General features: G+C 45.8%; 35 protein-coding genes and 1 pseudogene (2 of these 36 only partly in view). All 36 read left to right on the top strand.

Going from position 1 to position 57,671, the window contains the following annotated elements:
• A protein-coding gene (locus QMA13_RS19115) for a glycosyl hydrolase family 95 catalytic domain-containing protein (protein ID WP_282935352.1) crosses the window boundary here: on the top strand, positions 1-385 show its end. 2,033 nt of this gene lie to the left of the window's left edge; the window shows 385 of its 2,418 coding nt (coding positions 2,034-2,418); the start codon falls outside the window, past its left edge; its stop codon occupies positions 383-385.
• 1 nt (position 386) lies between these two features.
• A complete protein-coding gene (locus QMA13_RS19110; protein WP_282935351.1) occupies positions 387-1,364 on the top strand; it encodes a sialidase family protein in 978 nt (325 codons plus the stop codon).
• 121 nt (positions 1,365-1,485) lie between these two features.
• Positions 1,486-3,639, top strand: coding sequence for an MGH1-like glycoside hydrolase domain-containing protein (locus QMA13_RS19105; protein ID WP_282935350.1), 2,154 nt, complete (start codon positions 1,486-1,488; stop codon positions 3,637-3,639).
• A gap of 49 nt (positions 3,640-3,688) precedes the next feature.
• Positions 3,689-4,753 carry a sialidase family protein gene (locus QMA13_RS19100; protein ID WP_282935349.1) on the top strand — a complete coding sequence of 355 codons (1,065 nt, stop codon included), beginning with the start codon at positions 3,689-3,691 and terminating at the stop codon, positions 4,751-4,753.
• A gap of 67 nt (positions 4,754-4,820) precedes the next feature.
• Positions 4,821-5,768 (top strand): AraC family transcriptional regulator, encoded by a 948-nt coding sequence (locus QMA13_RS19095; protein WP_282935348.1) that lies wholly within the window; start codon positions 4,821-4,823, stop codon positions 5,766-5,768.
• Between the two features lie 75 nt (positions 5,769-5,843).
• Complete coding sequence (locus QMA13_RS19090; RefSeq protein ID WP_282935347.1) at positions 5,844-6,869, top strand: dienelactone hydrolase family protein; 1,026 nt, start codon at positions 5,844-5,846, stop codon at positions 6,867-6,869.
• 221 nt (positions 6,870-7,090) lie between these two features.
• On the top strand, positions 7,091-8,212 hold the full coding sequence (locus tag QMA13_RS19085; RefSeq protein ID WP_282935346.1) for an ABC transporter ATP-binding protein: 1,122 nt from the start codon (positions 7,091-7,093) through the stop codon (positions 8,210-8,212).
• Positions 8,213-8,248: 36 nt separating this feature from the next.
• Complete coding sequence (locus tag QMA13_RS19080; RefSeq protein ID WP_282935345.1) at positions 8,249-11,206, top strand: extracellular solute-binding protein; 2,958 nt, start codon at positions 8,249-8,251, stop codon at positions 11,204-11,206.
• A complete protein-coding gene (locus tag QMA13_RS19075; RefSeq protein WP_481857996.1) occupies positions 11,193-12,167 on the top strand; it encodes a carbohydrate ABC transporter permease in 975 nt (324 codons plus the stop codon). Before QMA13_RS19080 ends, QMA13_RS19075 begins: the two co-directional genes overlap by 14 nt.
• Positions 12,168-13,073 carry a carbohydrate ABC transporter permease gene (locus QMA13_RS19070; RefSeq protein WP_282935344.1) on the top strand — a complete coding sequence of 302 codons (906 nt, stop codon included), beginning with the start codon at positions 12,168-12,170 and terminating at the stop codon, positions 13,071-13,073.
• 36 nt (positions 13,074-13,109) lie between these two features.
• Positions 13,110-14,535, top strand: a pseudogene (locus tag QMA13_RS19065) (DUF5060 domain-containing protein).
• Between the two features lie 39 nt (positions 14,536-14,574).
• Positions 14,575-16,014, top strand: a complete 1,440-nt coding sequence (locus QMA13_RS19060; protein WP_282935343.1) for a DUF5605 domain-containing protein — start codon at positions 14,575-14,577, stop codon at positions 16,012-16,014.
• Between the two features lie 57 nt (positions 16,015-16,071).
• On the top strand, positions 16,072-18,426 hold the full coding sequence (locus QMA13_RS19055) for a glycoside hydrolase family 95 protein (protein ID WP_481858233.1): 2,355 nt from the start codon (positions 16,072-16,074) through the stop codon (positions 18,424-18,426).
• A 381-nt stretch (positions 18,427-18,807) separates the two neighbouring features.
• A complete protein-coding gene (locus tag QMA13_RS19050; RefSeq protein WP_282935341.1) occupies positions 18,808-19,902 on the top strand; it encodes a Gfo/Idh/MocA family protein in 1,095 nt (364 codons plus the stop codon).
• Positions 19,903-19,916: 14 nt separating this feature from the next.
• Positions 19,917-20,774 carry a sugar phosphate isomerase/epimerase family protein gene (locus QMA13_RS19045; protein ID WP_282935340.1) on the top strand — a complete coding sequence of 286 codons (858 nt, stop codon included), beginning with the start codon at positions 19,917-19,919 and terminating at the stop codon, positions 20,772-20,774.
• The gene (locus tag QMA13_RS19040) at positions 20,764-22,416 is read left to right on the top strand and encodes a hypothetical protein (protein WP_282935339.1); all 1,653 of its coding nucleotides are present in this window, start codon (positions 20,764-20,766) and stop codon (positions 22,414-22,416) included. Before QMA13_RS19045 ends, QMA13_RS19040 begins: the two co-directional genes overlap by 11 nt.
• Positions 22,417-22,475: 59 nt before the next feature.
• Entirely contained in the window at positions 22,476-25,541 is a 3,066-nt protein-coding gene (locus QMA13_RS19035) for a glycoside hydrolase family 2 protein (RefSeq protein ID WP_282935338.1), read from the top strand.
• Positions 25,538-27,628, top strand: coding sequence for a hypothetical protein (locus tag QMA13_RS19030; RefSeq protein ID WP_282935337.1), 2,091 nt, complete (start codon positions 25,538-25,540; stop codon positions 27,626-27,628). The genes QMA13_RS19035 and QMA13_RS19030 overlap by 4 nt, the downstream gene beginning before the upstream one ends.
• A gap of 23 nt (positions 27,629-27,651) precedes the next feature.
• The gene (lacZ, locus tag QMA13_RS19025; protein WP_282935336.1) at positions 27,652-30,819 is read left to right on the top strand and encodes a beta-galactosidase, LacZ type; all 3,168 of its coding nucleotides are present in this window, start codon (positions 27,652-27,654) and stop codon (positions 30,817-30,819) included.
• Positions 30,816-32,864: a beta-galactosidase gene (locus QMA13_RS19020; protein WP_282935335.1), complete on the top strand. Its 2,049-nt coding sequence runs from the start codon at positions 30,816-30,818 to the stop codon at positions 32,862-32,864. Before lacZ ends, QMA13_RS19020 begins: the two co-directional genes overlap by 4 nt.
• A gap of 52 nt (positions 32,865-32,916) precedes the next feature.
• Positions 32,917-36,039 (top strand): glycosyl hydrolase, encoded by a 3,123-nt coding sequence (locus QMA13_RS19015; RefSeq protein ID WP_282935334.1) that lies wholly within the window; start codon positions 32,917-32,919, stop codon positions 36,037-36,039.
• A gap of 45 nt (positions 36,040-36,084) precedes the next feature.
• A complete protein-coding gene (locus tag QMA13_RS19010; protein ID WP_282935333.1) occupies positions 36,085-38,217 on the top strand; it encodes a YIP1 family protein in 2,133 nt (710 codons plus the stop codon).
• Positions 38,214-40,484: a DUF5696 domain-containing protein gene (locus QMA13_RS19005; RefSeq protein ID WP_282935332.1), complete on the top strand. Its 2,271-nt coding sequence runs from the start codon at positions 38,214-38,216 to the stop codon at positions 40,482-40,484. The genes QMA13_RS19010 and QMA13_RS19005 overlap by 4 nt, the downstream gene beginning before the upstream one ends.
• Positions 40,481-41,347: a carbohydrate ABC transporter permease gene (locus QMA13_RS19000; RefSeq protein ID WP_282935331.1), complete on the top strand. Its 867-nt coding sequence runs from the start codon at positions 40,481-40,483 to the stop codon at positions 41,345-41,347. The genes QMA13_RS19005 and QMA13_RS19000 overlap by 4 nt, the downstream gene beginning before the upstream one ends.
• Positions 41,348-41,374: 27 nt before the next feature.
• Positions 41,375-42,340 (top strand): carbohydrate ABC transporter permease, encoded by a 966-nt coding sequence (locus QMA13_RS18995; RefSeq protein WP_481857995.1) that lies wholly within the window; start codon positions 41,375-41,377, stop codon positions 42,338-42,340.
• Between the two features lie 34 nt (positions 42,341-42,374).
• Positions 42,375-43,103 carry a hypothetical protein gene (locus QMA13_RS18990; RefSeq protein WP_282935329.1) on the top strand — a complete coding sequence of 243 codons (729 nt, stop codon included), beginning with the start codon at positions 42,375-42,377 and terminating at the stop codon, positions 43,101-43,103.
• Positions 43,104-43,144: 41 nt separating this feature from the next.
• Positions 43,145-43,843, top strand: coding sequence for a hypothetical protein (locus QMA13_RS18985; RefSeq protein WP_282935328.1), 699 nt, complete (start codon positions 43,145-43,147; stop codon positions 43,841-43,843).
• Between the two features lie 23 nt (positions 43,844-43,866).
• On the top strand, positions 43,867-44,559 hold the full coding sequence (locus QMA13_RS18980) for a hypothetical protein (protein WP_282935327.1): 693 nt from the start codon (positions 43,867-43,869) through the stop codon (positions 44,557-44,559).
• A gap of 386 nt (positions 44,560-44,945) precedes the next feature.
• The gene (locus tag QMA13_RS18975) at positions 44,946-46,259 is read left to right on the top strand and encodes an ABC transporter substrate-binding protein (protein WP_282935326.1); all 1,314 of its coding nucleotides are present in this window, start codon (positions 44,946-44,948) and stop codon (positions 46,257-46,259) included.
• 118 nt (positions 46,260-46,377) lie between these two features.
• Positions 46,378-47,379 (top strand): hypothetical protein, encoded by a 1,002-nt coding sequence (locus QMA13_RS18970; protein WP_282935325.1) that lies wholly within the window; start codon positions 46,378-46,380, stop codon positions 47,377-47,379.
• Positions 47,380-47,414: 35 nt separating this feature from the next.
• Positions 47,415-48,743 (top strand): ABC transporter substrate-binding protein, encoded by a 1,329-nt coding sequence (locus QMA13_RS18965; RefSeq protein WP_282935324.1) that lies wholly within the window; start codon positions 47,415-47,417, stop codon positions 48,741-48,743.
• Positions 48,744-48,827: 84 nt separating this feature from the next.
• On the top strand, positions 48,828-50,156 hold the full coding sequence (locus QMA13_RS18960; RefSeq protein ID WP_282935323.1) for an ABC transporter substrate-binding protein: 1,329 nt from the start codon (positions 48,828-48,830) through the stop codon (positions 50,154-50,156).
• Positions 50,157-50,363: 207 nt separating this feature from the next.
• On the top strand, positions 50,364-51,776 hold the full coding sequence (locus QMA13_RS18955) for an S-layer homology domain-containing protein (protein ID WP_282935322.1): 1,413 nt from the start codon (positions 50,364-50,366) through the stop codon (positions 51,774-51,776).
• 195 nt (positions 51,777-51,971) lie between these two features.
• Positions 51,972-53,009: an efflux RND transporter periplasmic adaptor subunit gene (locus tag QMA13_RS18950; RefSeq protein WP_282935321.1), complete on the top strand. Its 1,038-nt coding sequence runs from the start codon at positions 51,972-51,974 to the stop codon at positions 53,007-53,009.
• A 12-nt stretch (positions 53,010-53,021) separates the two neighbouring features.
• Complete coding sequence (locus QMA13_RS18945) at positions 53,022-55,928, top strand: ABC transporter permease (RefSeq protein WP_282935320.1); 2,907 nt, start codon at positions 53,022-53,024, stop codon at positions 55,926-55,928.
• Positions 55,929-55,963: 35 nt separating this feature from the next.
• Positions 55,964-57,671 carry the 5' portion of a glycoside hydrolase family protein gene (locus QMA13_RS18940; RefSeq protein WP_282935319.1) on the top strand. It continues 50 nt past the right edge of the window, so 1,708 of the gene's 1,758 nt are visible here — the first part of the coding sequence; the start codon lies at positions 55,964-55,966; the stop codon falls past the right edge of the window.

Raw genomic sequence — 57,671 nt, 5'->3', positions numbered from 1 at the left:
TAATTTTGCCGGCATGTCCGGTATCACGGAAATGCTGCTGCAAAGCCATGGCGGCAAGGTTCGTCTGCTACCGGCATTGCCTCCGAAGTGGAGCCAGGGCAGCGTAAAAGGAATCCGAGCGCGAGGAGGCTTCGAAATTGATTTGGAATGGGTAGAGGGCCAGCTTATTAGAGCCTTGATCCGATCTACGGCGGGCAGAAAATGCTATTTAGTGACGTCGCAGCCGGTTCAAGTTTTGTATGAAGGCAAAACCATCCATCTAGACTTGAAAGATCCGTTACACAATACATTTGAAACCACAGCGGGGTGCTGTTATGAAGTTGTGCCGTTTCAAGTAGGCATGGAACGGAATGTAGGACTAACTCAATGCCAGGGGGGAAATTAGCATGAACTTTGTAAACATAACCAAACAATTCATATTTGAAGATGATAGGCCATTCCTCAGCTGTCACGCATCCACATTGGAGCTGCTTCCTGGTGGAGAAGTCATTGCTGCTTGGTTCGGGGGAACGCGGGAGAAGGCAGGAGATGTAGCGATCTGGATCTCACATCGACGAGATGGAGTATGGATGCCTCCGTTGAAGGTAGCGGATCAAGAGGATGTTCCTCATTGGAATCCGGTATTATTCCGGAGGGAGGATGGTGTATTATTCCTTTACTATAAAGTTGGAAGCAGTATTGCAGAATGGGAAACGAGGGTAACTCGTTCACTGGATAACGGTATAACTTGGAGCATTTCCGCACCTCTGGTCGAAGGGGATAAAGGGGGAAGAGGCCCTGTTAAAAACAAACCTATAGTATTGCATGATGGGGTGATTGCAGCACCTGCATCCTTAGAGCCGGATTGGGACTGCTTCGTAGACCTCTCGGTTGATGGCGGTGAAACGTGGAGACGAAGCGAAACGATTCCGTTGGACCACAGCTGCTTGAGGGGGAAGGGAATCATTCAGCCCGCCTTATGGGAATCTTCACCAGGAAATGTTCATATGTACACACGCAGCACGGAAGGTGCTATTTATCGAAGTGACTCGCAGGATGGCGGGAAAACGTGGTGCATGGCATATCCGACAGAGTTGCCTAACAACAATAGTGGTCTTGATTTGGTAAAGATGGATAACGGCATTCTTGCCCTTGTATATAATCCGGTTCGTACAGAAGAAGGAAAGAAGAAAGGTCCGAGAACGCCATTGGTGATGCGCTTTTCCATTGATAACGGTTTGACATGGGACAATGAGCTTCTGCTTGACGAAGGGGAAGGGCAATACTCATATCCCGCTATTATTGCAAGCGGAAATGACCTATTGGTTACTTATACTTGGAGGCGGGAACGGATCGCTTTCTATCAATTAACGGTGACGTATTAAGTTTAATCGCCCTATAGATTGAGCAGATCAGCACCACTCATCTATCAAAGAAATTTAATATACTAAATTATGGAATTGAGCACCACTTGATTATCATACTCGTTAGGACGGAGGAGAGTCCATGCCAACAGGCAGCCTATGGGATGAGGAATTGCGGGCAGGGAAAAAGGCGCTTCGCACGCTCCCAGGTGCACTATTGCTAGGTTCCACCGGAGCACGGTTGTGGGCAGATTATTTGGATCCCAAGCCCGGTTTTTCAGGCAGGTTCGACTTTATCCATAAGATCAACATTCCTTTGTTATTTACATTAACCAACAACCTGGTAGACAGCTTCGAACCCTGTCGTACCGAATGGTTTCCGAGTCATTTGCTAATGGAATATTCGGGCAGTAAAATCGCTTTAACCGAAAGGAAATTTATTTCCTGGAACGATTGCGCAGTTTCCTGTCAAACTTGGACCAACCTGAGCGGGGAAGATCTCGTGTTAGCCCTTCAGACTTATGAAGATTCGTTTTCGGAGCGGAAGGGCAATACGTTGCACGGTGAGTTTTCAATTGAACATTACAGCTTCGATATCACAGGCGCGATTACAGTGAGCGATGCCGCATTGCTGGAAGAAGTGCGTGTAAAACCAGGGGAGTCAAAGCAGTTCATCGTCTCCGCAGCATTGGGAATCAAAGGACAAGATGAGCCGGAAATGCTGAAGGAGCGTTCTGCGCGTTATACAGAGTTAGGATATACGGTCGATCAAGTAGTAGAAAATCAAAAAAACGAATACCAGGCCTGGTTCGATAAAGCACCGACCTTTCAAAGCAGCGATCCGCTGCTGGACAAAACCTGGAAGTACCGCTGGTTTCTGCTGCGGCATAATTTATCCGATCCCCAGTATGGCCATTTGTCTCAACCTTTGTTTTACGAGGGAAGGTCGCATAAGAAAAGCAAGAAACCGTTCGGCAAAGGGGGCTGGGAGTTCAGCAAGCTGATTAACTTGTCTGTGCCGCTGCATATCATGGATGCGAGATGGTACCATGATCCGGTTTATTGCGAGGGCGTGTTGCAGAATATGAAGGCAGGTGCCAACGAGGACGGTATGTTCTGCTGCATGACAGTGGACACCATTATGCACTCGTTCGCCAACTTCTCTTGCTGGGCAGCCTATAAGCTTTATCTAGTACATCCGAACCGAGAGCAAATGAGACAATTGCTGCCAGCATTAAAAATGCAAATTCACTCATGGAAACGAATACATGGCAGCGATAACGATCAGTTGATGATTGAGCATAAGCATACTCGGACAGGCAAGGAATACCAGCCAAGTTATTGGTACTTCCACCAATACCCGAACAACCCGAAAGATAAAGCCACCTATACTCATTTGAAAAGAGTGGATCGTGCGGTCTACCATTATTTAAATACGCTGGGAGTAGCCAAACTATGCGAGCTGACCGGCGATGAGGAAGCGCATACATACTATAAGCTGGCTGATGAAATCAAGCAGGATATTATCGAAAAAATGTGGGATGAGGCTTCACAGTACTTCTATGATCTACACTACCTTACCGATGATAAAGCATTGGTGAAGAATATTGTGGGCATTTATCCCGGCTGGGCAGAAATGATAGACGATCGCTTCAATGGCATGATCGAGCACCTGTTTGATGATCGGGAGTTCCATACCCGATGCCCGTTTCCATCGGTATCCGCTGACTGTCCCGCCTATTCGAAAGAAGGAGGTTGGATGGGGCATTTCGTTAAAGGCCGCAACGGCTGCGTCTGGGATGGTCCCACATGGCCCTATACGAACTCGATTGCCCTAGACGCGCTTGCGAAGGAAAGCAAAAGAAGAGAACATCAATTTGATAGCGAGTTCGCTTCTTACTTGCGTGAGTACTCATTCCTTCACTTTATGCAAAGAGATTTGAACCAACCGGGTCTTGTTGAGCATTACAATAGTGAGACAGGCGAGCCATTGAGTGACGAACAGGAATATAACCATTCTTATTATATTGATCTACTTATCACGCATGTGGCGGGTTTGACAGTAGAGCATGACCGGATTATACTCGACCCGCTAGATGTAGGATTGGACTATTTTTGTCTGGATCGCATTAAGGCGGCTGGAATGGATATACGAATCACGTATAGAAAATCGAGTGTTTTGCAAACAGGGCATACGGAAATGGATGAAGGCTATCGTTTATTCGTAAATGGCAAGCTCAAGTTCAGCAGCCCGACGTTAAGTCGAGCCGAATTGGCAATACATGATTTTCGTTAGGTTTGTAGAGCTTAAGAAAAGTAAAAAAAGGAACAAGGAGTGTTTGTTCATGACTCGATTTAACGGAATAGTCTCCTCCTCGGAGACGGACCCCGCTCTTATGGAGGCTTTTCTTCCCATAGTCCATCCGAATGACAGCCATGCGGCTAATCTTCTGGAACTGGATAACGGTGATCTGCTGTGCGTCTGGTTTACAGGCAGTGGGGAGGGAAACCCCGATACGAACATTGTCATGTCGAGACTGGTTGCTGGCTCTAATGTTTGGAGTACACCTGTACAGCTGTCTGATGATCTGGAACGTTCCGAGCAAAATCCGGTTGCGTTTCAGGCACCTGATGGCAAGGTATGGCTGTTCCATACCTCCAATGAGCCACATAACCAAAAAACGTCAAGAGTCGTCTGTCGAGTTTCGGAGGATAGAGGCTATACATGGGGGCCGGTCGAAGTTCTGTTCGATGGCCTAGGTATTTTCCTCAGACAACAACTGATTGTACTGGCTAATGGTGATTGGTTACTGCCTGCCTATTACTGCAAGCTGGATGGACATTATAGTGTGGTACAAATAAGCTCGGACCAAGGGAAAACGTGGAAGGAATATCCGGTACAGGATAGTATCCACAGAGTCCAAATGAGTATTATTGAGTTAAACGGAGGCAGTCTTTATGCAGTATTCCGCAGCCGTCAGGCGGACCGAATCTATACTAGCCTATCGCATGATAATGGGAAGACATGGACGACACCGGTTAAGAGCACTCTGGCTAATAACAATTCATCCATTCAATTGACCAAGCTGCAGAACGGTCATTTAGCTCTTATCTTCAATGATTCCACGATGGAGCGCGATCAGTTCCGATGGGTTTCCAGCAAAGGAACATTTCGAAGAAAACCGCTTCGTACTCCGCTGACCTTGGCAATATCGACGGATGATGGTAAGACATGGCCCTACTACCGTAACGTTCAAATGGCGGATTTGGAATATAAAGAATCCGAAATCGGTTATTCCTATCCGACAATTATGACAACGAGAGACGGCAAAATTCATATCGCTTTTTCCTTTTTGCGCAAGGGGATTAAGTATGTTTGTGTGGAAGAGGACTGGGTGTATAATTCATAACGAGTGTTGGATAGCAATCGGCAATAGAGTCTGTTCAAAAAGCTGCATAATCCAAAGGGGGGGCTTTTTGAACAAACTCTATGTAAGGGTTTGCATTAAAAATCATGTACCTGAGGTGATGGTCATGAACGGGAGAATCGATCATTTTACCGGCGATCTCTTTTTCGATGAGAATATGGATATTTTCATAAATCGTGAATTGGAATCGTTTTCAACTATACAGCATACCCACGATTTTACGGAAATCAGCTATGTGGGAGAAGGCAGCGGATATCACTACATAGAAGATCAAGTGATTCCAATTAAGCAGGGGGATCTGTTTGTAATACCGATAGGAACGTCGCATGTGTTTCGTCCGTCCTCACCTAAGCAGGATAAAACGCTCGTCATTTATAATTGCATCTTTCGAACCGAGCTGCTGGATGGCTGGAAGCATTTTATCCAGAAAGATTCCTACACCTACAATATTTTTTATTATCCTCACGAATGCACCGAACGTTGGCTGCACTTTCAGGATAAGCATGATACGTTTTTTAATATGATTCAAACCATGTACTCGGAATATTTGAAACGCTGCACGGGGTATGAGACCGTATTGACCGCTATGCTGATCCAGATGCTGGTGATGCTGAAGCGCTTTGAATTAAAAAATGAAGAGGAGCCTGCATCTTTTAGCAAGCTGGAAGAAGTGGTCCATTTCATTAAAAATAATTACACGCAAAACATTACAGTTCAAGATGTTGCCGATTATTTCTATTTAAGTGCAAGTCATTTTCAACGCTTATTTAAAAAGACTACAGGGCTTACGTTCACTCAGTATTTGCAAAATGTTCGCATCCAAAAGTGCTGCGAGCTTTTAAAGTCAACCGATATTCCGATTTACCAAATCGCCAATCAAGTCGGTTATTTGGACATGAAGTTTTTCCATGCCTTGTTCCGTAAAAAAACTGGAGTGACTCCTCGACAATATAGGCAAAACTTTCAAGAATTTGAGGATAAAGCCATATCATTTTAACATACTGGGGCTGGCCATAATTATGGAACAGCTCTTTTTGTTGCATGCAACTACCTACGATTGGAGGAATGACCGGTGTGGTCTCCGGACGAATATTTAAAGCAGCTATATGACAGCAAGGAACAGATGAGGGTGCAAATGTTGGGTCAGCAGCATTGGAGAGAGAGGAAGGGGGAAGTAAGAACGAAGCTCTTGAAAGCGTTGGGGAGCCTACCTAGCGGCAGCGTAAGCTTGAACCCGGTTTTGCTAGAAAGAACGGAAAGAGAAGAATATGTTGTGGAACGTGTGGCTTTTGCAACGGCAGAGCATCTGCGGATTCCAGCCTACGTGCTCATTCCAAAACAGCTTGAAGAAAGAGCTCCGGCAGTGCTGGCTTGGCATGGTCATGGATATGGCAGCAGAGAAATTGTCGGCTTGCAGCCGGATGGAACGGTGGATGAGGGCGAGCCGGGCATCCATCAGCATTTTGCCGTTCAGCTTGTTCGCAGAGGGATGATCGTCATAGCGCCTGAAATTATAGGCTTCGGTGATCGGAGGCTGTTAGCGGATCGAATGAAAGATCCTAAGAAAGCAAGCTCCTGCTTTGCGCTTTCCTCGCGTCTGCTGCTATACGGGCAAACCTTGGCCGGGCTGCGTGTGTACGAAGCTATGCGTGCTTTGGACTACTTGCTTAGCAGAGCTGAAGTGGACCCGGGACGAATCGGGTGCATGGGGTTTTCTGGCGGAGGCATGATCGCTGCTTTATCTGCCGCATTGGATGATCGAATCCAGGCTGTCGTGCTAAGTGCATTTACGAGCACCTTCAGAGGAAGCCTGCTTGCGATGAATCATTGCATAGACAATTACTTGCCCACGGTTCTTGCGTATGCGGATCTTCCGGAGTTGATAGGGCTGATCTCGCCCCGGTCGCTATTTATTGAATCTGGAATAGAGGACACGCTGTTTCCTCTAGCTTCCGTTCAGGAAGCTTTGACAGCGTTAGAGCGAATATATCAGGATGAGGATGCTTTGGAACGGCTGCAAGCCGATCTATTTCCGGGTAAACACCAGCTTTCGGGCAGGAAATCTTATGATTGGCTAGCTCAGAGGCTGAGAGCATGATTACCCTATAGAGTAAGTTATCATCACCTATAATCCTGTAAATCAGCAGATGTATAATGGAAAAAAATGAAGGGAAACAAAGAAGCTTTGCCTTCAGGATGTTGAGATGATGAGGATATCGTTACGATTCAGGTAGTAAAATGTACCTACGAGTCCGTGGCGGGAGACAAATGAAACCGTTCTCAAATAATGGAATAAATAAGTGTATCGGAGGTGCTGCAATGGGGCGCATTCTTTTAAACCACATTGAAAAGAAATACGGCAAAGATAAGGGGTACGCGGTAAGAGATTTTCATTTGGAAATTGCTGATGGCGAATTTCTCGTTATGGTCGGTCCGTCCGGCTGTGGGAAATCAACGACGCTTCGAATGATTGCAGGTTTAGAGGACATATCATCGGGAGAGCTGTATATCGGAGAGCAATTGGTCAACCATTTGCCACCAAAGGATCGGGACATTGCGATGGTGTTTCAGAACTATGCATTATACCCCAATATGAGCGTATTTGAGAATATCGCATTCGGGTTGCGGTTGAGAAAATTGCCTAAGCATGAAATCGATCTGGCGGTCAAAAAAACATCCAGAATATTGGAAATTGAACCCTTCTTGAACAGGAAGCCAAGACAATTGTCCGGGGGTCAGCGTCAGCGGGTTGCACTAGGGAGGGCTATAGTCCGTAATCCTCAAGTGTTTTTGATGGATGAGCCTCTATCTAATCTGGATGCCAAACTAAGAGTGCAAATGAGGACTGAAATCATCAGGCTTCATAAACAGCTTGGAGTTACGATGGTCTATGTGACGCATGACCAAGTAGAAGCTATGACGATGGGACATCGTATCGTGGTTATGAATAATGGCGTCATCCAGCAGGTGGATACGCCACAAAGGATATACAACCATCCGCGTAACATGTTCGTCGCAGGTTTCATCGGAACGCCGCCGATCAATCTACTCGAAGGTCAGATTCTTGAGAATTCCGAAGGATTGCTGGAATTTCATACGAATCGATACTTCTTACAAATTCCGGAAGAGCAATCGAATGTGTTGAGGAGTAAGAATAAAGTTAATCGAAATGTCATTCTGGGCATCCGCTGTGAAAATATTCATCTTGAGGCAGATTATCGTGACGCAAATCCCGGATCGCAAATTGTAGGAATTCAAAAGATTAATGAGTTAATGGGTGCAGATATGTACTTGTACCTGGATATCGGAGTTTCGAATTTGCTTATCGCACGAACTCGCCCGGAGCATCTATTTACTGAAAATGAAAAAATTACATTGACTCTCAATATGCGCAAAGCGTTATTTTTCGATAAGGATACAATGGACAATCTGGCGTATTAAAGCTAAAGATACAGCAGACGAATGGAGTTGAAAGCGTTGTTACGAACTCGAGCGTGGATTACGACCATGCTGGCGCTCGTCCTTGTACTGAGTCCTACACTCACCGGTGTGGCAGATCAAAACCGTACATCGGGAACAAGCGATAACAGTGCAAAGACAAAAAATGTAAGTGAAGAAGCGGGCGAAGCCAAACCTCTGGACCCCTACTATTTTGAAGTGCTTGACGGATGGAATAAGAACGGGGCTGTGATCAATCATAACGGCAGCATTGCTATTCCCGGCTCGAGGCTGAGCGCTAAATCCGAAAAAGCGAATGTTACGGTCGGTCCTTATGATGGGAAAAGCGACGTCATGATATGGAATGCTCAAGGGGACGAATGGATCGAATACGAATTCAATGTGGAGCAGGGAGGGTTATACAACATTGCCTTGTCTTATCATCCATTCGTCGATGCGTCGCACCGCAAGCCGATTGCTTGGAATGTTACGTTGGACGACAAGAACCCGTTTCTCGAATCCAAATCGGTTCAGCTCTACCGACAATGGAAAGATCAACTGCCAGCCCGAAAAGATGATAACGGTGATGAGATTCGTCCGATGGCTGTAGATGTATCCAAATGGTTGAACGATTCATTCCGTGATTCTGGTGGTGCGTATGAAGATTCTTTGCTATGGAACTTGACCCCCGGGAAGCATAAGATTCGGTTTTCGGGCAGCGATCCTGTGGCGATTGAGACAATCTCACTCAAAGCGCCAGCCAAAGCCCAGGATTATAAGACCTATAGAAGCTCTCAACCTTCAGGAGTACCTACGGTTAATGCGAATCCTATCGTATTCGAAGCGGAGCAGGTGCAGTGGAAGAATGACTCATCCATACCGCTAAATTATGACAATGACATTGCTTCGGTACCTTACGTCCGAGGGAAAATCACGTACAACACGATCGACGGGCAGCGATGGTCCACGGGGAATCAGGAGGTCAGCTGGAGCTTTGAAGTTCCTGAGGACGGTTACTATAAAATAGGGATGCGCACGCAGCAGTCGTTTTTATCCAACCGTTCGTCGTTTCGCTCCATCACCATCAACGGAAAGACGCCTTTCTCCGAGCTGAAAGCGTACCGGTTTTTGTATGCTTCCGGCTGGAAGGGCATCACGCTGGAAGACGAGCAGGGCAAGCCGTATGAGTTTTATTTGAAAAAAGGAACCAATACGATGTCCATGCGCGTCACCCAAGCACCACTCAAGTCCACCATTGTAGAATTGGAAAAAAGCATTACTGAGCTGAAAAAGCTGACCGCTGATTTAAAAGCATTGACAGGCGGAGTGGACGACAAAAATCGGACTTGGGATATTCAAAAGGATCTTCCGGATTTCGTTGATGAATTGAAAGGCTTAAGCGATAATCTCGACGGTGCCCGTTCTAGATTGGAGACGGTCAATGGCCGTCCGGATGCAGTTTCACAAGGGATTGTAACGGTCATCCAAGATATCCAGTCACTCTTGAAAAATGTAAATGAAATTCCATACGAAGCAAGCAGACTCGTGACAATGCAGGGAAAGATCGGTGATCTCATACAACAGCTTAACTCGCAGCCACTGCAATTGGATAGAATCATGGTTGTGCCGGTGCAGCAGAATTTCCCAAGGATGGAAGCTACGTTTACTCAAAAAATTCAGGGCGCATTTATTAACTTTTTTTATTCCTTTATGCCAAAGGAGAATTTGAATAAGGTTCAAGATGATGTTCTTAATGTTTGGGTCTTGCGAGGCAGGGATTATGTGAACCTTTTGCAGGATATGGCTAACGAATCGTTTACTCCCCAAACAGGGATTAAGGTGAAAGTCAATTTGCTTCCAGATGCCGGGCTTCTTGTATTGATGAATGCTGCAGGTATTGCGCCAGATGTAGCGTTAGGCTTGTCCCAAGACCTTCCTTTCGAATACGCGCTGCGTAATGGAATCTATGATTTGAAGCAGTTTCCTGATTTCGATACCGTTTTTAAACGGTTTGCTCCAGGCTCATGGACACCTTTCTATTATAATGGCGGGTATTTTGGTGTACCGGAGACACAAACGTTCCAAATGATGTATTACCGGAAAGATATATTGCAAAATTTGGGTTTAAAGGTACCGAACACTTGGGATGAATTATATAAAATGCTTCCCGTTATACAGCAAAATGGAATGAACATTACACCGGTGGGTCACAATCCATTCTTCCTACAAAACGGAGCTGATTACTTCGCAGAAGATGGCTCCAGAACGACTATCGGTTCGGAAAAAGGATTTGACTCTTTCAAGAAATGGACCGATCTGTACAATAAATATGCCGTCGATCGTTCCTTATCGAGCTTCTATCAACATTTTCGCGACGGGACGATTCCGCTTGGTATAGCAGATCTGAGCATGTATATCGAGTTAACCGTAGCAGCTCCCGAGCTGAACGGTTGGTGGGGCGTTGCCCCAATTCCAGGCGTAAAGCAGTACAACGGAACGGTGGCCCGATGGATGGGCGGGGGCATGCAGTCTTCCGCAATATTCAAGCAAACGAAGAAGCCAAACGAGAGTTGGGAATTCTTGAAATGGTGGACTTCCGCGGAAGTACAGGAAAAGTATGGAACTGATCTGGAGACTCTAAACGGCGTCAGCTTCCGATGGAATACCTCCAACATCGATGCTTTTGCCAAGCTTCCTTGGAAAGAAGATGATCTCAAAGGAATTATGGAGCAGTGGAGATGGTTTAGGGAAATTCCGAATGTACCGGGCAGCTATTTTATGGAGCGTGAGCTGCAGAACGCATGGAACCGGACTGTGGTAGACGGAATTAACTACCGAACGTCTCTTGAAACTGCAATCGTTGATATTGACAGGGAAATTCAAAGGAAAATGCAGGAGTTCCATTTTATTAATGAAAACGGTGAAGTTATAAGATCATTAAATTTACCGAAAATAACCGAGCCATGGGAAGGAGTGGATAAGTATGTTAAAAAGTGAATCCGGGACGCTACCGGCAGCGCATACTTCCACCAGTCGTTTGAAGCAAAAATGGGTTTCGCCGATTCAAATGGCCTGGGAGTACCGTGCCTCTTATGTTTTTATCGCTCCATTCATGGTTTGCTTTATTATTTTTATTATGATTCCGGTTCTCGCCGCCTTCGGACTGAGCTTTACGTATTATAACTCTTTGGAACCGCCAAGGTTTGTAGGGTGGGAGAATTTCCGATACATGTTATCCCAAGATTTAATTCTCATTAAATACGCAATACCCAACACCTTTAAGTTTGCAAGTATCGTAGGGCCAGGGGGGTATATCGCATCCTTCCTGCTTGCGTGGCTTATCTCTATATTGCCGGGAGTTTACCGTAAGTGGTTTACTCTCGCATTGTACACCCCGTCCTTGGCTGGCGGGGTTGCAATGAGCATTATTTGGCTGCCGCTCTTATCCGGTGATCGGATCGGTTATTTGAACAGCTTCCTTATTAAGCTGGGGCTAGTCAATCAACCGATCTTATGGGTGACGAGCAAAGAGCATTTGATGACATCCATGATAGTCGTTACGTTATGGTCCAGTATGGGAATTGGTTTTCTGGCAATGCTTGCTGGCATATTGAATGTCAATTCGGAGCTCTATGAAGCGGGCAGGCTGGATGGAATTAAAAGCAAGCTGGAAGAAATATGGTACATCACAATACCTTCAACGAAACCTCAAATGCTGTTTGGTGCGGTAATGGCTATAGTTGGAGCGTTCAAGGCCGGAGGGATTGGAACTCAGCTCGCCGGCATGAATCCGACACCTCAGTATTCAGGCCATTTGATCATTAGTCAAATTGACGATTACGGGTTTACCCGGTTTGAGTTGGGCTACGCGAGCGCATTATCCGTATTTTTGCTTATTCTTATTTACGTTGCCAACAAGCTCTGCTGGAGATTGTTCGGCACGAAGGAGGACGAATAGATGAAAGTCATGGGTGCAGAAACGCTCGGAAAGCTCATTCGGTGGCGGAAACAGTCAAGGCTGCATCGTTTGGGCCCAACGGAGAAATTTGCCGTGTTTCTGCTGGTTGTCCTCAGTATTTTTATGCTAATGCCGTTAGTCTACATATTGAATCATGCGCTGAAGCCATATCAGGAATTGTTCATTTATCCACCTAACATTTTTGCTCGTCATCCATCCTTTCAAAACTTCGTGGAACTGCTGGGGATTACGAAGGGGACCGCGATACCGATTACAAGGTACATTTTTAATAGTGTCATTGTAGCCATATTATGCGTTATCATTGTAACTGTGGTAAGCGCAATGTGTGCGTATCCAATTTCTAAGCATAAATTCCCAGGTCACAAGGTAGTTTTTGGCATGATTTTGTTGACGCTGCTCTTTGCACCAGAGACAGTGGCCATTCCCAGATACCTGGTCGTCAGTAAGCTGGGCATTATGAATACCTACTTTGCTCATATTATGCCGATGGTGGCCGTTCCTACGGGTGTGTTTTTGATGAAGCAATTCATCGATCAGCTTCCTAACGAGCTTCTGGATTCAGCCAAGATGGACGGTGCGAGAGAGTATACGATATTCATGAAGATTGTTCTACCTGTCATTATGCCAGCGGTTGCGACAATTGGAATCATTGCATTTAATGCTGCTTGGGGAAATACGGAAACGTCGACGCTGTTCATGCAGCAGGAGGAGATGAAAACATTTCCGTTTTATATTTCGACGCTTACGAGCGGTATGGCCAACAATGTAGCGCGGCAAGGGGCTGCGGCAGCGGCGGCACTGCTTATGTTTTTGCCGAATTTGATCATTTTTCTTCTGTTTCAAAGCAAGGTCATTGCGACAATGGCTCATTCCGGGATTAAATAGCGAGGGTACAATAGGGAAGGAGCGGATCACTCAGTCATGGTTAATCAGCAGCAAAAGGTGGAGCGTTGGGGACGGTTTGAGCTTGTATTAAATGGACCGTCCGCTGGGAATCCCTATCAAGAGGTACAATTAAGCGCCTTATTTCAATATAAAAATAAGGTCATCGAGCCGGATGGATTCTATGATGGTGACGGACGGTATAGGATTCGCTTCATGCCAGACCAAACGGGAGTATGGCGGTATACGACCCGTAGTAATCGAAGTGAGCTCGATGGTTTAACCGGCGAGTTTGACTGCGTGGAGCCATCCGTTGGAAACCACGGGCCTGTGCGCGTCAAAAATAAGTACTATTTTACTTACGAGGATGGAAAGCGTTATTTGCCTTTTGGCACTACCTGTTATCATTGGACACATCTAGGTAATGAAGCTCTGGAGGAATCTACGCTGCAAACGTTGGCTCATTCCCCGTTCAATAAAGTAAGAATGTGTCTGCTGCCGACACGGGACATGAGACCACCGGCTATTGCCTTTGCAGGAACTTGCCCTGAGGATACGGACAAAACGAGATTTAACCCCGCCTTTTTCGCTCATTTGGAACGAAGAATTGAGGACCTGCAGCAGCTTGGCGTCGAAGCGGATTTGATTTTGTTTCATCCTTACGATAAGGACTTTTGGGGATTTGATAATATGGACGCAGATACGGATCGCTTTTATCTGCGCTATGTTATTGCCCGGCTTGCCGCCTACAGAAATGTATGGTGGTCTTTGTCTAACGAGTACGATTTCAATAAATTTAAAACAGTTGCCGACTGGGACTTCCTCATCCAGTATGTTCAGCGATACGATCCGTACCAGCATCTTCGCTCCATTCATAATGGAACCAAAATGTACAAATCATCAACGCTGTACGATTATACGAAACCATGGATCACACATCAAAGCATTCAGCATTGGGATGCAGAGCTAACGGCAGCTTGGCGTGAAGCAGCTCCAAAACCGATTGTTATTGATGAAATATCATATGAAGGGAACAGCTCACGACGCTGGGGTAACATTTCCGGAGAAGAAATGACGCACCGGTTTTGGGAGGGCTTCTCACGGGGGAGGCTTTGTCACGCATGGTGAATCATTTATTGACCGCGAGACGCGTGCCTGGATCTCATTCGGAGGCAAGCTGTACGGAGAGAGCACAGAGCGGATTGCATTTTTGCGTCGAGTTATAGAGGATGGGCCTGAGGATTGGATAAAGTCTGCTGAGGATGGAAGCTATAAACTGTTGTATTTCGGTCGCCATCAGCATGCTTACAAGTTTGTAGAGCTCGGTGAAGTCTCGGAGTTCCGAATGGAGATCATTGATACTTGGAACATGACGATTACGCCGGTAGAAGGTACATATCGTGGGCGAACCAAGGTGAAGCTTCCTGGCAAGCCTTACATCGCACTTCGCATGATCAAAGTATAAGAAGAAAATTGAAACATTGAGGAGGAGAGCACACTGATCATGGATAAGGTGGCACAATGGGGGATTTTCGAGCTGACGCTGGACGGTCCCTCTGAAGGCAATCCATTTACTGACATTGCTTTAAGCGCTAATTTCAAAAAAGGGGCGGATGAAGCGATATCGGAAGGCTTTTATGATGGAGGTGGAAAGTTTCGCATCCGCTTTATGCCACATGTAGAAGGTGAATGGACCTATACGGTATCCAGCAATTGCCCGGAAATGGATGGAATAACGGGGCGGTTTACGTGCAGTGGCTCGGAGTCAGGCAACCACGGACCTGTCCGGGTTAAAAATAATGTACATTTTCAGTATGCGGTTGGAACGCGATATATCCCCATAGGTACAACGTGTTATGTATGGCATTTGCAGTCGGTGGAGCTGCAGGAAGAGACGCTGCATACGCTTAAGCGATCTCCATTTAACAAAGTACGTATGTGTGTGTTCCCCAAAAGCTATGTGTTTAACAACGCTGAACCGCAAAGGTATCCTTTTGAAGGCTCCAAAGAAACGGGTTTCGATTTGACCAGATTTTGTCCTGATTATTTTGCACATTTGGAGAATCGAATATCGGATTTGGCAGAGCTTGGAATCGAAGCGGATCTTATCTTGTTTCACCCGTATGACGAAGGACGGTGGGGATTTGACCGGATGAGTCCTGAACAGGATGAGCGTTATTTGCGCTATGTTATCGCACGACTTGGTGCATACCGCAACGTGTGGTGGTCCCTTGCCAATGAATATGATTTGATCAAGCACAAACAACCGGAGGATTGGAACCGTCTATTCGGAATCATTCAAGAAAACGATTATGGGGGACATTTACGCTCCATTCATAATTGTGATACATGGTATGATTTTGGTGTTCCTTGGATTACTCATGCTAGTATTCAACATGCCGATATACGGGTTGCTTCGGACTGTACCAAACAATATGGCAAACCAGTCATTATCGATGAATGCGGATATGAGGGGAATTTGGACTCACGTTGGGGCAGTCTGACTGCCGAAGAAATGGTGCTGAGAATTTGGGAAGGCAACTTCCGGGGAGGCTATGTGACTCATGGTGAAACCTATTTAAATGAAGAAGAACAAATTTGGTGGTCTCATGGCGGGCAGCTTCGTGGAGAGAGTGTTGCGAGAATCGCATTTTTACGAAGAATTCTTGAAGAAGCGCCTGCACATATGACATACAGCAGCGACAGGATGGATGCCGCTACGTTGGAGGTTAGTGGGGAATATTATTTGCAGTACTTTGGCCCCCATCGGTTCTCTTACCGAGAGTTCGCACTCCCTGAAGGTGAATATGAGGTAGATGTTATCGATACCTGGAACATGACTATCACTAAGCTGGAAGGAACGTTCCAAGGCAGGTTTAGAATCGATCTGCCCTCTAAGCTTTACTATGCATTGCGGCTACGAAAAACGGTTAACTCAGTGTGAAAAGACATGATTGTTCAATAACAGGTTTGGACCAAAAGGAGAGATTACATGGTACCCATGAGCAAATCTAATTTGAATGCAAAATTATGGTACGAGAAGCCGGCAAGAGCATGGACCGATGCGCTGCCTATCGGCAACGGTAGGCTCGGTGCGATGATATTCGGCAAAGTCAATCAGGAAAGGCTCCAGTTGAACGAAGATTCCGTCTGGTATGGCGGACCGGTTAATGGTAATAATCCTGACGGACGCAAATACTTGCCGGAGGTTCGTCGTCTGTTAATGCAGGGGAAACATGTAGAAGCAGAAGAATTGGCGCAAATGGGGATGATGTCCATACCTAAATCTCTGCATCCTTATCAACCTTTGGGTGAGCTTCAGTTGTACCATGATGGTGAAAAGAAGATGATCTCCAACTATTATAGAGATCTGGATATCGAAGAAGGAATTGCTCATGTATGCTACAGTTTGAATGATGTGCGGCATGTAAGGGAATTGTTCAGCAGCGCAGTCGATCAAGTCATCGTGATTCGGGTATCTTGCGATCGTCCAGCGACATTGAATTTACGGATGAATTTGAGCCGAAGACCTTTCGATGAGGGATCACATCGCTTTGGCAAAGATACGTTGGTTATGCGCGGAGAATGCGGACGGGATGGTGTAACGCTGTGCACAGCGGTAAAAGCCGTTGCCGATGGCGGGACGGTCAGCATCATCGGTGATTTTCTGTCCATAAGTAAGGCCAATGCCGTAACCATTTACTTAGCTGCCGCTACGACATTCCGTTGTGAAGACCCGCTTGGGGAATGCATTCAGCAGCTGGAGAAAGCTGCCGGCAAAGGCTATGAACGGGTGAAGCAGGATCATCTGACAGATCATATTTCCAAAATGAAGAGGGTAAGTCTTGAACTGGGCCGTCCAGGAGATTTTCATGAAACCGCTTCCCTTCCTACGGATGTTCGTCTCCAGCGTTTTAAAGAAGGTGGCGAAGATCCAGCGCTCATCTCCTTGTATTTTCAATTTGGCCGCTACTTGCTTATGGCTAGCTCCCGTCCCGGATCGAACCCTGCAAATTTGCAGGGCATATGGAATGAAAGCTTCACGCCACCTTGGGAAAGTAAGTACACCATCAATATTAACACTGAAATGAATTATTGGCCTGCTGAGATATGTAATTTGTCCGAATGTCACGAGCCGCTATTCGATCTAATTGATCGCATGCGTCCTAACGGCCGTATTACAGCTCAAAAGGTTTACGGATGCAAAGGGATCGTAGCGCACCACAATACCGACATGTGGGGAGCAACCCAAATCGAGGGTAACTTCATGCCGGGATCGATCTGGCCGATGGGTGCCGCTTGGCTGTCGCTGCATCTATGGGAACATTTCCGGTTTGGTTTAAATGAAACGTTTCTGCGTGAACGCGCCTATCCAGTGATGAGGGAAGCGGCTGAATTTTTCCTTGACTACTTGTTTGAGGACAAACAAGGACGTCTTGTTACAGGTCCTTCCACTTCACCTGAAAATAAATATATTGGGTCCGACGGTAGTGTCGGCTGCTTATGTATAGGTCCATCTATGGATACCCAAATTGTCTACACGTTGTTCCAAGCGTGCATAGAGGCTTCACGAACTCTTCACATGGATGAAACGATACGTTCACAATGGGAAACGGCGCTGAGCAAGCTGCCTAAGCCACAAATAGGCAAATATGGCCAGTTACAGGAGTGGGTGGAAGATTGGGAAGAGGTTCATCCTGGACACCGTCATATCTCGCACTTGTTCGCACTGCACCCAGGAGAGATCATCCACGTTCGTCATACGCCGGAATGGGCGCAGGCAGCAAGACGGACGCTGGAGCGCAGGCTGGAAAACGGCGGGGGCCATACGGGATGGAGCCGAGCATGGATACTGAATTTTTATGCCAGATTGGAGGATGCGGAACAGTGCTACGAGCATCTTAGATTGCTGCTTTCGCAATCAACATTGCCGAATTTATTTGATAATCATCCGCCATTTCAAATTGATGGTAACTTTGGCGGAACTGCAGGGATCGCCGAAATGCTGCTTCAATCACACCGCGGGGAAATCGTATTGCTGCCGGCATTGCCAGAAGCCTGGAAGAACGGTAAAGCATCCGGATTTCGTGCCCGTGGCGGCTTTGAAGTCGGTATGGAATGGGAAGATGGCGAATTGACCCATTGTGTCATTAAAGCAGCTAAAAATAACGTATGTCGAATCGTTAGCAAGACTCCTAATGCTCCTTTCTTGGTGGAGTCGAATGGTAAGACTATCGCTACCCGTATCTCTGAGTATGTGACCGAATTCGATGTAATGGAAGGTACAACGTATGTGGTTAAAGCTCAAAAGCAGGCTGAATTAATCGAGGCTAAGCGAGCTTCATCCTCTAATTAACTCTCCCTTTATAATCTATAAGCAGCAGCAAACAGGCCATCTTTATAGATGGTCTCTTGTTGATGAGAAACCAGTTATTCAGAAAAACTTTAAGTCGGTAGGTGGGGTATCCCCTGCAGGAACGTTAGTGCCCGCCTTTGTTATCAGGAAATAACCGCTGTAAAGCGATTAAATTAAAAATTTCCTGATAACAGCAGCGGCCGGAAGGGGATACCCCACCGAAGTACTCCAACCCGTTTCTGAATTTTATGGTTTTCCCCGTCTACCTGAGGCCATCATTATTGATGGCCTGTTTGCTGCAATCCGCCCCAAAAGTAGGCAGAAACAACCTATATATGTTTTTTTGAACTGGTGTAAAGTAAAACTCGAGAGGTGAATACCATGGAATTTATTAGACCTGAAGATTACTTGCCAAGAAAATCGCATATATCGGATTTAAAGAAATACGGAATCGGCTTGATCGGATGCGGCAGCATTGCCAACACGGCACATCTGCCTGCGTACCGCAAATACGGATTACATATTGCTGCTTGCTGCGATGTTAACGAGGAAGCAGCTCGTGCAACAGCGGAGAAATTCAACATCCCTCGCTGGACCACCAATGTAAGTGAGCTCCTGGAAATGGATGAAGTAACCGTCATCGATTTGGCGATACATCCTAAACCGAGACTGGACGTGTTGAAGCATATCAGTAAAGCTCCGCGCCCTGTATTATGCCAAAAGCCATTAGCACTTGATTTGGAGCATGCCCAGCTGCTTTGCAATGAAGCTAATAACCTTGGCATCCCACTCGGAATTAATCAGCAGGCTCGTTGGGCTCCAGCACATATGGCATTGAAGACGGTCATTGATCAAGATCTCATCGGTGAAATATACAGCATTCACCATAACATGCGTTCCTTCCAAGACCAAGCCGGTTGGTGGTGGACGAATATGAAGAATTTCAATATTGTCGACCACGGTGTTCATTATGTGGACTTGTGTCGTTATTTCAACCCCTATCCGCAAGAGTGGTCACGTGTACACTGTACGACAGCGCAGTTGAATCAGCAAAATGCGATTGATCCGCTTATTTACTCCGCTAATGTAGAGTTCGGTACCAAAGGCGGAAGAAACCCGTTTATGGCCTCGCTTCATTTTAATAACATAGCCAAAGCGAGCCGTTCTCACAGTAATACATGGTGGGTGGATGGTACAGAGGGAAGCCTATGGTGCACTCAAGATACACTTTACATGGCGATAAACAAACACAAAAACGTAGTTCATGAAATTAAGCTGAAAGGAACCTGGTTTCCGGATGCATTCGCTGGCTCCATGCTGGCTTTCATAACGGCCTTGGACCAAGGGAAGCGTCCTCCGGTTACTGCAGAAGATAACTTGCAGACTATTGCCATGACGACGGGAATGGTGATTTCCAGTCAGGAAGGCTGCGTAGTAGAAAGAACCGACTTGCTAAAGGGGAGCGATCGCTTGTGAATAAACTCGGTTTCATGAGTTACGTCTATATGGGTTGGTCGGCAGAAGCGATGGCTGAAGATGCGCGCAGCCATGGCTTGGAATATGTGCAGCTAGATCCGAAGCAGAAACTGCAGGTAATGGACGATGAGCCGTTCTCATTGGTTCGGGCAGAAAAAATTCGGACAATTTTTGAAGACTATGGCATATCCGTCGTTGGTTTGTCTGGATACACTAACTTACTTAACCCGAATCTTCAAAAAAGAGAAAACAAAGTCAATCAGCTTGAAAAAATGATAGACCTTTGTTCTGCTTATGGTACTCGTTTTATTGCAACGGAAACAGGAAGCCTCCACCCAACTAATGCATGGCGAGATTATGAAGGAAACCGGTCAGAGGAAGCTTGGGAACAGCTTGTATCTATCGTAGACCGGTTGCGGAACCGGGCAGTAACAAAGGGTGCCATACTCTTACTAGAAGGATTTGCACTCAATGTGCTGGCTACACCCGAGCAAGCAGCGCGCTTGATGGAACGGCTTGGAACTGACGGGCTCGGGATGATTATGGATCCTTTCAATTATTTAACTCAACAAGATCTGAAGCGGCAAAAGGAAGCGATGTCCAATATTTTCGACAAGATTGCTGGCTTTTCACCTATCACACATGCAAAGGATAGCTTATATGATGAGGATGGGTTTACAACGCCTCGGGTAGGAACAGGACAATCCGATTGGAATGTATACGCAGAGCTGCTTGCTACCCACTTGCCGGAAGCCCCCCTAATACTGGAGCATGCTGAACCTGAAGAGGTCGCAGATTGTTTAAGATTGATTCATCAAGCATTCGAGAATGTTGGTGTTGCTGGAAAAGTGAGAAAGTCCTATGGTGCATAAACCAAAATTAGGGATCCAAGGTCCTGTCGTTGCATGGCAGGATTCATGGGCTGGAGATGCATCGGACCGCATCATGCGTACGGGAACGGGCAGTATATGTCCGTCACAGGACCGTAGACCTGAACCCGGAGCGTTTATAGACATGCTGCGTGAGCTGGAAGCGGATTTTTATGTCCACCATGCGATTCCGCAAGGGGAAGGCTATTCCGAGCTTTTGCATGACATGACCGAAGCGGGAATGGATATTTGTATAGGCAATGAATACGGAAACATTAACGGCCCTTGGGTCGAAGGCACGAACCGATATGACATCCTGGACGAAGCCATTCTGGAGGCGGGTCGATCGGACCGCTGCATCGGATTGCTCTATGATGAACCGGAGCATTTACAGATAAATGCCGCACAATATCGGAAGGACGGATGGTTCCCGCATTGGGGCAGCACTGAAGGATTAAGCTTGCAAGAGTCGCGCCTTAAGGTAGAGCATTCGGTCAGAGACAGGATTAAACATGTAATGAACCTTATGGAGTTATCCGGTTTTAATGGTAAAACGATGCCGCTTATTTCTGAGCACGTATTCCCAACGAGTTTTCATACTTATGCCAGAGCGGGCATGGATATTTGCCCGAAGGTCATGAAAGAGTCATTCCAATCTCTTCAGCTTTCAACTGCTTTAGGAGCAGCCAAACAATACGGTAAGTCGATGTGGATTTGTGCTGATCTGTGGGGGCCGGATACAGGAACGTGGTTCACCCGTTTTCCGGGATTTCCCGGTCACTCTCCGGAAGAATTTGATTCTGCTTTAAAAATGAGCTATTGGATGGGACCGTCCCATCTATTTACTGAAAATATCGATGTTCTGCTACAGCATACGTCCAGTGGATTTAAAAAGACAGAATTCGGCGAAGTGTGGAAACAATTCGTTTGCCAGTATATTACTGAACATCCTCTCACTTGGCATCACTCGCAAGCGGATGCAGATATTGCCGTCATTCATTCGGATGACAGCAATTATGGGCAAAACGAGCGGTTGTTCGGCAACCGTGCACTTGATAGGCAAAGCGTTTCGCATAGCGAAAGTGTGTTTCATATTTGGCATGTGCTAAGTAGAGGCACAATGCCGACACATGGAAGCTGCATGCACATACCGGGTTACGACTTTCCGCGGCATGAATTGAAGAAAGAAGTGCTGCTTGAACGGTTTCCTTTGGAAAAAGGATACGTCGGCAGCGGCCGTCAAATCGTGCATCCCTTGTTTTACCCCACTTCTAATGTTCTTGTTTATGACGACCGAGTTACGCAAGAGCAATTAGGCAAACCTAAGCTGACCTTAGTCGGTGGGTCTAGCTTATCCGATGAAACGCTAAAGGCGGTTGCCAAGAGAGCCGAGGACGGTGGCGTAGTCGTTATTGCCGAGTGGCTGCTTCCTGAAAATAGTCCGACAGCAATCAGAAATAGCGGTGCCATGGGCTTCGGGCAATGGGTTGTTACGAACGATTTCTTAGAAGGCAATGTCCGTGAAGTTGTTGAGCCTTTCTTGGGAGAAGCTCTCTGTTGGATGCAGCGGTTCGGATCATCTGAGGTAAGAATGTATCCGGGGAATAGAGAAGGGACTACGCTAGATTTCGATATACGAGTTTGATAATAAAGACGCTTACGAAGTTAGTTTTGCTAAAGCAAAACTCTGAGGAGGAAAGTCATTTGGAGCAGACCAAGCATCTGGATCCGTTTGCGGAAATCGCTTTTCGCGAACATCCTGGTAATAAAGACGAATTGCGAGAAATTCCTCCTATTCCATACGAAAAAAGTTATTTTGTTCAGGGCTCGGATACAGCTAAGGAAATATCCGTTCTGTCCTATGATACACTCGTTTCTGTATTTCAACATGAGCTGCAGCTGCTTCGAATGAAGTATCGGCCCTATATGAGAAATTTGGCTCCGGCTGCTAGTCTGAATCGAAGCCTGCAGCCATGCAGTGAATTTCAGTTTCGATATCAAACGGCGGAAGATGCGGACTTCTCTCAAGTGCTGGAAGGTTTCGGTGAATGGGAAACGGTTACTGTGCCTGACTTCCGTGGACCTACAGGGGAGAATGGGAAATGGACGGCATTTTACCGTAATGAATTTACTTACGCTTCGGTTCCAAACGGTAAAAGAGTTTATCTCGTGTTTAAAGGGGTGGATTACAAGGCGACAGTGTATCTCAACCGCAAATGCATCGGCAGTCATGAGGGATTTTTCGCTCCGTTTGAATTTGATGTGACCGATGCTTTGCAGGAAAACAACATTCTTGTGGTTGAGGTGCATAACGACTATCCCATGATGGGAGTAGGCGGCACGAAGCTCGATGGTGACAAGATGTATGCAGCAACAGGCCCAGGCTGGGATGATCCATACGGCGGTTGGAATCATTGTCCTCCAGGCGCTGGCATTTATAATGCAGTGTACTTGGAGCAGCGCAACGAGTTATTTATTCAAGATATCTTTGTGAGGCCGAACATTGATGAAGCATACGTCGAAGTATGGATCGATGCCATTAACACGACGAATCAGCTTATGGAAAATTTCGAGCTCCAGCTAGAACTGATTCCGAAAAATTTTGCAGAGCAAAAGGTCGGTCCAATCCCTTTTCAAGTGGCCTACGCAGGTCCTGGATTGAATTATTTCCGCTATAAGGTGGATTTTCCTTCCTTCCGTCTGTGGGAGCCGGACACTCCCTTTATATATATAGCTCGAGTTGAAGTTAAACAGGGTTCAAAATGTGTGGATAGCCGGGACCGCGCATTCGGGATGCGGAAGTTTCATATGGATGAGCAGGAAGCGCCAAAAGGAACCTTGTATCTGAATAATCAACCGATAGTGCTTCGAGGCGCCAATGAAATGGGACACTTGCAGCAGTGCGTAATGCAAAATAATTTTGAGCAGCTGATTGATGATATTTTGATTGCCAAAGCCGCTCATATGAACTTTTACCGCATTACGCAGCGTCCGGTTCAGGAAGAAATATATGATTATTTCGATATGCTCGGGATGATGCATCAATGCGATCTGCCGACATTCGGCTTTATCCGCCGCAATCAATTCGTTGAGGGAGTTCGGCAGGCTGCCGAAATGGAGCGACTGATTCGTAGTCATCCGTCATCGGTTATGGTCTCCTTGATAAACGAGCCTTCGCGGACGGAAAAAAGACGAAAAGGACATCGTCATTTGCACAGGAACGAATTGGAAGCCTTTTTTGTTGCTGCAAGACAGGCGATATATGTGGAAAATCCGGATCGCGTAGTTAAAAATGCGGATGGGGATTATAACCCTCCGACCCGCGAAGGGTTACCTGATTTTCATTGTTACACGATGTGGTATACGAACAATGGCATAGCACTGGGAAAGCTGCATAAAGGATTCCTGCCTCCGATTCGGGAGGGGTGGAAAGCGGGCTGTGGTGAGTACGGTACAGAAGGATTAGACAATGCCCAATTGATGATGAGCCGTTATCCGAAAGAATGGGTACCTCAGAACGCTAATGATCGCTGGATGCCTAATAAAATCAAAGGGGCTCAAACGTTCAATATGCACGGTGATTGGTATCCCGAGCAGCAAACCATGCAGGATTGGATTCAGGCAAGTCAGGCGCATCAAAGCTTAGCAACGCAGCTTATGACGGATGCTTGGCGTAGAAGGACAGACTTGGTTGTATCTACGGCCATCCATTTGTTGATCGATGCATGGCCTGCTGGGTGGATGAAGGCACTGGTAGGTGTCGATCGGATTCCGAAACCGGCTTACTTTACCTATAAGCAGTGTCTTGAACCGGTTCGAGTCCATTTACGGTGCGATAGATGGAAGGTGTATGAAGGGGAAACGATGGAAATTGAGGCGTGGCTGTTGAATGATACAGCAAAGTACTATGATAACTGTCGTATCATCGCAACATTAAGGGATGATAAGAAGGATTACGGAAGCTACGAAATGAGTGGCCGCGTGCAGCAGACTTCATCCCGGTATGCAGGTACCGTCCGATTCTCCGTTCCGTCAGTAGAAGATCGGCAAGTCTTGTATTTGGATGCCTGTCTCATGGATGATCAAGGAAGCGTCCTTAACTCGGAGAGGTTTGCTTTTGAGGCATTTGCGAATAGGAAGCGTTTCCCTCAGCAGGCTAAGAACACCAAGACCGCATTTATGGATACGGAATCGGAACTTTTGTGCTCGCTTTTGGAGATCGATGCGAAGTCTTATGATAGGTCCGAGGGAAACGTAGATTCCATAGTTGTTGCAAACAAGGAAGCGTTTGTACGCAACCGAGCCTCCATTTTAGAAAATGTGAGACACGGAGCCACAGCGATGTTCATTCTTGGACGCCCGGTATCCGGTTCCGATAGTACGGTATGGGATGTTGATGGTACGGAGGTTAAGACCGCGAAATTAAAGGAAACGTATACTCTAGCCACACTTGCTGAAGATCCTTGCTTGCAATTAACGAAACCGGACGATTTCTCGTATTTCTATCATTTGAAAACGGACCGAATCGACTTTATTGCGAATTGTCATCTGATCGGTGAAGGGTTGCAACCTCTTGTGTTCGCATATCACCCGCAGGGTGACCCTACGGGGAAAGGAAAACTGCCGGTTGTAGGAGTGAAGACCTTAGGCAAAGGACAGATCTACTTCGTCTGCCTCCCCTTATCTGGGAGAGTAGGATTCAATCCGACACTGGATCGTTTCTTAATCTCGATTTTGGCAGGGGCAGAAAGAGAAGGAGTGGGCGTATGAATCGGTATGCCATATTCAGCTCGGATAATCACAAACAAGCGGAAATTGACATGGACCAAGACGTTATCATGCTCACATTAAGAACAGTCGGGAAGCCAGCACCGCATTTTACCGGATATCTGGAGGAGATGCTGAGCTGCTCGTTTGGAAGACCGTGGCGTACGAATTGCTCCCGGTTAAAGGAACCACAAATTACTGCAGATAGCGGTTCGATCCGAATTCAAGGAAGACTGGAAGCGCTAAGCGTTACTCTGGAGCTGGGTTTCGATAAGAACGACGTGCTGAAGGTCAAGATTCTTTGGGCCAATCCTTCGGAACAGATACTGCATGAGACAGCTGTGGGACTGCTGCTCTCCTTGCCAAGAAGAAATAAGGAAATAATTACCATTCCGCACATGATCTACAATAATAATCCATCATCCGATCCGGAGCGTGTGGTTCCTAGGCTTGGGGTTGGCCCAGGCAAAGGATTTATTTGTGAAGAGCACCGTCTGCCAATCCCTTGTGTGAACGTGGAGTGGAGCAAGGAATCCGGGAATCGGCAATTCTTATCCTTGTACTCCATGCCAGCCTCTGTGGAAGCCTCCGATGGTACGGTCCATTATGGTTCGCTAGGAGTGATTCAAGAGGACAATCGGCTAGTTGTAGCAGCTATGTCAGGGGTACTGATGTTTAACGGAGACAAGGATATTATGTATGTTGCCAAAAGCAAAACGCAGCCGTATGACGGTGGCTACTTGGACTTTACTCCGAACTTCATACTAAAAAAAGAGTATGTGCTGGACTGGGGGGAGGTAATCCACCCCGGCCGAGCATTTCGTGAAATCGTTCATACGGGTCTGAAGTTATATGAACCGGTGGGAACCATGCCGCTAACGGCCGGGCAGATTATTGAGCTGAAAACCCACGCACTGGATGACAGATGGAGAACGAACGAACAAGGAGCCGCTGGCTATATTAAGTTCACGGACTCTAACTCATTCGGCAACGTCTCCAAGCATCCGCTTCATTATATGTATGGCTGGACGGGACAATGTTTGAAGCTAGCATGGTGCGATGCCCATCTGGGTTTTGATCTTGGGGAGGAAGAACGGGTCAACCGCTGCGTGCAGGCCGTTGAATTTTATGTGCATGCGAGCCGTACAAATGTCCCAGGGGTGAGACACAGCTCTTATCGTCTCGTAGAAGGAGAATGGGATGATTTCAGCTGGAATAAACAATCCGTCATCTCCAGTAGAGCTTATGGGGAAACGGCAGCCGATCTAGCTGAAATTGTGCTTTTGTTCAAGGAGAAAGGCAGAGAGGTTCCTGCAGAATGGCTGAACACTTTGCAAGAAATGGCGGAGTTTATCGTTAGAGGGACTTTGCCATCAGGCATTATACCCGTAGCATGGCAGATGGACGGAAGTCCTGTTGATGAAATGGTAACAGCGGCGGGATTGCCTTGCTTGATCGCCATCGTCAAAATGTTCCGTGTCACAGGAGAACCACGGTTATTGGCTGTGGCTGAGACGATGATGCAAAGATATTACGAGCTGCATGTAGAAACCTTCGAGCGCCCATTTGCCCGTTCGACCTTGGATGCAAAGTGCGAGGATAAAGAAGCCGGAATGTACTTTTTTCTGGCCGCTTATGAATTATGGGTTGTGACGGGGAAAACGCACTATGAAGATTGGACTGAAGTATCGGCAGATTGGCTTCTAACATACGTGTACTTGTGGAACCCTGCGTATGATAAGGGATCAAAGTTTAGGGAAGTAGGCTTTAACGCTATAGGATGGCCGGGCGTCAGTGTGCAAAATCATCATCTTGACGTATTTTTTCCAACTTACGAGTTTTATCGGTTTGGACAATTATCCGGCAAGTCGATGTATGAGCGTCTGGGTCGAATGACATTTGGTGCCATGGGGCAAGGTATTTGCACGAAGCCTGGCGATTGGAACTTTACTATCCTTGGTGAGCAGGGAGAAGGTTTTTTTCAGACGCACTGGAACCATCGAGGACATAGCAACAAATGGAACCCATCTTGGGTAATCGCTTTGGTCCTGCAAAATGCGCTGCGTTTCCGGGATGCCGGTGAAAGATAGAGAATGAATGGGGGGAAGTCGACGTGAACGTGAATACTAAAGCAATCCCTGATTGGCAAAATATCGAGGTTCTCGGCAGGAATACTGAACCTCCTCATGCAGGCTTCATACCGTATGCTGATGCAGAGACAGCACTTGATAACGAACGGGCGGCTTCTCCCTATTATCAGTCGTTGAACGGCAGCTGGGACTTTTATTATACGGAATCGTATTCCCAAGCTCCGGAACGATTTTTCGAGCCAAGCTTTTTAACGGATGATTGGGATACGATACCGGTTCCGGGTAACTGGCAGCTCCAAGGATACGGCCGTCCACATTATTCCAGCAGTTATTATCCGTTTCCGATCGACCCACCTTATGTGCCGAAAGACAATCCGGTCGGATGCTATCGCAGGAGTTTTATAATTCCTGATACATGGGAACAACGTCAATTGTTTCTAGTCTTTGAAGGCGTTGATTCCGCTTTTCACGTATGGGTAAATGGACATTTGGCCGGTTATGGTCAAGGTTCTCACCTGCAGTCGGAATTCCGTATTACTTCATTGCTTCAGCCCGGAGAAAATACAGTGGCTGTGCAAGTGTACCAATGGTGTGACGGCAGTTATTTGGAAGATCAGGATAAATGGCGGTTAAGCGGTATTTTTCGCGATGTATATATAAAAGCTACGCCGTCAATCCATATCCGTGATATTGCGGTACAAACAAGGTTTATTAAACCTAATAGTGAAGATGCGGAGCTGGATGTTCACCTCAAAGTTAAAAATTTTGCGGATTCCTTAACTTCCGGACTGCATCGAGTAAAAATTTCCTTATTGGACGGTGGGAGGAACACTGTCTATGATCATATAGTCGGTCCACTGCAAGCATTGAAAGGTAACGAAGAACAAAGGTTAGAGTTGACAATACCGGTTTCAGCACCGCAAAAATGGTCGGCAGAAACTCCTTATTTATATGCACTCACCCTAGAGCTCGAAGATGAGCGGGGACAGGTACTAGAGGCAGGAAGTCTGTCGATCGGCTTTCGTGATGTAACTGTCCAGGACGGCCAAATCCTTGTTAATGGGAAGCCGGTCATTTTGAAAGGGGTTAACCGCAACGAATTCCATCCAGAGCTCGGGTTTACTACTCCTCTCGAGTCGATGATCGAAGATATTCGATTGATGAAGCAGCATAATATGAACACGGTTCGATTATCCCATTATCCGAATGACTCGCGGTGGCTCGACTTATGCGACCGTTATGGTCTGTATGTTATCGACGAAGCCGATTTGGAAACGCATGGCTGCCATTTCATCCACAATGAAAGCTATTTAGCTGAAGATCCATTATGGGAAAAGCCATTCCTCGATCGAGCTAAAAGGATGGTGGAAAGGGATAAGAATCATCCTTCTGTCATCATCTGGTCGCTCGGTAATGAATCCGGTTATGGGCGAAATCACGATGCAATGGCCAAGTGGGTTAGGGAGACGGATTCGTCTAGACCCATTCATTACGAACGTGCCAAAGATGCACCCGTCGTCGATATTGTCAGCTGCATGTATCCTTCATTAGATGCCTTGATCGAAGAGGGGGAGAAATCTGATCCAAGACCTTTCCTTATGTGCGAATTCGCTCACGCAATGGGCAATTCCGTCGGGAATTTAAAGGAATATTGGGAAGCGATTTATAAATACCGGCGTTTAGCCGGCGGACTCATCTGGGAGTGGGCAGATCACGGGCTTCTGCAAAAGCCAGACTCCGGAGAAGCATGGTACGCTTACGGAGGTGATTTTAACGATCACCCGAACAGCGGACATTTTTGCATAGACGGACTTTTATTTCCAGACAAGAGGCTTAAGGCTTCGATTCTTGAAGTGAAAAAAGTCATTGAGCCGGTCAAGGTTGAGCCGGTTGATATACGATCAGGGATGATTAAAGTACATAATCGTTATGACTTTATGTCATTAGATCATCTTGAGGGTTCTTGGACACTTTTCTGCGATGGAGAAATAGTTAAGCAAGGCGAGCTTCCTGAACTGGATATTCCTCCTGGAGAAGCAGCTATGGTATTTATACCATGGAAAACGACCTTTGAGCATCGAAGGGGCGAGCATTGGCTTCACATCCGGTTTACTTTGCGGGAGGAAGCAACTTGGGCTCCTAAGGGATATGAAATTGCGTGGGAGGATCTGTCGATTCCCTCTACAGTGCAGTCGATTTCGTACCAGCCTACGACATCCATGCCGTCATTGAGAACAACAGAAACAGATATGTTTCTTCAAATAAAAGGTACAGATTTTTCATTGGATTTCGATAAATTCCGCGGGCAGCTATCCGCGTTCTCCTATAATAATGTCCCGCTATTGAATGCGGGACCGAAGGTTCAAATATGGCGAGCTGTGATAGATAATGACTCTCGACAATCGAAGGAATGGAAGAAAGCAGGGTTCGATGCTCTGCAGCATCGGGTACAAGACGTTACGATCCGTCCCTTAAATGCACAGGCGATCCAATTTGAGGTAAAAAGTTCTCTTGGAGCGGCTGGCTTGCCGATCTGCTTTACAGTGAAAATGATCTACACAGTTTATGGTACTGGGGATGTTATCATTTCTACTCATATTGTACCTCGGGAAGGGCTTCCGCCTCTGCCGAGACTTGGTTTGGAGATGGTTATGCCTTCAGATTTCGACCAATTTTCGTGGTTTGGGCTTGGTCCACACGAATGCTACATAGATCGCAAGGAAAGCGGTCGGCTTGGATTATACAGCGGCAAGGTCGAGGATCAATTCGTACCTTACATTAAGCCACAAGAAAACGGCAACAAGGCAGATGCCCGGTGGGCAGCACTCACGAATCTCCGGGGCATGGGGTTATTCATCGGTGGAATGCCGATGCTGGATGTATGCGCAACCCATTATGCTACAGAAAATCTAAGTCAAGCCAAGCATACATACGATTTGGTCCGGTTAAATGAAACGATTGTCCATATGGATTATCGGCAAGCGCCGATTGGCAATCACAGCTGCGGAGAGGTGCCTCCTTTAGATAAGTATTTACTCAAGTCGGAGGACACGACGTTTACAGTAAGATTGAAGCCGTTTTCTACCAGAGACCGCACCCCGATGAAGTTAAGCAAACAGCAGCCTGAGCCTTTACACACCAGGAGCGGGCATCTGATTGTACCGGCTACACAACAGGAGGTGAATCCATGACAAAGTTCAGATTTCCTAAAATTGTATATGGCGGGGATTATAATCCGGAGCAATTTCCAAAAGAAATTTGGGATGAGGATATGCGGCTGTTTCAATTAGCCGGTATTGATATAGCGACATTGAATGTTTTTTCTTGGTCATTAAACCAACCGGACGAGGATACATTCCGCTTCGAATGGCTGGATGAGATGATGAATAAGCTGCACGCCAATGGTGTGCAGGTCTGCATGGGTACCAGTACGGCAGCGCATCCCGCTTGGATGGCGAGAAAATACCCGGACATATTGACCGTAACGGCCGATGGGAAGAAAAGAAAGTACGGACGAAGGCATAATTCCTGTCCGAATAGTCCGACTTTCCGTCATTATGCCGGAGTTATGGCACGTAAGCTCGCTGAAAGGTATAAGAATCACCCGGCGCTGCTCCTATGGCATGTGAACAATGAGATTGGGATTCGCTGTTATTGTGATAATTGTGAGAAGTCGTTCAGGGAATGGCTGAAGCAGCGCTATGGCACGTTAGAGCAGTTAAACCGAGCATGGTACACCCGATTCTGGGGTCATACGTTCTATGATTGGAAAGAAATTGTTATCCCAGGCGGACTTAGCGAGGGTTTATCTGGAGGGAATTCGGATCAAACGGCGTTTCAAGGCATCACGCTCGATTTCTTCCGGTTTAATTCGGACAGCTGGCTTGAATGTTACCTCATCGAATACAACGCCATAAAAGAAGTCATTCCGGATGCGATCGTAACGACCAACTTTCAAGGAAACGGAACCTATAAACCATTGGATTATTTTAAATGGGCGCCGTATTTGGATGTGGCGGCACTGGATATTTATCCTGAGAATCATACCCCAGAAAGCTACATGGCTCTACGGTACGATCTGATGCGCGGTATAAAGGATGGCGCTCCTTTCATGCTGATGGAGCAAAGTCCTGGTGTTATCAATTGGAAGTCAGTCAATCCAATGAAAAGACCTGGCGTTATGCGGATTAGAAGCTATCAGGCCATCGCCCGCGGGGCGGAATCGATTATGTTCTTCCAGCTTCGCCGCTCCCTAGGAGCCTATGAGAAATTTCATGGTGCCGTTATCGATCATGCTGGCCATGAGAATACAAGGGTATTTAAGGAATGTGCACAGTTGGGAAGCGAGCTGAAGCAGCTGGGAGAAGTGTTGACGGACTTAAGGACCAAGAGCCGGATCGGTATATTATTTGACTGGGATAATTGGTGGGCTGTCGAGCTAGGCGGAGGACCTTCTGCCTATATTAAATATGTGGACCAGATTCAAAAATATTATGATGCATTGTACATAAATCACTACCAAATTGATTTTATTCATGTGAATTCTGATTTTAATGCCTACGATCTAGTGTTGTCTCCCTTACTTTATATGGTAAAGCCAGGACTAGCGCAAAAGCTGGAGAGGTTCGTGGAGAATGGTGGAACCTGGGTAACGACGTTTTACAGCGGAATTGTCAATGAAAGTGACCTGGTTACTCCAGGTGGGTATCCAGGTGAGCTTCGTAAGCTGCTGGGCATTTGGGTGGAAGAGATCGACGCGCTATTTCCAGACCAACGAAATGCTATCGTCATGCAGCAGAAAGTCGGACAACTGGAAGGCGTGTATGAGTGCGGTCTAGTTTGTGAAGTTGTTCATCCGGAAGGTGCGGATACGATGGCTGTCTTCGAAACAGATTTCTATAAAGGTTCGGCGGCATTGACGCGTCACCATTATGGTAAAGGTGAAGCTTGGTATGCTGCGACTGATCCTAGCGGCGAATTCATGCAGCAGTGGTTGAAACAGCTTTGCGAGAGCAAAGGAATTACTCCGCTGTCCGATGCACCCCCAGAAGTAGAGGTCACGCGACGTGAAAAAGATGACAAACAATTCACTTTTATCATGAATCATAGTGACCATCAGATTAAAGTAAATACAGGAGAACATGCACAGAAAGAGCTTCTGAGCGGCACCAATATAAAAGGGGACATTCAGCTCGAATCGAAGCAAATCATGATTCTTCAGAGGCACGTTAAGTAAGATGGCTGCTACCATCTAATGTGCAGTTTCTTGCAAAAGGAGGACAAATCCGATGAACGAACGAGAGCAGCTGCTCAAACAATTCGATCAACCGTCTGTCGAGCATAGATCGATTCCTTTCTGGGCATGGAATGATGAGTTGGATACGGAAGAACTTGCTCGTCAAGTAAACCAAATGAAGGAACAAGGAATGGGTGGTTTTTTCATCCATTCTCGTGACGGCTTGGAAACGGAGTATATGGGTCGCGAATGGTTCGAATGCGTACGCCGCACCGTAGACACGGCTGCTGAACTGGGCATGCAGGTTTGGCTGTATGATGAGGACCGCTGGCCATCCGGATTCGCTGGAGGGCTGGTCCAGGCGAGCGGCGGTGACGCATCTCGCGCTAAAGGACTTACGATGGAAGTAGTGCGGGGCAATATCCCGGCTGAAAAGTACGCTGATGCGGTAGCGCTTTTCACGGCGATCATCGACGAACGAAATATGCTCCATTGCAAGAGACTGCAGTTGGATGAGCGGTTCGAGCTGAGAGAAGATGAAGTGCTGCTTGTGTTTCGAGTAGAGATTTCCGAGCGGAGCGAGTGGTTCAACAATGAAGCGCCGCCGGATAACTTGAATCCGGAAACGGTTCGTTCTTTCCTCGATATAACCTATGAAGCTTACAAACGGGAAGTTGGGGATCAGTTCGGAAGAACGATTCGCGGAGTGTTCACTGATGAGCCCAGCGTGCATGACCGGCATTGCAAATTTACAGAGGGACGGGGTTGGCTGCCGTGGAGCTGGTCGTTCCCGGAGTTTTTTCAAGAAAGACGGGGATACGACCTGATGTCTATCATTCCGTACATGTACTTCAATGGGGAATATTCCTCTCAAGCGCGTCATGATTATTGGAGAACGCTTACCGAGAGGTTCAGCGAATCGTACTCTAAGCAGCTTGGGGAGTGGTGCGGGAACAACGGACTCGCCTTCACGGGTCATTATTTATGGGAAAATAATATGGGTACCGCTACTCGAGTTTGCGGAGCAGTCATGCCGAATTACCGCTTTCAGCAGGTGCCAGGAATCGATATGCTCAACGAGCAAACAAACGAGTATATCACTGTTAAACAGTGTACTAGTGTAGCTAATCAATACGGACGCAAGTACGTTCTTACGGAAACCTACGGCTGTACCGGCTGGGGCTTCACTTTTGAAGGGCAAAAATGGATTGGTGATTTTCAATTTGTGCTTGGGGTTAACGTTCGGTCGCAGCATTTGGCGCTCTATTCGATCAAGGGATGTAGAAAACGCGATTACCCTCCGGTATTTAATTACAATACAAGCTGGTGGAAATACAATCATGTGGTAGAAAGCTATTTCGCCCGATTGTCGGCGATCTTGACAGAAGGCAGAGCGTTGCGGGACGTATTGGTGCTTCATCCGTCTTCGACCGCATGGAGTATGGTCGGAACAGGACCTTACGGTTTCCCTGCAAGGGGCAAGGACAAGGATGTTTCCGCGACGAACCATTTCGGGCACGAGTTCAACGCTTTCCTGGGTGGTTTGCTAAAGGCACACTACGATTTCGATCTCGGCGATGAAACGATTATGGCGGAGTCAGGAGAAGTCCGGGAGAACCAGCTTGCAGTTTATTTAGTTGAATATCGTGTTGTGGTTATTCCGCCGATCCGGACTATGCTAGAGAGCACACTACAATTGTTTCTGGATTTCCTGAATGCTGGAGGGAAAATCGTTACTGCAGGATCATGTCCTACAATGATTGAAGGTCGGAATGCAGAAAGCAAGCTGTCCGAGCTCTATTGTCATGATAATATGAGTGTCGTTCAGGATATCCAAGAAGCAGTGAAGACGCTCGAAAGCATAATGCCTAGACGGGTGAGCATAACCAACGGCCGCTCGGAAGAGGCGCCCCAGATGCTCTATATGCTGCGTGAAACGTCCACCGGGGACTGTCGCATCTTGTTTATTGTGAATAATGATCGTGAGGAACCGCAGCGAGTGAACATTGCACTTGAGGGGAATGTCACTGTAGAAGAGTGGTGTGCACTTACTGGGGAAAAGAAAGCTATCGAAGCAACTAGCTTCAGGGAAGGTTATGTTAGGTTCGAAGCTGACTTCGGTCCGGCGGACTCGAAGCTATATGTATGCTCACGGAAAGAGACCATGTCAAAAGACGAGATTAACGAAGCTGTCCAAGATCAAGTGGAGCAAAGTATGGAGACAATAGTGGAGCTTGGACCTTCAAGCAGGTTTACACGCTCCCTACCTAACGTATTGACTTTGGATATGTGTTCTTATCGATATGGAGATAGTGGATGGTCGGAAGTAACGGATGTATGGAAAGCTCAAAGAGCCATTCGGGAAGCGCTGGACATGAAGCAGGTATATGGGAACGGCATTGAGCAAAGATACAAATGGATCCACAACTCCCATCCCGGGGACGGAATGCTGACCGAGTTCAAATTCTCGTTTCATGTCTCCTTGCTGCCGGTGAAAGAAGTGTTTCTAGTTGTGGAATCTGCCGAGTATTATGAAATTCAACTAAACGGAATACCGGTGGATCAGCCTCCAAATGGATGGTTTCTCGACCGCTCTTTTGACCGAGTCCTTCTTCAAGGCTTGAGGGAAGGAAGTAATGAGATCATCTTGACCTGTAAGTATCATCAACGAATGGAGGTCGAGGATATCTATTTGATCGGCGATTTCGCCGTTGATATGGAGCGCAAAATTACAGCCGAGCCCCAAATACTGGAGTTTGGGGACTGGTGCAGTCAAGGCTATTATCATTATTGCGGCAGCATGATCTATCATTTCGATGTACCCATAGAGAAGGATAAGCGGACTTGGCAGACGGTCCTGGAGTTAGGCGAGTATTCCGCGGTTACCATGGAAGTACGGGTCAACGGTATAACTGCAGGTCACGTACCTTGGAAGGCTGCTAATCTTGTGGATCTGACGCAATGGCTTCACGAAGGGACGAACCAGCTGGATATTGAGGTGATGAGCAGTCCGCGCAACATGCTAGGCCCATTCCATCAAGCATCAGGAGAACCATCCACTACCAGTTGGGCATCCTTCCGCAAGGAAGGCAGCGATTATTCTCCAGATTATAAAGTTCGACCGTATGGTTTGTTAGGACAAATCAAACTGCATCGAAAGGTGAATCCAAATTGAAAACGTTAAACCTAAGAATGAAGAGACGGAATTGGAGGTTTGAGCATGAAAGTGGGATGCAATAGGTGGAGGCTGCTTCTGTCCTTGATCATCTTATGTACTGCGCTGCTGCCTGCGACAGCGGAAGCAGCAGTGAAATACTCCACCTTTACCAAGGATAATAATCAAAATCTCATATGGCTTCAACCGGCGTACTATCCTATAGGGGTGATCGGACAGGATCTATATGTCGCTGATCCTAACAATGCAGCAGTGAAGACCAAATCGTCAATGCAAACTCCGAAAGATATTTTTATCGATACGAAGAATGAGATTTATATTGCCGATACAGGCAACAACCGGATTGTTCAAATGAATGAGAAGGGACAACTGATCCGTTATCTTACGGTGCCGGAAAGTCCGCTTGTTAAGCCCGAAGGGGTATTTGTAACGATGGACGGAGATATCTTTATTGCGGACACAGGTAATAAAAGAGTGCTCGAGCTGGACATGAATGGCAAACTGAAAAAAGAATTTAAACGGCCCGATTCTCGTTACATCCCGGACACATTCGTATTTGATCCCTCGAAAGTGATGGTTGACGAGCGAGGGTTTCTCTATATAGCAGTGCATGGTGGTTATGAAGGATTAGTGCTGCTCGATCCTATAGGTAAGTTTCAAGGATTTTTCGGAGCCAACAAAACAGCCCTTTCGGCATTGGACGCTATGAAGCGATGGTTGTATACGAAGGAAATGTATGCCAACGAGGTAGCCAAAAAGCCGGAGACGATCAACAGCGTCGCAACGGATAAAAACGGCTATATTTATACAGTGACCGGCGGTACGGCAAAGTCAGATCAATTAAAGAAGTTAAATATTAAAGGGGAGAATTTGCTGCGCAGCTCCCAGAAATCATTCGGTGAATATCGGTCCATGGATGCGGCAGCAGCCCCTTCTGCCAAAGGCTACGTCAATACACCGCAGTTGACCGATGTGGCCGTTGACCAGGTTGGTAATATGATTGTGATTGATCAGCAGTTCAAATATATTAGCCACTATGATTCTTCCGGTAATCTGCTCTATTTCTGGGGAGGCCCTTCGGCGGTCGGGTCCTCACAAGTAGGTCTTTTGAAAAGTCCGGTAGCATTGGACGTGAATTCAAGAAACGAACTGTTCGTTCTTGATGATCAAGAAAATATCGTTCAAGTGTTTCGTTTATCCGAATTTGGTCAAAAGGTTAACCAAGCTAATCAGCAAACGCTTGCAGGATATTATGAAGCCAGTGAAAAACCGTGGCAGGATGTGCTTCGCATGAATGCTCAGTTTACCCCAGCCCTGTTAGGCCTTGCTAAAGCCGCTTTTAAAAAGGAACGGTTCGAAGAGGCCAAAAACCTGTTCAAGGAAGCAGGCGATCATGAAGGCTACTCGGAAGCCTTTTGGCAAATTAGAATGAAGTTTTTTCAAAAGTACTTTTCCTGGATAGCCAGTATCGTTTTCTTCGGTGCTATTCTGTTTGTTCTTGTTGATAAATGGACGGCCAAAAGCAAGCTTCGCAATAAGCTGCGCGGCAGACGCAGGTCGAAAAATCAATTTATACAGAATCTGAAGCATGCCATGTACATTTTGAAACATCCGGTCGATGGATTTACGGCTGTTCGCTATGAGGGCAAAGGCAGTTATGTAACAGCTATTCTCATCATGCTAGGTGTGTATTTGGCCCTAGTATTCAAGGAATATTTCACGAGTTTCTCATTTAATATGGCAACACGTGTCGATGTTTACTCAATCTTCACTCAGTTTTTTATTGTATGGATAACATGGATCCTTGCTAATTACCTTGTCAGTTCCATCTATCGGGGAGAGGGGCGCTTCAGGGATATCTTTATCGGCAGCGCTTATGCACTGGTTCCGTACATTATTGTGGGCGTACCGCTTGCTTTCATCTCGAATGTGATGACGTTATCCGAATCGTCCATTTATAACTTTATAGCAGATGGAATCGTCGTTTGGATCGGACTGTTGATGTTTTGGAAAATTCAGTGGGTACATAACTACAGTGTCGGGGAGAGCGTGCTCAATATTTTCCTAACCCTCTGTACAATGATCGTTATTGGAGTATTAATTTTTATTACGACGGGTTTGACGAATGATTTGGCTTCATTAATATTTGAAATGGTTCAGGAGGTGCTTTTGAGATGATATGGCTCAGCAAAATCAATAAATCTACCGCCATTGTGACCGTTCTGATCTTGGCAGCCGTCCTGATTTTTGCAACCAATGCGAAATTTGAATTGCGTGCGGAGAGGAAGGGACCTTCTGCTTTACCACAGCAAAATGAATCGGCAGCTTCTCAAAAAGGGGCAATTGCCCAGCTTCCCAAAGATAGTGATTTCAAGAGCATCGCGGAGACCGATGTATTGCGTTTAAAGGTGGATGAGAAGTCAGGCCACTTCATGGTGGAAGACAAACGAAACAACAATGTATACCGTTCTTATCCGAATCCGGAAGTTTGGCCACAGGAGAAGATTTCGGAAAACTGGAAAAAGCATCTGGCTTCGCCACTTATGGTTCAATACGTTGATTTTTCCAAAAGCATATTGCAACCGAAGGAGACGAATATTGCTGCGGAAGGAGGAAAGGTGAAGGAAGTCCAAACGATTCCTGGAGGCTTTTCTTTAACCTATGAATTGCCTGAATCCGGCTTCACCATCCCGATTGAAGTCAAAATCGAACAAGACTATATTGAAACTAAAATTGTGAGAGAAGGTATCAAGGAAACGAAAATGGGTCTTGTCTGGGTAAGGCTGTTTCCGTTCTTCGGTGCTGAATATTCGGCAGGACAAGATGGATATATGTTCATACCGGATGGCGCAGGAGCTTTAATCCGTTTTAAGGATAACCAGTTGAATGTCAATAAGCTGTATGATGAAAGCGTATACGGGCCTGACAATACATTCACTGGTTTAAGCAATAACCGGAATAAAATTATCATGCCTATATTCGGGATGAAAACGGGCTCCAAAGGATTTCTAGCCGTGCTTCAGGATGGTGAAGAATATGCCAATATCGTGGCCGCTCCATCAGGAGTATTAAGCAATTACAATTGGATCACGACGACGATGAACTTCCGCTCCAGCTTCCTCCAGTTTACAAGCAGAAACTCGCCTGACGAATGGGGCTTTATCGATTATAACAAAAATGAATTGTTCGGCAGTGACCGAGTTGTACGCTATTACATTCTGGACCGTCAACAGACGGATTATGTGGGCATGGCCCAAAAATATCGTGAATATTTGATGAAAGAAAAAGGGATAAAACCTCTTGAAGCCGAGAATACGAATATCCCCATGCACGTCGATGTCATCGGAGGTGACAGTGAGAAGGGGCTTGTCACCGATCGATATATTAACTTGACTAATACAAATGACGTCAACCAAATGATCAATTCGATGTCTGACAAGGGTGTAGGCAACATGTCGATTACATACATGGGTTGGCAGCAGAACGGTTATAGTGCTTTTGGTCAATCGCTACCTGTCGATAAGCGGATTGGCGGAGATAAAGGAATGAAATCGCTCATTGATAACGCGCACAGCAAAGGGTTTCCGGTTTATTTGGACACCGAATTTGGCCTTAACAACACAGGTGCTGGAGGATTCGATGAAAAGTTCAATGCCGTTGTTAATCTTGCAGGCCGCAAGCTTACGCTGAATTCGTTATACAACAACTCCCGAGTGCCGGTGGTTAGTGATAAATACATTGAAGAATCAGTAAAGAAGGATTTGAGCAAATATAAGGAGCTGGGCGTTGATGGACTTGCCGTCAACCGGATCGGGCAAAGGCTGTTTAGCGACTACAATACGTCGTTCGGTTCCCACCGTGATGAAGCCAGAGATGTTCAGGAACGTGTATTAAAGAACATCAAGGATGGTTTGGGCGGTGTTCAAGGCAATAAATCGAGCTTTTTCGCGCTGCCTGATGTCAATCATATTCAGAATATGGTATATGACCACTCCTATGATTTATTCACGGATGAAGCGGTTCCGTTTGCACAGATTGCGGCTCATGGGTTAATAACCTATTCCTCGGAATATGCGAACAACAGGCAAGAGGATATCAACGATTTCTTGCGTGATATTGAATATGGTGCAGTACCGTCTTTCATATTTAGTCGGGCTGAGACCAAAGAGTTCGTGAATGCTTATGGCATAAGATACTACAATACCCATTTTACCGATTGGGAGTCCTTTGCTGTAGAGCAGTATAAACAGTACAACGAAGCACTAGGGGACGTGCAAAATCAGTTCATAGTGGATCATAAAACGTTGGCTCCAAATATTAAGGAAACCTCATATGCTAACGGGAAACGGATTATCGTCAACTATAGCCTGAATCCGTACCAAGACGGAAAGACTATAATTCCAGCACAAAACTTTGCTGTCATTCGAGGGGGGGCAAACGGATGAAAACGAAACTGCGAATGCGAGCATCCCTAATCGATTATGTGGAGGGTATGATTTTCATTGCCCCATGGTTTCTAGGCTTTCTTGTATTTATGGCTTTCCCGATAGGCTATTCCTTATTTATGAGCTTTCAGAAGGTAACGATCACCGCTTCGAAAACGACAACGCAGTTCGTTGGCGTAGCTCACTATCGGCATATATTATTCGAAGACGGGGATAAGCTGTATAACCAACTTTTGCCGTTTTTGAGACAGGCTTTGTTTATGATTCCGATTATTGTCATTTTCGCTCTGCTGATAGCTATCATCTTGAATCAAAAGTTTGCCGGAAGAACGTTTTTCCGCGCTATTTTTTTCCTTCCGGTTATCCTATCGACAGGAGAGGTCGTTAAGGAGTTTCTGACACAAGGCGAAGGCGACTTGGGGTTCATGTCGAAGTACAATGTCTCAGGACTTATTAAAGCTAACTTGTCAGACACATGGTCCGGGCCGCTCATTGGTGTTCTTGATTCGTTCGTACTGATACTGTGGTATTCGGGGGTTCAGATCCTGATCTTCCTCGGAGGGAGACAAACGATTTCCAATTCGGCTTATGAAGCAGCGAGAATTGACGGAGCAGGACCGTGGGAAACATTCTGGAAAATTACGCTTCCAGCCATGACTCCATTTATATTCCTGAATATGATCTACACGGTAGTCGATTTATTCACATTTCCAACCAATCCGATTCTGCAGAAGGTTAGAGAGAGCGAGTACGGTGAGTACAGTGCTCTAATTTGGATTTATTTCATCATCATCAGCTTTTTCTTGGCCATCATTTTCTATATTTTTAGCAAAGCGACTAAGTCGCAAAGAGATACTAATTAGTACCTTTATAAAACAACTGCCTAAGGGGTGAAGCTTGTGATCGGCTTAAGAACGAAGAAAGGCCAAGAGCCCGCGTTGCTTTCATGGTTATCCAATATCCGATATGGGATCATTGGCAGGGAAGCGGATAAAGGATTGCTGTTCCGATGTTTCATTTATTTAATACTACTGGATACGGCATATATATATTTGAAGCCTGTACTGCATATGGTGACCACTATGGTCAAGAATGCCGATGATCTGCTCGATCCTGCGGTAAATTGGTTTCCAAGGATCGTGTACCTTGGAAACCTGCAGGATGCTTGGGAGTGGCTTAAGTATCCGAAAGCACTAAGCATCAGCTTGACGCTTGCACTTTCAGTAGCTATATTACAGACCTTGTCATGCGCTATAACCGGCTATGCTTTTGCTAGATTGAAAGTGCCTTTCAAAAATTTGATGTTCTTTTTCCTGCTGCTGACCTTTATTGTGCCAATGCAGGTTACGATTTTGCCGAATATTATTTATGCCCGAGAGCTGGGACTGCTAAATACGATTTATCCGATCATCGTTCCTGCTTTTTTCGGTTTAGGCTTGAAGGGTGCGCTATTCGTTATTATTTATCGCCAATTCTTCTCGACCCAGCCGAAGGAGCTGGAGGAAGCAGCGCGAATTGATGGGGCCAGTGTATACAAAATCTTTTATAAAGTGATGATGCCGCTTGCGAAGCCTGCGATATTGGTCGTGTTTCTGTTTTCCTTCATCTGGACTTGGAACGACTTTTATTTGCCGAGCATGTACTTGGCTGACATCGAAACCGCGCCTTTATCCATGGGTATTTCTCGCATCGCTTCGGCGCTTAAACAGCAGGCGGAGGTATACGGGCCTTCAGTAACCGATGAATCCATACGCATGGCGACTACTTTCTTAATGATCATCCCTCCGATGATCTTATATACATTCACGCAACGCTGGTTTATTGAAGGTGTGGAAAGAACCGGCTTGGTGGAATAGGCCTTAATTGAATTGAATTGGAGGTTACGAAAAAATGAAGCGTTGGTTGGCATTGCTTATGGCAATGATGATGGCTGTGTCTATAATGGCCTGCTCCGCGCAGGGAGGGTCGGGGAACGCCCAGGTTAGCGCTAATGCGGCAGCAAATGCCAAGAAGGTGCTGCTGATTCGAAAAAAAGAGGGAGGAGGAGATCCATTCCTTATCAACCATTTGAAAAAGCAGGGATATCAGGTCATGGACATCGTGGACGCCGATTTCACATTGGAGAAGGCCAAGGGATATGGCGTGATATACGTAAGCGAATCCATTAATTCTTCCAAAATTGATTCGAAGCTGAAAAGTTCAACGGTACCTTTGGTTGTCGCCAAAAACCAGGTTGCAAGTGAGGTCGGCTTGGTCGGGGCACAGCAATTCGGTCAGAATGAAGGGGTCAGGACCGTCCATATTCTGGATGGCAAACATCCGTTAGCAGCCGGACTAAAGGATACCGTAGCTATTTATAAAGAGGATGGCAAAATCTCCTACGGGCTCCATCCGGGTAAGGAAGCAGTCACCATCGCCGAATACCCTGCCAGTGGCGACAATAAGAAAATCATGATTTTTGGATACGAGAAAGGCTCTAAAAACATAAATAATGAAGCGGTTCTCGCAAGACAAGTCTATTTCTCGATGCCTACCGGAGAGGAAGAGAAGCTAACGGATAATGGTTGGAAGCTTTTTGATGCGGCCATCGATTGGGCTGCTGCAAACGGGGCGAAATAACTTACCTTTTTTTGAAATCCTAATTTTGAGGAGGTAGCTGGATGAAGCGTGTACTGGGAATGATAGCAGCTATGGCTATGGTAATTACCTTAATGGCTTGCAATGCCACATCTGTCGGCACGAAGGATGTCGGTAACAAAGTGCTGTTCGTTGGAAAAGACGGTGGTGGAGATGCAATAACCATTAAACGCTTGAAAGAAGTACATGGTTTGGATGTTATGGTTGTCATCGATAAGGAGCTTACGGCTGATCATGCCAAAGGACAATCGTTAATCTACGTCAGTGAATCGGTCAATTCCAATAAAATACAGGATAAATTCGTCAATGTCCCTGTGCCTGTAATTTATGCTGAGCCTCAATCGACCAGCGATACAGGGATGACGGAAACGGAAGGATATGGAGCTCTTACGGGAGCGAACGCAGCCAAGACCATTCAGATCAAGGATAGCCAGCATCAGTTGGCGGCAGGGCTGCAGAATAAGGTGGATGTATACCAGGATAATGGGAAAATGGGATACGCCATTCCCGGTAAAGAAGCCATCGTCGTGGCTACGGTGCCGAATGAGGATCAGAAGTCAACCATTTTTGCCTATGAAAAGGGCGCTAAAAATGCAAAAGGAAATTCGGTTGCCGCACGTGAAGTTTACTTCTACATGTTCAATGGAGAAGAGATCAATCAGACAGAGGCGGGCTGGAAGCTATTTGATGCAGCAGTGAAATGGGCATTAGGGAAAAAGTAGCTCCTGCCAGGGAGGTTAATAGGATGAAACGTATCGCAACCGTAATTTCAATGATCGTGGTCGTCATGCTTGTGACGGCTTGCACAGCTTCTACGGCTACTCAGGCACCTGCCATCAAGAAAGCCCTGTTCGTGGGCAGGGAAGGAGGAGGGGATGCCATCGCGGTTAAGCATTTGAAGTCACTTGGCTACGAGGTATTCGTAACGGCGGACAAAGAGCTTACGGCAGAACAAGCGCTGAAGTATACTTTAGTCTTTGTGAGCTCTACAGTGAATTCCAATAAGGTAGGCAACAAGCTGAAGAATTCTCCCATTCCTGTTATTTATGCAGAAGCTCAAAACATGGGCGATATTGATTTGTCTGGCAAGGAGTCGGATGTGGATCAAGGCGATTTTGCGGGTACATCCGTTACGATCAAAAAGGCCGATCATCCGATGGCGGCGGGTTTACAAGGAACGGTGAACGTCTATCAGTCAGAGGGCAAGATCGGTTTCGTCGTTCCTGCGAAAGATGGTATCGTAGTAGCTTCTGCACCTGATGATGAAAGAAGAGCGGTGATTTGTGCTTTTGAGAAAGGCTCCAAAACATTAAGCAATGAATCGGTTCCAGCAAGGCAAGTATACTTTTATCTGGTCGGCGGTGAGGAAATCAATCAAACTGATGACGGGTGGAAGTTGTTCGATGCAGCCGTCCAATGGGCTACGTCTAGCAAGTAATAGGGAAGGCCTCTCCTTAACGGGAAGAGGCTTTTTTCACTACAACAACCTACATCGTGTTCGCTCGGCTTTGAGTGTTCAAGAAGGGAAACTTGATACCGATTCGAAGAAAAGATGCAATAAACAACCTATAAAAATGGAATCTCCCCCAATGAATGCAATCCCGTTTCGTAATAAAGTAAAAGTACATCCTGTAAGTCATTTTCAACGGCGGCCGTTCACGATTTATTTTCAAAGCGTTTTCATGACTGCTCGATCTTTGCAATTTTCATGTCACGCAGATTTCAACAAGGGAGGTCGATCCTATCCTATTCCAATCTTCGTTAGCCAAAGGGTTATACCTAATATCATATAATGGGCAAAAATAAAGGAGGTCCAACCGAGGAATGAAAAAGTTATTGAAATCTTCATTTATCATCGCTTCAACCGTTTCCTTGCTAGCAGGCTGTACAGGTTCACCTGCTAATCCCGTAGAGGAACCGCAGGCGAAAAACACGCCTAAATCACCTGATAATGAGCTTTTCATCTATACGGTATATCCTGCTTTTTATGCAAAAGAGGAAGTATTCGATAAGCAAATCGGCCAGTATTTAAAGAAAAAGTTCCCCGATATCACCATTAAGCACGTTCACTGGGATAAAGGAAGAGACTATAAGGATTTAATCGCAGCAGGCACGATTCCTGATATTATCATCGATAACGCACGTATGAATCTCCAAAGATACATTCTGAAAAATGATCTTCAGTATGATATGACGGAGCTTATCAAAAAGTACAATTTCGATACGAGCAAGCTGAATCCGGCAGCTATGGCACAGATGAAGAATGTGACTCCTGAAGGGAAGATTTACGGCCTGCCGTTCCAGTTGAGCGATTTGGTTCTCTTTTACAACAAAGATATCTTTGATAAATTCGGTGTCGATTATCCTAAGGACGGGATGACCTACGATGAAATCTATGAAATTGCCAAGAAGCTGACTCGTGTTGAAGGAGAAAATACATACAAGGGCTATCAACAGCATCCTGGTTTGTACATGACCTATAATCAGCGGTCTGCTTCTCCTCTAAGCTTGACGGAAGATAAGGCTGAGCTCAATACACCTGAATGGAAGAAGCTGGTGGACAACTTGAGAAGGTTCTACGAAATCCCAGCCAACCAGTTTACTTCGGTTGACGATTTCCCTAAAGGGAAAATGGCGATGAGCGTCCACGTATCGGAAAAAATTATCCAATGGTATGAGCAAAACAAAAACTTGAATTTTGATATCGCTTCTATGCCATCTTTCGGCGATTTACCTAATACAAAAGCTCAACCGAACATGTACTCCGCCTATATCACGAAGCAATCGTCCAAGAAGGATATGGCATTCCAGGTGATTTCTTATCTTCTCTCTGAAGAAATGCAAACCGAGCTCTCGAAGGAAGGGATAATCGGCCCACTGGAGAGCAAAACGGTTCAAGAAGCGTTCGGGAAAAACCTGCCTCAAATGCAAGGGAAACATACGCAAGCGATATTTGCTAGCAAGAACGCAATGCCGCCTGCGGCGCGCGCTAACGGCTTGACTTATATTGACGTTCCCGCACATATCGTCTTTCAGCCATTGATTTTCGGAGAATCGAAGGACTCCGTAACAGCACTTCGGATGGTTGAAGAACAGACGACTAAGGGGATTCAGACCGAGAAGGCAGCGAATAAATAAAATAGGCATAATGAAAACCTGAATAAACAAACCTCCAGAAGAACGATGTAAGTGAGGCTGGGGGTTTTGGTTTTTTCAAAAGAATAAGAAAGTCAAAATTAAAGGGGGAAACCGATTCATGAAGCGTATTCTCGGCTTGTTCGTCATTGCTTTAATGGTTCTATCCATTATGGCGTGTTCTACTTCTAAAGATAATGCTTCCGACAATCCATTGAAGGGGGTTGCAACACCCGCGCCACAGAATTCATCGACGCCTACACCTGCAGCACCAAAGCCTGCGGAAACGAAGGCTCCTGAAGCCTCGCCCAAGCCAGAGGAAGTGAAGACGCCTGCGGAAACGCCAAAACCGGCTGAAACCCAAGCGCCATCAGCAACCAAAGCTCCTGAAGAAAAGCCAAAGGCTGAGGAACCAAAAGCAGAACCGCCTAAGGCAGCGGAAACAGCAGCGCCTGCAACCAAAGCACCTGATCCAACCCCTGCGCCGGAAAAACCGGAAGTGTCTGCAAGCGGTAAGAAGCTGCTTATGGTAGGCAGAGAAAATGCCCCAGAGGATCAATTTGTAGCCGACAGATTGAAGGCTCTCGGATTTAAGGTTACCGCAATGGCGGACAGAGATTTCAAGGTGGATGAAACGAAAGGCTATGATTTGCTTTATTTCAGCCAAACTACAAATTCCAAAATACTGAAGGAAGGTATCATGAAGGAGGTTGCGATACCAACCGTCTATGTGAAAAATCATGGTATGTTTTATCTAGGTTTATCGTCTATAGAGGAAAATGCCAATGTGTTTAATGTTCAATCCATCGATATTGTAGATGGCAAACATAAGGTAGCGGGTGGCTTATCGGGTACAGTGGATATTTATAAAGATACAAATTCCAAAATCGGGATCGGCTATGGTCTGCCTGGCAAGGAGGCCAAAGTGATAGCAACCGCTCCTGGAGATAAAGACAAAGCGGCTATTTATTACTATGACAAAGGCTCCAAAGCCGATAACGGTAATGAAGTGAAGGCGCGCATTTCATTCTTCTTTTTGAATAACGGTCTACAGGAAAATACAACGGATAACGGATGGAAACTTTTGGATAACCTGACTTTATGGACGCTGCAAAACGGATAGATTGCAAACGAAAATAGGGAGGATATTAAAAGATCATGAACAAAAAGGGTTTGAGAACTGCATTATTTACTACTTCGATAGCATTGTTAGCAGGATGTACGTCATTACCCGCAGGTGAAGAAAAAACAACTACACCCAAATCTTCACCCAATGAATTGTTTATATATACGGTTTATCCCGCCTATTTTGCAAAGGAAGAGAACTTTGATAAGCAGATCGGTCAATATTTGAAAAAGAAGTTTCCGGATATAACCATTAAGCATGTTCACTGGGATAAAGGTCGCGACTATAAGGATTTGATTGCTGCAGGTACGATTCCAGACATCATTATCGATAACACTCGTATGAATGTGCAGAGATATATTTTTGACAACGATCTGCAATATGACATCGGAGATTTAATTAAAAAATATAACTTCGATACGAGCAAGCTGAACCCTGCTCATGTGGCACAGATGAAGAATTTGTCTCCAGAAGGTACATTATATGGGCTGCCGTTCAATAATAATGATTTCCTTCTGTTCTACAACAAGGATATCTTCGATAAATTTGGTGTGGATTATCCGAAGGACGGCATGACGTACGATGAGATTTATGAGCTCGCTAAGAAGCTGACCCGTGTTGAAGGCGAGACGACTTACAAAGGTTTCTCACAAAACCCTGGTCATTATATGAATTACAATCAGTTGTCTCTATCCCCACTTAGCTTGAAGGAAGATAAAGCAAGCTTGAATACTCCGGAATGGAAAAAGATTGTAGACAATATGAGACGCTTCTACGACATTCCTGCTAATCAATTCGATACGGTCGAAGTGTTCGCATCGAAAGGAAATATCGCCATGGCTGTCGCAACCGTAGATCATCTGGTTTCATTCCATGAGCAAAATAAAAATTTAAACTTCGATGTCGTTTCCGTTCCGTCCTTCAACGAATCACCGAATACGAGATACCAGCCAAATCTATATTCCATGTATATTACGAAGCAATCGACGAAGAAGGATCTTGCCTTCCAAGCAATGGCCGCCATACTGTCCGAGGAGCATCAGGTCGATTTGGCTAAGGAAGGTGTTATCGTTCCTATGGAGTCCAAAGCGGTGCAAGAGGCATTTGGGCAAAACCTGCCGCAAATGCGTGGGAAGAACACAAAAGCGATCTTTAATGGCAAAACAGCGATGCCTCCGGCAGCACGTGGTGCAGGTCTTCTCTGGTATGATGTCCCAATGCAAAATGTTTTCGCTCCGCTCATTTTTAAAGAATCCAAAGATTCTGTAACGGCACTGAGGATGATTGAAGAGCAATCTACCAAAGCGATCGAAACCAACAAGGCAGCCAAGACGGAGCTCGAGAAGGCAGCGAAAAAATAATAATTATCACAATATAAAGGCACCCTCATTTAGTAGCACATTACATTGAGGGTTGCTTTTCTTTTTAAAAAGGAGGTTTTTCGAATGAAGAACGTTATAAAGAAATCGGTGCTAGTTGTTTCAACACTCTTCTTGATTTCAGGCTGCAAGTCAACTGCTGTTGGAACTATTGAAACGGTGACTCCTTCTTCGCCGGATAATGAACTGTTGATATACACGGTATGGCCTGCTTCTTATGCTAAGGAAGAGATATTCCAAAAGCAGATCGGCCAACCGCTTCAAAAGAAGTTTCCAGATCTGAAAATTAAGCATATCCACTGGGATAACCCTGGGCGTCAGTATAAGGATCTTATTGCGGCAGGTACCATTCCTGATATCATCATGGATGATTCCCATTTGAATTTAAATCGATATATCATCGACAATGACCTTCAATACGACATGAGAGAGCTGATCAAAAAGTATAATTTCGATACCGAAAAGCTGAATAAGCCATCGATGGATAGAATGAAGAATATTACCAAGGAGGGGGCTATTTATGGTCTCCCATTTCAGATTGGGGATTTTCACCTCTTTTACAATAAAGACATCTTTGACAAATTTGGTGTGGACTATCCTAAGGATGGCATGACGTATGACGAGGCTTATGAATTAGCTAAGAAGCTGACTCGCGTAGACGGGGAAATTACGTATAAAGGATATTCGCAGAATCCTGGCCATTATATGAACTATAATCAGCTATCTCTGAATCCATTGCACCCTACGGAGAACAAGGCGAATTTAAGTACGGATGGTTGGAAGAAGCTGGTTGACAATATGAGGCGTTTCTATGAAATTCCAGCCAACCAATTTGATACAGTGGAAGATTTCTCGAAGGGCAACATCGCCATGGCTGTCGCTTCTGCAGATCGAATTGTGAAATTCTATGAAGACAACAAGAATTTGAATTTTGATATTGCTGCGGTTCCGTTTTTCAATGATTTGCCGGATACAAGATACCAACCAAACGTCACATCAATGTATATTACGAAACAATCAACGAAGAAGGATCAGGCTTTCCAGGTCATTTCCTATTTGCTAAGCGAAGAGGCTCAAATCGAGTTGTCCAAGGAAGGCATTGTCGGACCGGTGCAAACTCAGGCAGTTAAAGAAGCATTCGGCAAAAATCTACCACAGCTGAAGGGGAAGCATACGGAGTCCATCTTTTACGGTAAATATGCTGATGCCACACCAGCTCGCGCCCCAGGTTTAACTTACCATCTTGTCAATACGCAAGGCGTGTTCGCGCCGTTGATTTTCTTGGAGTCCAAAGATACGGTGACAGCGCTGAGAATGACGGAGGAGAGGGAGAGCAAAGCGATCTTAGCCGAGAAAGCAGCTAAGGATGAGCTTAGTAAAGCAGCCAACAAGTAAGCGTTGTATCTATCTAGGAATAATAAACCTATAATCATGCAATTAAGCGCCTATAATGTATTTGTCGTTTCGTATTATTTTTAAAGAGTACAATCTCTATCCATTTTTGAAACCATACTCTATCGTGGAGGTGTCGTCCGGACAAACATCAGAATCAAGTTAAGAATGTAGTGAACTGCCATCATTAAAATTAGGAAGGTGCGTTGAATGAAAAAAATATTCTCTTCTTTATTATGTCTCCTCCTTTTATCGTTAACTGTGCTTCCGTTTGCTTTTGCAGCAACTGCAGACACCCCATCTGCCGTCAAAAGTGTAGATGATTTCAAAGACTTAAAGGATCTTCCTCAAGATCAGAAGAGCAAGTTCGATGAGTTGATCCGTGGAGGTGTTTTTAGCGGATTAACGGATGATACGTTCGGCTTGGATTCCAAGATGGATCGTGCGCAATTCGCCAAGGTAGCGGCAATTATCTTTTCGCTGCCTACAGATAAAACGCTTACAAAACCGTCGTTTGCCGATGTTGGCACGGATCATTGGTCCTTCACTTTTGTGGAAGCACTGAAAAAAGCCGAATTAACTAACGGTTATGATTCGACGGGTACAACTTATAATCCATCCGGCGAAGTATCTCGGCAGGAGCTTGCAACGTTTTTAATCCGTGGACTTGGGCTAGATGATGCTGCGAAGAAAGCCACACCAGTGACAGATAGCACAGTAGACGATTGGGCTAAAGGCTACGTCGCACTAGCGCTTGAGAAGAATATTATGGCGAAGCAGGACGATGGCACATTCGGGGGCAAAGCATCTGCTACCCGCAAGATGCTTGTACTAGCAAGCTATGAATCGAAAAAGCTGTTTGAAGGAAAGGGTAGTTCTACAACTACGCCGACTCCAACACCTGCACCAACGACAACGTCTGAGCCAAAGAAAGAGAATCCGGCAACACCGGCGACGAATCCGGAACCTTCATCTTCAACGGCTACGAAAGTATCTGCTAAAGGCAAGAAAGCGATCGTTACAAGTGACATTAGATCTGGGCAAACGACAATGGCTGATGATGAGAAGCCTATTGTCAGCCGTTTGCAATCTTTAGGCTTTGAAGTCACACGTCTTCCAAGTGCTAAAATAGCACCGGAAGCTTTTGAAGGCTACGACCTTATCGTTATCGGTTCATCAACAAACTCCAAGTATGTCAAGAAAAAGCTGAAAGATCTCCCTATACCGATTATTTACAACAAACTGATTTCGTTTGGCGATGCTGATTTCTCCTCCGTTTCTGAAAAAACGAATATCGATAAACAATTGAAAATTACGATTACAAAGTCTGATCACCCACTAGCTGCTGGTTTAAAGGGAGATGTGCAGATTTACTATGAACCGGATGGTATCGGATATTCCAAGCCGAGCGACGATGCTATCATTATTGCAACAGCCGCAGGCGATTCTTCTAAACCTGTTATTGCTGCTTATGAGAAAGGTTCGAAAAATATCCTAGGAGAACCTGTAGCTGCCCGTACCGTAACTTTCGGTTCAAATTCATCCTCCATGAAGGAAAATGCTACTAACGAATTGTGGAAGCTGTTCGATGCACAAGCATTGTGGGCCATCCAAAATCCATAGATATTACTTAATGATGAAACTCCAGCTTACGTGCTGGAGTTTTTTTGCATCCATCGGCAGATGAAACAAATAACCTATAAAAATGAAATGAATCACCTAAATTCAGACAACGTTTTCATAGTAAGGTGGTGATAACAAAATTTCTAACGATTCCGTGTCATTTGCAGCCACGTGTGTCACTGGGGGATGGTCAAGATGTCAAAGCGGATTGCTGTTCAATTTATCATCGCGATTAGTATCTCTGGTATGCTGATGCCCCTTACCGGATGCTCATTACTGCCTGTTGAAGAAGAGGAGCTTGCCCCGCCGCTTGTCGAGCCTGTCAAAGAAACGATAAATATCTTTGAAGCCAAACGTGAGGACATTGTGAAGCAAATCAGCGGGGTTGCCACTTTTGCCTCGGATAAGACGGATTACCTGTATTACAAAACCTCCGCAGGGAAGCTGATATCGATCAACGTAAAGATTGGAGATAAAGTGAAAGCCGGCGATCTCATCGCATCCACGGAAACTGGCGAGCTTGAAACGAAAATAAGAGTACAGGAAATTGCAATTGAAAAGGCCAAGATATCGCTGGTGCAGGAAGTAGCCGATAAAGGATTGGATAACCCTTCGGTACAGTTGAAAATGCTCGATATGGAGAGCGCGCAGATCCAGTTGAAATCACTACAGACCCAGCTTGAAAATTCCAAGCTCACAGCCAAGTCTGATGGGTTCGTCACCTTCGTCGATTCCATCAAACCTGGCGAAGAGGTAGCTGCCTACAAGCAAATGGTGACGCTTTCCGATCCTACGCAGATGAAGCTAATTTATACGGCTGCCAGCCAGAACGATCTTGGTGGAGTAGAAAATAATATGAATGTGACGGTAAAAATTAAAGACAAGATTTATTCAGGCAAGGTCATTCAAACACCGTTAACTGCCGCTCCAAGCGATAATAAAACAGTTCAGGATAAAAACAATAAATCTTTGGTTATTGATGTAAAAGGAGCTTTGCCTGAAGAAGTAACCATTGGTTCTCAAGCCGACATTACCATTGTGACGGAAAAAAGAGAACAGGTCATTGTAATTCCGAGAGCCGGATTGCGCAGCTATATGGGGCGTGATTATGTTCAGGTGCTGGAAGGAGAAAGTCGTAAAGAAGTTGATGTTGAGAAAGGAATCGTAGCAGCAACGGAAGTGGAAATACGTAAAGGTATAAATGAGGGACAGAAAATTATTTTAGCCAACTAGGAGGCTAAGAGCGTGTCAATATTTATCATGATCCTGCGCAAGATGATCAATAATAAATGGCTTGAGCTTAGTCTGCTGTTTGGTTTGATATTGTCGGTTGCTCTGGCAAGCAGCATGCCTATCTATACCAATGCGATACTGCAAAGATTGCTGCTTAAAGAGCTGCAGGAGATGCAGACGACCAGCAGCCAATATCCGGGAATTTATTGGCTCTCAGTCAACTTGCCTCCCAGTCAGGATAAAGAAAAGAACATAAACCTTGCGGAAACCGATGATTTTTTGAAAAATACAGGCAGCCGTTTCGGTATTCCCGAGCAATACTTCGTCCGCGAAAGATCCACACAGAGATACAATGTGCTGCCCGCTCAACCCGATAAAGTGGATACCAGTAAGCAGAGATCTGCAGATATTACAGCTATTGACGGTTTGGAAGGGCATATCCGGCTTGTAGACGGACGTATGCCTGCACAAGCTCAGGTTGACGGGATCTATGAGGCTCTTGTGGTGCAGGAAGCGTTGACGGAATTAGGAATGGTCCTGAACACGGTCTTTGTTATCAAGGACGAACTGACGAAGGAAGCCATCCATATCAAGCCTGTGGGAGTATTGGATCGCAGCGATTATACCGATGTTTTCTGGTATAACATCCCCAGTAGCTACAAGAACAGCTTTTTGATTGACTTTACTTTGTTCGAAAAAGAATTTACTAACGCTGGAAAGCTGCATGTACAGTCGAGCTATTGGTACTGGGCATTGGATTATAAGAAAATGACGCTGCAAACCGTCAATACGTTCATTGCCACTCATTTTTCCATTGATAAACATATGGATGAGCATTATGAGACACATAACTATAATGCTCCAGCGCTAAAAACACTCGGTAACTATTATGTAAAAGAAGCCAATCTGAGAATGATGCTATGGTCGTTGAATGTACCAGTTGTTCTTATGCTCGGATTTTATTTGTTTATGGTAGCCAATCTGATAACGGATCGCCAGAAAACAGAAATTGCCGTACTAAGAAGCCGTGGAGCAAGCAGATTGCAAATTATTGCGAGTTATGTTGTGGAGAGCTTGGTCTTGGGCTCCATTGCCTTTTTTATCGGACCTTATGTTGGGATGTATTTGACCAAAGTACTGGGCGCATCCAGCGGATTTCTAGAGTTTGTTCAACGGGCCAAGCTGGATGTGACGCTAAATCAGGATGCATTCTTGTATGCGTTGATTGCTATCGGCAGTTCATTAGTGATGACGCTTATCCCTGTAATTTTGGCTACAAAGGCTACGATTGTCGGGCACAAGCAGCAGTCCGCACGCCAGGAGAGCAGCTCCTTTTGGCACCTTTATTTCATTGATGTGATCCTAATCGGGATATCCCTGTATGGATTATATAAGTACAAAACACGAATCAAGGATCTGCTGTCGCTTGGTTTAAAATCGGGAGATTTAAGAGTGGACCCGTTATTGTTTTTCATTCCAGCTATTTTCATCCTGGGAATGGGGCTGCTGGTGCTTCGGTTGTACCCTTGGTTCATGAAGTTAATCTACTCGATGGGCAGACGATGGTGGCCTCCATCATTATACTTCACCTTGATTCAAGTCAGTCGATCCACCCTTCAATATCAATTTATTATGGTATTTTTGATTATTACGATTGCTACAGGATTATTCAGTGCCAGCGCTACGAGGACGATTAATAAAAATACAACAGATAAGATCCGATATTCGGCTGGAGCAGATATAACGATGCAAATTCGATGGGAAAATGATGCACCCCCGGCTATTTTAGCCGGCATGCAAGAGAACGAAGGAGGTGAGGCCGAGGAGGAAAATACAGCATCCGATATTTCAGCTACGCAGAGAACACAGTATACGGAGCCGTCCTTTCTACCATTTACGCAACTTCCGGGTGTTGAACATGCTGCCAAAGTATTCATCAAGAAAGATGCCACTTTTACTCGAGGCAGGTCGCAGGACTCTGTACAGCTTATGGGGATTGAAACGAAGGAATTCGGTCAAACCGGCTGGATGCGCCCAGGACTGCTCGACCATCACATGAATAGCTATTTAAACCTAATCGCTTCCAAACCATCCGCTGTCTTAATATCGAGATCCTTGGCAGAGGAGTACAGCCTCAAGTCGGGTGATACGATAAGCCTTGGCTGGTCAGGGATAGAAGGAGCCCAGTTCACGGTCTATGGGATCGTGGATTACTGGCCGTCATGGAACCCAAACCCCGGTGTGAATGAGACGATAACCGTTTCCAGTAAAACAGGGGCGACTAAAATAAAAAGACCTATGCTCGTTATCGGGCATTTGTCTTATATTCAGAATAACCTTGCACTGGAGCCTTATGAAGTATGGCTGAAGCTAAAAACTGAGGCAAGCAGTCAATTAGTATATAAAGCGGTTACGGATCATGGCTACCAGATCGAAGCCATAAGAGATGCAAAGCAGGAACAAATTAAAGCGATCAAGGATCCGTTCCAGATGGCCATTAACGGAGTGATGACATTAGGATTTTTAATTTCAATATGCATATGCTTTTTCGGCTTCCTCTTATACTGGGTGTTGTCGCTTCACGCAAGAACGCTTCAATTCGGTATATTGCGGGCAATGGGGATTTCCTTTTTCCAACTGCTAGTCATCCTTATAGGAGAGCAGGTGTTAATCTCTGGAGCAGCTATCGTTATAGGAATCTCAACCGGGGGGATTACGAGCCAGTTATTCGTGCCATTATTCGAAATGTCCTTCGATCCAAAAACACAAGTACCGCCATTTAAAGTGACGTTTGATCCAAACGATCAGGTTCGGCTATATTGGGTTGTCACCGTGATGATAATAACGGGCTTGACGATCCTAGCACACATAGTTTCGCGTATCCGGATACATCAAGCCGTCAAGCTGGGTGAAGATTAACAAATGACAATAATGATAAAAAGGAGAATACAAGGATGAATACAAGGATGAATACAAGGATGAATACAAGTGAAATAAAACAAATTCCCGATACCCTAATGCTAGAGGAAAGGGCGGGGCATGTCCTCGGGGCTATCCTGGGGATGGCAGACGAGGATCATGGGCATATTCCGTTTTTTGCAGCTAATCTGATGGAGCAGCCAGCTTTTTTAACCCATGGAGATTGGGATTACGGTTCCAGCCATGGACGATTGGTCGATGCGCTTATACTGGCCAGACATATGACAGGCGATGAAAGAGGAATGGATATTGAGGCTAAATACCGGGAAAATTTCCTGGGCTTCTTTAAGGAGGACGGCCTTAGCTACCGCTTGAAAAATCCGAAAGCACCCTGGGAGCCCACAGCCAATATGATCGACCAACGTGCCGTTATTCTCGCATTAACTTCCTGGTATATGTCTACGGGGGACAGTCAAGTTAAGCAGGTTGCAGACAAGCATGTAGCAGCGCTCAAAAGAATTGCTATTAAAGAAAGAGATGTGTGGTATTATCCAGCTTCGGAATACACGGTCAACGGGTGGCCTTCCGCAAATGCAGTGCAGTTGAGGCTAGCTCCGGATCCTGCTGCATTCAGTGGAAGACTCATTATGCCGCTTTTGAAATACTACGAATTGACTGGGAACGCTGATGCCTTCGAATTGTGCCAATACTTCACGGCATTAATCATTCGTCGCAGCGGTGTGTTCAACCCGGACGGTAGCTTTAATGACGCCCTTGCATATCGCAGCGGACATTTTCATACCCGTATCGGAACATTGGATGCATTAGCTCGCTATGGCTGGCATACCCGTGACGCCTCTATTACCCATTTTGTGAAGAAAAGCTATGATTGGGCTCTCACTTGGTGCACTGCTTTTGGGTGGACACCCGGAGATATTCACGATCAGGCGTTCGAGCATGAAACTTGCTCTCTGGTCGACCTGATCTCTACGGGGATTACGCTTGCTCAAAGCGGTTATACCGAGTACTGGGGTATCGTTGAACGGTTCTTGCGCAACCACTTAACGGAATCGCAGCTGCTCAACCTGGACTGGGTAGTGGACTCCGATCATAAGGAAAATGACGACGTAGGGTTAAAGTCTTACTTCAATGTAGCTAAGCGGGCACAGGGAGCCTTCGCAGGCTATTCGGCACCGAATGATTTCTGCTGCGATGTCAACGGGGGAAGGGGACATACAAATGACTTGCAAACCTGCTGCATCGGTTCGGGCACTAGAGGATTGTTTATGGGCTGGAGTAATACCATAACGGAACATAATGGCACCATAAGCGTGAACTTTTTATTCAATCGAGGCTCTCGCTGGCTGGATGTAAGCAGTCATCTTCCGCATGAAGGCAAACTAGAGCTCGACATTCATCAGAATGTACCAAGACTGTTAATCAGGATTCCGGACTGGGCAGGATATGCCAAAGTGCTGATTCGACGCGAGCGTGGAGACGATGTGTTGACACAAACAGGCAGTGATCCAAGCATATGGGTCAATCAGCGTTTTCTTAGCCTGGGTGAAGCATACGAGGGAGAGACTATTACAATTACCTTCCCGGTAAGCCAAAGGCAAACCGTTGAAAAAGCGGTAGGCGAGGAGTTCATTACCCAATGGCGGGGGGATGATGTGATTCATCTGAGCCCCGAGGGTACTCACCATCCGTTTTACAATCATCGTCAAGTATGGAGTAAAGCGC

Origin of the sequence: Paenibacillus sp. RC67, from assembly GCF_030020805.1 — a bacterium.
Classification (GTDB): Bacteria; Bacillota; Bacilli; order Paenibacillales; family NBRC-103111; genus Paenibacillus_S.
Note: the sequence above shows the minus strand (reverse complement) of the source record. Positions and strands in the feature narration are given on the sequence as shown.

What these genes read in the sequence shown, in the direction of transcription:
- QMA13_RS19015 (WP_282935334.1), top strand. Translation starts at nt 32,917, where the DNA reads ATGAACGAACGAGAGCAGCTGCTCAAACAATTCGATCAACCGTCTGTC.
- QMA13_RS18975 (WP_282935326.1), top strand. Translation starts at nt 44,946, where the DNA reads ATGAAAAAGTTATTGAAATCTTCATTTATCATCGCTTCAACCGTTTCC.
- QMA13_RS19045 (WP_282935340.1), top strand. Translation starts at nt 19,917, where the DNA reads ATGAGTTACGTCTATATGGGTTGGTCGGCAGAAGCGATGGCTGAAGAT.
- QMA13_RS18985 (WP_282935328.1), top strand. Translation starts at nt 43,145, where the DNA reads ATGAAGCGTGTACTGGGAATGATAGCAGCTATGGCTATGGTAATTACC.
- QMA13_RS19110 (WP_282935351.1), top strand. Translation starts at nt 387, where the DNA reads ATGAACTTTGTAAACATAACCAAACAATTCATATTTGAAGATGATAGG.
- QMA13_RS19005 (WP_282935332.1), top strand. Translation starts at nt 38,214, where the DNA reads ATGATATGGCTCAGCAAAATCAATAAATCTACCGCCATTGTGACCGTT.
- QMA13_RS19070 (WP_282935344.1), top strand. Translation starts at nt 12,168, where the DNA reads ATGAAAGTCATGGGTGCAGAAACGCTCGGAAAGCTCATTCGGTGGCGG.
- QMA13_RS18965 (WP_282935324.1), top strand. Translation starts at nt 47,415, where the DNA reads ATGAACAAAAAGGGTTTGAGAACTGCATTATTTACTACTTCGATAGCA.
- QMA13_RS19020 (WP_282935335.1), top strand. Translation starts at nt 30,816, where the DNA reads ATGACAAAGTTCAGATTTCCTAAAATTGTATATGGCGGGGATTATAAT.
- QMA13_RS19085 (WP_282935346.1), top strand. Translation starts at nt 7,091, where the DNA reads ATGGGGCGCATTCTTTTAAACCACATTGAAAAGAAATACGGCAAAGAT.
- QMA13_RS18970 (WP_282935325.1), top strand. Translation starts at nt 46,378, where the DNA reads ATGAAGCGTATTCTCGGCTTGTTCGTCATTGCTTTAATGGTTCTATCC.
- QMA13_RS19010 (WP_282935333.1), top strand. Translation starts at nt 36,085, where the DNA reads ATGAAAGTGGGATGCAATAGGTGGAGGCTGCTTCTGTCCTTGATCATC.
- QMA13_RS18960 (WP_282935323.1), top strand. Translation starts at nt 48,828, where the DNA reads ATGAAGAACGTTATAAAGAAATCGGTGCTAGTTGTTTCAACACTCTTC.
- QMA13_RS19050 (WP_282935341.1), top strand. Translation starts at nt 18,808, where the DNA reads ATGGAATTTATTAGACCTGAAGATTACTTGCCAAGAAAATCGCATATA.
- QMA13_RS19000 (WP_282935331.1), top strand. Translation starts at nt 40,481, where the DNA reads ATGAAAACGAAACTGCGAATGCGAGCATCCCTAATCGATTATGTGGAG.
- QMA13_RS19100 (WP_282935349.1), top strand. Translation starts at nt 3,689, where the DNA reads ATGACTCGATTTAACGGAATAGTCTCCTCCTCGGAGACGGACCCCGCT.
- QMA13_RS19075 (WP_481857996.1), top strand. Translation starts at nt 11,193, where the DNA reads ATGTTAAAAAGTGAATCCGGGACGCTACCGGCAGCGCATACTTCCACC.
- QMA13_RS19040 (WP_282935339.1), top strand. Translation starts at nt 20,764, where the DNA reads ATGGTGCATAAACCAAAATTAGGGATCCAAGGTCCTGTCGTTGCATGG.
- QMA13_RS19060 (WP_282935343.1), top strand. Translation starts at nt 14,575, where the DNA reads ATGGATAAGGTGGCACAATGGGGGATTTTCGAGCTGACGCTGGACGGT.
- QMA13_RS18950 (WP_282935321.1), top strand. Translation starts at nt 51,972, where the DNA reads ATGTCAAAGCGGATTGCTGTTCAATTTATCATCGCGATTAGTATCTCT.
- QMA13_RS19030 (WP_282935337.1), top strand. Translation starts at nt 25,538, where the DNA reads ATGAATCGGTATGCCATATTCAGCTCGGATAATCACAAACAAGCGGAA.
- QMA13_RS18990 (WP_282935329.1), top strand. Translation starts at nt 42,375, where the DNA reads ATGAAGCGTTGGTTGGCATTGCTTATGGCAATGATGATGGCTGTGTCT.
- QMA13_RS19105 (WP_282935350.1), top strand. Translation starts at nt 1,486, where the DNA reads ATGCCAACAGGCAGCCTATGGGATGAGGAATTGCGGGCAGGGAAAAAG.
- QMA13_RS18980 (WP_282935327.1), top strand. Translation starts at nt 43,867, where the DNA reads ATGAAACGTATCGCAACCGTAATTTCAATGATCGTGGTCGTCATGCTT.
- QMA13_RS19055 (WP_481858233.1), top strand. Translation starts at nt 16,072, where the DNA reads ATGAGCAAATCTAATTTGAATGCAAAATTATGGTACGAGAAGCCGGCA.
- QMA13_RS18955 (WP_282935322.1), top strand. Translation starts at nt 50,364, where the DNA reads ATGAAAAAAATATTCTCTTCTTTATTATGTCTCCTCCTTTTATCGTTA.